Annotated in this window: 41 protein-coding genes; 14 read left to right on the forward strand and 27 right to left on the reverse strand. The window is 68.1% G+C overall.

All coding sequences use genetic code 11. The annotated features are described in order from the left end of the window. Positions 1-434 precede the first annotated feature (434 nt). Positions 435-716, forward strand: coding sequence for a hypothetical protein (locus PMI14_RS21645; protein ID WP_007857523.1), 282 nt, complete (start codon positions 435-437; stop codon positions 714-716). A gap of 12 nt (positions 717-728) precedes the next feature. Here PMI14_RS21645 and holA read toward each other — a convergent pair whose 3' ends face one another. After that, complete coding sequence (gene holA / locus PMI14_RS21650; RefSeq protein WP_007857524.1) at positions 729-1,784, reverse strand: DNA polymerase III subunit delta; 1,056 nt, start codon at positions 1,782-1,784, stop codon at positions 729-731. A gap of 234 nt (positions 1,785-2,018) precedes the next feature. On the opposite strand from holA, the gene rocF reads away from it, so the two are divergent. Next, positions 2,019-2,972 (forward strand): arginase, encoded by a 954-nt coding sequence (gene rocF, locus PMI14_RS21655; RefSeq protein WP_007857525.1) that lies wholly within the window; start codon positions 2,019-2,021, stop codon positions 2,970-2,972. A gap of 2 nt (positions 2,973-2,974) precedes the next feature. Here rocF and lptE read toward each other — a convergent pair whose 3' ends face one another. From lptE to PMI14_RS21685, 6 genes are all read right to left on the reverse strand, one after another. After that, on the reverse strand, positions 2,975-3,475 hold the full coding sequence (gene lptE, locus PMI14_RS21660; protein WP_007857526.1) for an LPS assembly lipoprotein LptE: 501 nt from the start codon (positions 3,473-3,475) through the stop codon (positions 2,975-2,977). 2 nt (positions 3,476-3,477) lie between these two features. Beyond that, positions 3,478-6,189, reverse strand: a complete 2,712-nt coding sequence (leuS, locus tag PMI14_RS21665) for a leucine--tRNA ligase (protein WP_007857527.1) — start codon at positions 6,187-6,189, stop codon at positions 3,478-3,480. 98 nt (positions 6,190-6,287) lie between these two features. Further along, a complete protein-coding gene (locus PMI14_RS21670) occupies positions 6,288-6,728 on the reverse strand; it encodes a biopolymer transporter ExbD (RefSeq protein ID WP_007857528.1) in 441 nt (146 codons plus the stop codon). Beyond that, positions 6,725-7,414: a MotA/TolQ/ExbB proton channel family protein gene (locus tag PMI14_RS21675; RefSeq protein ID WP_007857529.1), complete on the reverse strand. Its 690-nt coding sequence runs from the start codon at positions 7,412-7,414 to the stop codon at positions 6,725-6,727. The genes PMI14_RS21670 and PMI14_RS21675 overlap by 4 nt, the downstream gene beginning before the upstream one ends. Positions 7,415-7,436: 22 nt before the next feature. Next, positions 7,437-8,267, reverse strand: a complete 831-nt coding sequence (gene dapB / locus PMI14_RS21680; RefSeq protein ID WP_007857530.1) for a 4-hydroxy-tetrahydrodipicolinate reductase — start codon at positions 8,265-8,267, stop codon at positions 7,437-7,439. 60 nt (positions 8,268-8,327) lie between these two features. Then, positions 8,328-8,900 carry an outer membrane protein assembly factor BamE gene (locus tag PMI14_RS21685; RefSeq protein ID WP_007857531.1) on the reverse strand — a complete coding sequence of 191 codons (573 nt, stop codon included), beginning with the start codon at positions 8,898-8,900 and terminating at the stop codon, positions 8,328-8,330. 85 nt (positions 8,901-8,985) lie between these two features. Between PMI14_RS21685 and fur the strand changes: the two genes are divergently transcribed. Next, entirely contained in the window at positions 8,986-9,402 is a 417-nt protein-coding gene (fur, locus tag PMI14_RS21690; RefSeq protein ID WP_007857532.1) for a ferric iron uptake transcriptional regulator, read from the forward strand. Between the two features lie 122 nt (positions 9,403-9,524). On the opposite strand, the gene hprK is transcribed toward fur, so the two are convergent. The 4 genes from hprK to PMI14_RS21710 all read right to left on the reverse strand — a co-directional run bounded on the left by hprK (position 9,525) and on the right by PMI14_RS21710 (position 12,895). Then, positions 9,525-10,481, reverse strand: coding sequence for an HPr(Ser) kinase/phosphatase (gene hprK, locus PMI14_RS21695; RefSeq protein WP_007857533.1), 957 nt, complete (start codon positions 10,479-10,481; stop codon positions 9,525-9,527). 36 nt (positions 10,482-10,517) lie between these two features. Then, on the reverse strand, positions 10,518-10,985 hold the full coding sequence (locus tag PMI14_RS21700; RefSeq protein ID WP_007857534.1) for a PTS sugar transporter subunit IIA: 468 nt from the start codon (positions 10,983-10,985) through the stop codon (positions 10,518-10,520). 108 nt (positions 10,986-11,093) lie between these two features. Then, the gene (gene hpf, locus PMI14_RS21705; protein ID WP_007857535.1) at positions 11,094-11,429 is read right to left on the reverse strand and encodes a ribosome hibernation-promoting factor, HPF/YfiA family; all 336 of its coding nucleotides are present in this window, start codon (positions 11,427-11,429) and stop codon (positions 11,094-11,096) included. A gap of 230 nt (positions 11,430-11,659) precedes the next feature. Then, positions 11,660-12,895 carry an MFS transporter gene (locus PMI14_RS21710; RefSeq protein WP_007857536.1) on the reverse strand — a complete coding sequence of 412 codons (1,236 nt, stop codon included), beginning with the start codon at positions 12,893-12,895 and terminating at the stop codon, positions 11,660-11,662. 203 nt (positions 12,896-13,098) lie between these two features. Between PMI14_RS21710 and PMI14_RS21715 the strand changes: the two genes are divergently transcribed. Further along, positions 13,099-14,019 carry a phosphoribosylaminoimidazolesuccinocarboxamide synthase gene (locus PMI14_RS21715; RefSeq protein WP_007857537.1) on the forward strand — a complete coding sequence of 307 codons (921 nt, stop codon included), beginning with the start codon at positions 13,099-13,101 and terminating at the stop codon, positions 14,017-14,019. A 61-nt stretch (positions 14,020-14,080) separates the two neighbouring features. Here PMI14_RS21715 and trxA read toward each other — a convergent pair whose 3' ends face one another. Beyond that, positions 14,081-14,986: a thioredoxin gene (gene trxA, locus PMI14_RS21720; protein WP_007857538.1), complete on the reverse strand. Its 906-nt coding sequence runs from the start codon at positions 14,984-14,986 to the stop codon at positions 14,081-14,083. A gap of 154 nt (positions 14,987-15,140) precedes the next feature. On the opposite strand from trxA, the gene purE reads away from it, so the two are divergent. From purE to PMI14_RS21740, 4 genes are all read left to right on the forward strand, one after another. Continuing rightward, on the forward strand, positions 15,141-15,638 hold the full coding sequence (purE, locus tag PMI14_RS21725; RefSeq protein WP_007857539.1) for a 5-(carboxyamino)imidazole ribonucleotide mutase: 498 nt from the start codon (positions 15,141-15,143) through the stop codon (positions 15,636-15,638). After that, positions 15,635-16,804 (forward strand): 5-(carboxyamino)imidazole ribonucleotide synthase, encoded by a 1,170-nt coding sequence (locus PMI14_RS21730; protein WP_007857540.1) that lies wholly within the window; start codon positions 15,635-15,637, stop codon positions 16,802-16,804. Before purE ends, PMI14_RS21730 begins: the two co-directional genes overlap by 4 nt. Positions 16,805-16,823: 19 nt before the next feature. Next, positions 16,824-17,840: an L-threonylcarbamoyladenylate synthase gene (locus PMI14_RS21735; RefSeq protein ID WP_007857541.1), complete on the forward strand. Its 1,017-nt coding sequence runs from the start codon at positions 16,824-16,826 to the stop codon at positions 17,838-17,840. 85 nt (positions 17,841-17,925) lie between these two features. Continuing rightward, positions 17,926-18,882 (forward strand): SGNH/GDSL hydrolase family protein, encoded by a 957-nt coding sequence (locus tag PMI14_RS21740; protein WP_007857542.1) that lies wholly within the window; start codon positions 17,926-17,928, stop codon positions 18,880-18,882. Positions 18,883-18,955: 73 nt separating this feature from the next. Here the strand turns inward: PMI14_RS21740 and PMI14_RS21745 are convergent, their stop codons facing one another. The 4 genes from PMI14_RS21745 to dacB form a co-directional block, all read right to left on the reverse strand. Then, positions 18,956-19,627 (reverse strand): OmpW family protein, encoded by a 672-nt coding sequence (locus PMI14_RS21745; RefSeq protein ID WP_007857543.1) that lies wholly within the window; start codon positions 19,625-19,627, stop codon positions 18,956-18,958. 39 nt (positions 19,628-19,666) lie between these two features. Then, on the reverse strand, positions 19,667-20,809 hold the full coding sequence (locus tag PMI14_RS21750) for an SGNH/GDSL hydrolase family protein (RefSeq protein WP_369751506.1): 1,143 nt from the start codon (positions 20,807-20,809) through the stop codon (positions 19,667-19,669). A 166-nt stretch (positions 20,810-20,975) separates the two neighbouring features. Then, complete coding sequence (locus PMI14_RS21755; protein WP_007857545.1) at positions 20,976-22,280, reverse strand: lipase family protein; 1,305 nt, start codon at positions 22,278-22,280, stop codon at positions 20,976-20,978. Between the two features lie 134 nt (positions 22,281-22,414). Continuing rightward, positions 22,415-23,875, reverse strand: coding sequence for a D-alanyl-D-alanine carboxypeptidase/D-alanyl-D-alanine-endopeptidase (dacB, locus tag PMI14_RS21760; RefSeq protein WP_007857546.1), 1,461 nt, complete (start codon positions 23,873-23,875; stop codon positions 22,415-22,417). 60 nt (positions 23,876-23,935) lie between these two features. Between dacB and PMI14_RS21765 the strand changes: the two genes are divergently transcribed. The 5 genes from PMI14_RS21765 to corA all read left to right on the forward strand — a co-directional run bounded on the left by PMI14_RS21765 (position 23,936) and on the right by corA (position 28,121). Continuing rightward, positions 23,936-24,931, forward strand: coding sequence for a DMT family transporter (locus PMI14_RS21765; protein ID WP_035205030.1), 996 nt, complete (start codon positions 23,936-23,938; stop codon positions 24,929-24,931). Between the two features lie 19 nt (positions 24,932-24,950). Next, on the forward strand, positions 24,951-25,670 hold the full coding sequence (tsaB, locus tag PMI14_RS21770; protein ID WP_007857548.1) for a tRNA (adenosine(37)-N6)-threonylcarbamoyltransferase complex dimerization subunit type 1 TsaB: 720 nt from the start codon (positions 24,951-24,953) through the stop codon (positions 25,668-25,670). A 13-nt stretch (positions 25,671-25,683) separates the two neighbouring features. Further along, the gene (gene rimI / locus PMI14_RS21775) at positions 25,684-26,163 is read left to right on the forward strand and encodes a ribosomal protein S18-alanine N-acetyltransferase (protein ID WP_007857549.1); all 480 of its coding nucleotides are present in this window, start codon (positions 25,684-25,686) and stop codon (positions 26,161-26,163) included. 16 nt (positions 26,164-26,179) lie between these two features. Further along, positions 26,180-26,941 carry a uracil-DNA glycosylase family protein gene (locus PMI14_RS21780; protein ID WP_035205033.1) on the forward strand — a complete coding sequence of 254 codons (762 nt, stop codon included), beginning with the start codon at positions 26,180-26,182 and terminating at the stop codon, positions 26,939-26,941. Between the two features lie 193 nt (positions 26,942-27,134). Continuing rightward, complete coding sequence (corA, locus tag PMI14_RS21785; RefSeq protein WP_007857552.1) at positions 27,135-28,121, forward strand: magnesium/cobalt transporter CorA; 987 nt, start codon at positions 27,135-27,137, stop codon at positions 28,119-28,121. 428 nt (positions 28,122-28,549) lie between these two features. Here the strand turns inward: corA and PMI14_RS21790 are convergent, their stop codons facing one another. From PMI14_RS21790 to PMI14_RS21835, 10 genes are all read right to left on the reverse strand, one after another. Further along, positions 28,550-29,290, reverse strand: coding sequence for a 5'-methylthioadenosine/adenosylhomocysteine nucleosidase (locus PMI14_RS21790; protein ID WP_007857554.1), 741 nt, complete (start codon positions 29,288-29,290; stop codon positions 28,550-28,552). Between the two features lie 140 nt (positions 29,291-29,430). Next, entirely contained in the window at positions 29,431-31,110 is a 1,680-nt protein-coding gene (locus PMI14_RS21795; protein WP_035205036.1) for a long-chain-fatty-acid--CoA ligase, read from the reverse strand. 142 nt (positions 31,111-31,252) lie between these two features. After that, positions 31,253-32,677 carry an NAD(P)(+) transhydrogenase (Re/Si-specific) subunit beta gene (locus PMI14_RS21800; RefSeq protein ID WP_007857557.1) on the reverse strand — a complete coding sequence of 475 codons (1,425 nt, stop codon included), beginning with the start codon at positions 32,675-32,677 and terminating at the stop codon, positions 31,253-31,255. Next, entirely contained in the window at positions 32,674-33,000 is a 327-nt protein-coding gene (locus PMI14_RS21805; protein WP_007857558.1) for an NAD(P) transhydrogenase subunit alpha, read from the reverse strand. Before PMI14_RS21805 ends, PMI14_RS21800 begins: the two co-directional genes overlap by 4 nt. Before the next feature lie 30 nt (positions 33,001-33,030). Next, entirely contained in the window at positions 33,031-33,576 is a 546-nt protein-coding gene (locus PMI14_RS21810) for a hypothetical protein (RefSeq protein ID WP_007857559.1), read from the reverse strand. A gap of 23 nt (positions 33,577-33,599) precedes the next feature. Next, positions 33,600-34,313 carry a hypothetical protein gene (locus PMI14_RS21815; protein ID WP_007857560.1) on the reverse strand — a complete coding sequence of 238 codons (714 nt, stop codon included), beginning with the start codon at positions 34,311-34,313 and terminating at the stop codon, positions 33,600-33,602. Then, entirely contained in the window at positions 34,310-35,425 is a 1,116-nt protein-coding gene (locus PMI14_RS21820; protein ID WP_007857561.1) for a Re/Si-specific NAD(P)(+) transhydrogenase subunit alpha, read from the reverse strand. Before PMI14_RS21820 ends, PMI14_RS21815 begins: the two co-directional genes overlap by 4 nt. 184 nt (positions 35,426-35,609) lie before the next feature. Continuing rightward, a complete protein-coding gene (gene fba / locus PMI14_RS21825) occupies positions 35,610-36,674 on the reverse strand; it encodes a class II fructose-bisphosphate aldolase (RefSeq protein WP_007857562.1) in 1,065 nt (354 codons plus the stop codon). Positions 36,675-36,755: 81 nt separating this feature from the next. Continuing rightward, positions 36,756-38,141, reverse strand: a complete 1,386-nt coding sequence (locus PMI14_RS21830; protein ID WP_007857563.1) for a two-component sensor histidine kinase — start codon at positions 38,139-38,141, stop codon at positions 36,756-36,758. Further along, positions 38,138-38,845, reverse strand: a complete 708-nt coding sequence (locus tag PMI14_RS21835; RefSeq protein ID WP_007857564.1) for a response regulator transcription factor — start codon at positions 38,843-38,845, stop codon at positions 38,138-38,140. Before PMI14_RS21835 ends, PMI14_RS21830 begins: the two co-directional genes overlap by 4 nt. A gap of 89 nt (positions 38,846-38,934) precedes the next feature. Between PMI14_RS21835 and PMI14_RS21840 the strand changes: the two genes are divergently transcribed. Continuing rightward, entirely contained in the window at positions 38,935-39,675 is a 741-nt protein-coding gene (locus PMI14_RS21840) for a phosphatase PAP2 family protein (protein ID WP_007857565.1), read from the forward strand. Between the two features lie 15 nt (positions 39,676-39,690). On the opposite strand, the gene pyk is transcribed toward PMI14_RS21840, so the two are convergent. Further along, positions 39,691-41,127, reverse strand: a complete 1,437-nt coding sequence (gene pyk, locus PMI14_RS21845) for a pyruvate kinase (RefSeq protein ID WP_007857566.1) — start codon at positions 41,125-41,127, stop codon at positions 39,691-39,693. Positions 41,128-41,308 lie beyond the last annotated feature (181 nt).

Here is a 41,308-nt window from a genome sequence, read left to right on the forward strand (position 1 = left end):
GTGCCGTCGGCGCGCAGCACCAGGGCGTGGTCGTAGCCCATGGAGATGGCCGGCTGCACCGCGTGCGCCGAGGTCATCGCAAAAGCACTGCACAGTGCGGCAGCACCCAGGGCTGCGGCCGTGCGGAAAGTCTTGTTCTTCATCAGGTACTTCATCGGTTCTCTCAGTAATTCGGTCAGTCGTAAATCAAACAGGTAAACACCTGGAACCCATGGAGGGCTCCATGAACCAGCGGTGTCCGCCGTGCCGCCATCTGTGTGTGATGCATGGCTGCGAACCGCTTGGCCGCGAGTCTGACGGCGGCCGGCTTTGCAAACAATGGTGTGCAGCGCAGGCCGGCGGGCAGGGCGTGAACTTGTGCACGAAGCCGGCACGCAAAAGTGCACGGCCGTGCTGCTACCGGGCCGCCAGGGCCTTTCGCGGATACTTGGGGCATGGCAGCCGAACACGACCAACTCACCACATTGCAAGCCGCCCTGGCGCGTTTCAGCGAGGGCGCAGCCAGTGCCGCGTCCTTGAGCACGCTGGCGCGCGGACAGGCCGACCTGCTCGCGGCCCTGCCGCCGCGCTACAGCGAAGTCCTGCTGAACCTGCTGGACCGGCTCGAATCGAGCGCGCTGTTCTCCGAGGAGAGCTGCTCATTCAGCCAGAAGGACCTGGTGGCCAACCTGCAGATGTGGGTGGACAAGGCGCGCGGCACGCTGGACGCGCGCTGAACGCAGTGCGGGCTACTTTGCCGAACTTGTCAGCCTGCACAGCTGCAGCGCCAGGCGCTGCAGGGCCTGCCAGCCATCGGTAGGCCAGTCGGGCACCTTCAGGCCCTTGACGATGCCGTCCACCGTGTGGGCCGACTGCAGCAGGCGCGCCAGCGCCGCGTCGCTGGCCTTGGGCAGGATGCGCTCGAACAGGCGCTCCTTGGGCCCCCAGATGCGGTTCTCGCGCAGGGCCATGGGCAGCGGGCGCCCGGCGTTCATCGCGTCCTTCACGCGCTTCAGGGCGCGGATGTCCTCGGCCAGCGCCCAGTGCACCAGCACCTCGGCCTCGCCCTCGGCCTGCAGGCCGTCGAGCATGCGTTGCACGCGCGCAGTGTGGCCGCCCAGCACCGACTCGGACAGCTTGAACACGTCGTAGCGCGCCACATTGAGCACGGCCGCTTCGACCTGGGCCTGGGTCAGTTCGCCCGGTGGGTGCAGCAGCGCGAGCTTCTGGATCTCCTGGTGGGCGGCGAGCAGGTTGCCCTCCACGCGGTCGGCAAAGAACTGCAGCGTGCGCTGGCCCTCCTCGCCCGCCACCACGCGCTGGCCCTGGGTGGCCAGACGCTGGGCGATCCACTGCGGCAGCATGCCGCGCTCGATGGGGTCGATCTGGATCGAGGTGCCGTTGCCCTCCAGCGCGGCGAACCAGGCGCCCGTGCGCGTGGCCTTGTCCAGGCGCGGCAGAATCACCAGGGTCAGGGTGCTGTCGTTGCCCCGGGCGGCCTCGGCGATCTGCTGCAGCGCCACGCTGCCATCCTTGCCCGGCTTGCCCGACGGGATGCGGATCTCCACGATCTGCTTGTCGGCAAACAGGCTCAGCGAGCCCCCTGCGGCCAGCACGGCACTCCAGTCGAAGTGGGCGCCCGCTACCGTGTACGAGCTGCGCTCGGTATAGCCCTGGCTGCGCGCCGTGGCGCGGATGGCGTCGGCCGCCTCCTGCTGCAAAAGCGCTTCATCGCCATGCAGCACATACAGCGGCGACAGGCCCTTTTGGAGGTGGGGGGAGAGTTGGGCCAGGGCGACTTGCATGGTGCAAAGTCTAAACGCGTGGCACGCTCCCCTGCGACCTCCCGGCACGGTGCAGAAAGCCTGCGCCGTACCAAATGCCAACAAGGTCGTACAAATTGATCAATCTTTGGCAAGAATTGCACAGGCTTTTGGCTTTCCATTGCCCGCGCGCCGACCCACAATAACGCCCTGCATGGCCGTGGCGCTACCCGCGTTGCAGCAGCAGCCCATTCCCCCTCACAAAGGCACCCACGCATGACCATCCTCCCTGCAACGCACCCTGCCGCCAGTCTGATCGGCGCCCCCACCGACATCGGTGCCGGAGCCCGCGGCGCGTCCATGGGCCCGGAGGCCTTGCGCGTGGCGGGCTTGCAGGCGGCGCTGGAGCGCCATGGCCTGCAGGTGGCAGACCGCGGCAACCTGAACGGCCCGGCCAATCCCTGGCTGCCGCCGGTGGACGGCTACCGCCACCTGCCCGAAGTGGTGCAGTGGAACCAGCTGGTGTTCGATGCCGTGCATGCCGAGCTGCAGCAGGGCCGCCTGCCCATCCTGCTTGGCGGCGACCACTGCCTGGGCCTGGGCAGCATCAGCGCGGTGGCACGCCATTGCGCCGAGACGGGCAAGACGCTGCGCGTGCTCTGGCTCGACGCCCATGCCGACTTCAATACCAGCGCCCTCACGCCCAGCGGCAACGTGCATGGCATGCCCGTGGCCTGCCTGTGCGGGCTGGGACCCATCGAACTCACGGGCCTGGCCGGCATGCCCGATGGCGGCCCGACCCTGCGGCCGCAGCAGGTGCGCCAGATCGGCATCCGCAGCGTGGATGCGGGCGAGAAGCGCCTGGTGCACGAGCAGGGGCTGGAGGTGTTCGACATGCGCGCCATCGACGAGATCGGCATGCGCCAGGCCATGCAGCAGGCCCTGGCCGGCATGGACGAGAACACCCACCTGCACGTGAGCTTCGACGTGGACTTCCTGGACCCGGGCATTGCCCCCGGCGTGGGCACCACCGTGCCCGGCGGCCCGACCTACCGCGAGGCCCAGCTGTGCATGGAGATGATCGCCGACAGCGGCCGCCTGGCCTCGCTGGACATCATGGAACTGAACCCGGCCCTGGACGTGCGCAACCAGACGGCCGAGGTGGCCGTGGACCTGGTGGAATCACTCTTCGGAAAAAGCACCCTGATGCGGGTGCCCCCGCTGAAGTAGCCTCAGCGCTTCACGACCGCCAGGCGGCGCAGCAATTGCTGCACGATGTCGGTCTGCATGTTGCGGTACAGCAGGGCCTCTTCGGCCTCCTTGGCCAGGGCGATGGTTTCGTTGTAGCTGATGTCGCGCTGCTGCAGCAGCTCGGTCTCGGGCAGGAGTTCTGCGCCATTGGCACCGCGCACCCGGAACTTCACGCGCAGCCGCAGCTGCAGTTCGCGCACCTGGCCCGAGGCGTTCTGCCCCACGACCACGCGCTCGCGCTGCTCGGACAGCAGCTCCAGCCCGACCTGGGCCTTGGGCAGGTCCGCCATATCGCGCAGCACCGTGAGCTTGCTGCCCGAGCCGTCCAGCGTGCGCTGCAGCTCGCGCGCCAGCGTGGAGCTGGGGGGCGCGGCGATGAACAGCACGTCGAACGAGAACTCGGGCACGCCACGCAGGCGAAAACCGCAGGCGGTGAGCAATGCGGCAGGTGCCGCCATGAGCAAGGTGCGCTTGGTCAGCATGCTCACACCACCACGTTCACCAGGCGCCCGGGCACCACGATCACGCGCTTGGGCGCAGCCCCTGCGGCCTGGGCGATGAAGGCTTCGCTGGCCAGCGCAACGCGCTCGATCTCGGCCTTGTCGGCCTGGGCCGACACGAGGATGGAGCCGCGCAACTTGCCGTTGACCTGCAGCATGAGCTCGATCTCGTCCTGCACCAGGGCACCGGCGTCCACCTGGGGCCAGGGCGCGTCGAGCAGCTCGCCCAGGGCACCGGCATAGCCCAGCGTGGCCCACAGCGCGTGGGCGATGTGGGGCGTGGCGGGGTACAGGCTGCGCAGCAGGATGCCGAAGCCCTCGATGAGCGCCACCTGGGCGCCTGCCGAGTCGGTGGCCTTGAAGTCTTCGAGCGCGTTGATCATCTTCATCGCGCCCGAGACCACCGTGTTGTACTGCATGCGCTGGTAGTCGTAGTCCACCTGCTTGAGCACGGTATGGAGCTCCAGGCGCAGGGCCTTGGCCTCCTTGCCGAACTGCACGTCGGCCAGGCTCGTGGCGCCGGCCACGCTGGCCAGCGCCGCGTCCCGGTCGATGGCTGCGAGCTTGAAGCCGAAGTTCCACACCCGGCGCAGGAAGCGGTAGCTGCCTTCCACGGCCGCATCGTTCCACTCCAGCGTGGCTTCGGGCGGGGCCGTGAACATGGTGTACAGGCGGGCGGTGTCGGCACCGTACCTGGCGATCAGGTCCTGCGGATCGACACCGTTGCGCTCGGTCTTGCCCATCTTGCCCACGCCGCCATACTCCAGCAGCAGGCCCTGCGCGAACTGGCCTTCGGCCTCGTTCAGCTTGCCGCCGATGATGCGGCCTTGGGCATCCAGCACGGGGGTCACGCCCTCGGGCGGGAAGTAGCTCTTGCCGCCCTTCTCGTCGCGCGTGAAGTAGATGTGGTTGAGCACCATGCCCTGTGTGAGCAGGTGGGCGAACGGTTCGTCCACCGTCACCAGCCCCAGGTCGCGCATGACCTTGGTCCAGAAACGTGCGTACAGCAGGTGCAGGATGGCGTGCTCGATGCCGCCGATGTACTGGTCCATGCCGGCACCACCGGTCGCGGCCTTCTGGTCGCGCATCCAGTAGGCCGTGCCGTCGGCCACCATGGCGTCGTCGTTCTTCGGGTCGCAGTAGCGCATGAAGTACCAGGAGCTGTCCACGAAGGTGTCCATGGTGTCGGTCTCACGGCGCGCGGCCTTGCCGCAGACGGGGCAGACCACGCCGGCGTGAAAGCCCTCGTGCTTGTGCAGCGGGTTGCCCGAGCCATCGGGTACGCAGTCGGTGGGCAGCACCACCGGCAGGTCCTTTTCCGGCACGGGCACGGCGCCATGCTCCTCGCAGTGGATGATGGGGATGGGCGTTCCCCAGTAGCGCTGGCGCGAAACGCCCCAGTCGCGCAGGCGCCAGGTGGTCTTGGTCTCGCCCAGGCCCTTGGCCTGCAGCGCGTGGGCCACGGCGGCCACGGCCTCCTTGTAGCCCATGCCGCTGAAGCTGTCGGAGTTGATGGTCACGCCGCGCTGCTTGTCACCGTACCAGTCGTTCCACTGGTGGTAGTTGAAGTGCTCGCCGTCCACCAGCACCACCTGCTTGATTTCCAGGTCGTACTTCAGGGCGAAGGCAAAGTCGCGCTCGTCGTGCGCGGGCACGCCCATCACGGCGCCGTCGCCATAGCCCATGAGCACGTAGTTGCCCACCCACACCGGGATCTGCTCTTCGGTGATGGGGTGCGTCACGAACAGGCCCGTGGGCTGGCCCTTCTTTTCCTGCGTGGCCAGCTCGGCCTCGGTGGTGCCGCCGCTCTTGCATTCCTCGATGAAGGCCGCCAGCGCCGGGTTGCTGCGCGCGGCATGCGCCGCCAGTGGGTGCTCGGGCGCCACGGCGCAGAAGGTCACGCCCATGATGGTGTCGGCGCGCGTGGTGAAGACGTACATGCGGCCGTCGCCGATCAGCGCGCCGTCATCGCCCTGGATGTCGTGCAGGAAGGCAAAGCGCACGCCTTCGCTCTTGCCGATCCAGTTCTCCTGCATGAGCTTGACGCGCTCGGGCCAGCCGGGCAGCTTGTCGCCGGTCACGAAGTCCAGCAGTTCTTCGGCGTAGTCGGTGATCTTCAGGTAGTAGCCGGGAATCTCGCGCTTTTCCACCGTGGCGCCGGTGCGCCAGCCCTTGCCGTCGATGACCTGCTCGTTGGCCAGCACGGTCTGGTCCACCGGGTCCCAGTTCACGACCTGGGTCTTGCGGTAGGCAATGCCCTTGTCCAGCATCTTCAGGAACAGCCACTGGTTCCAGTGGTAGTACTCGGGATCGCAGGTGGCGACTTCGCGCGACCAGTCGATGGCCAGGCCCATGGCCTGCATCTGCGTCTTCATGTACGCGATGTTCTCGTACGTCCACTTCGCAGGCGGCACGCCGTTCTTGAGCGCCGCGTTCTCGGCCGGCAGGCCGAAGGCGTCCCAGCCCATGGGCATGAGCACGTTGTGGCCGTTCATGCGCAGGTAGCGCGTGAGCATGTCGTTGATGGTGTAGTTGCGCACATGGCCCATGTGCAGCTTGCCGCTGGGGTAGGGCAGCATCGAGCAGGCGTAGAACTTCTTCTTGTTCGCGTCTTCGACCACGCGGTAGGCATCGCGGGCGGTCCAGTGGTCTTGCGCGGCGCGCTCAACCTCTTGGGGAGAGTATTTGTCTTGCATGGAGGCTCGGGTCAGGATGGTGCAGCCACAGGACTGCGCTGCGCGGATTTTAGGCTGTCGGGCGAACCGCCGCGGGAGCGGGCCCGGCAGCCCGGGTTTCAGGGCTTTTTCGGGGCTTGGGCGGCGGTCTGCGGATCGGCCACGAAACCGATGCGCTGCAGGCCCGCGGCATGGGCTGCGCCCATGATCTCGACGATGCGACCATAGGGCACGGCGGCGTCCGCGCGCAGCTGCACTTCGGTGTCGGGCGCGGTGGCGCCGATGCGCTGCAGGCGCTCGGCCAGTGCGGCCTGTGCCAGCGGCTGGTCGTCGAGGAAGGCCTGGCCCGTGCGGTCCACCACCAGCGTGAGGGCCCTGGCCGGCGCCCCGGAGGCGGTGCCCTCGGCGCGCGGCAGGTCCAGGCGGATGGCGCTGGCCATGAGCGGCGCAGTGAGGATGAAGATCACCACCAGCACCAGCATCACGTCGACCAGCGGCGTCATGTTGATGTCGCTCATGGGCTGGGAACCCGGCGTACGTTCCAGCCTGCCGAAGCTCATTCGGCCACCCTGCCCACGGGCACGGCGGCCGCGTGCGCCATATCGGTGCGCAGTTCACGCAAATCCCGGGCGAACCCCTCCAGGTCGGCCTCGATGCGCCCGATGAGCCGGCCGCAGACGTTGTAGGCCAGCACGGCCGGGATGGCCACGGCCAGTCCGGCGGCGGTCATGACCAGGGCCTCGCCCACGGGGCCGGCCACGCGGTCGATGGTGATCTGCCCGGCCCCCGCCATGGCCGACAGCGCATGGTAGATGCCCCAGACGGTGCCCAGCAGGCCCACGAACGGCGCCGTGGAGCCCACGGTGGCCAGCAGCACCTGGCCGAACTGCAGGCGGCCCAGCACCGCGTGCAAGGCGTCACGCAGCACGCGCGTGAGCCGCTGCGACAGGCTGCCCATGGAAGCCAGGACAGCGGGGGAGGCCTGGTCGGCCACGGTGTTGACGGCCTGCACCATGGGCAGCACCAGGGCCAGCCGGTCAAAGCCCTGCAGGCGCAGCGCGGCCTCCGGCAGCGACGGGGCCTGCCAGACGGCGGCCACGCAGCGCGCCACGTCGGCACTGGCACGGCGCAGCAGGCGCAGCTTCCAGACGATCACCACCCAGCTGGCAACGGACATGCCCAGCAGCAGCAGGGCCGTGCCCTGTGTCACCGCGTCGCCCTGGCGCCACCAGTGGAATGCGTCCATGCGCGTGTACGGCCTTGGTTTCTTACTTCAGGTTCAGCACGTCGAACATGTCGTGCAGACCGGTTTGGTGGGCGGCCAGGTAGCGCACGGCGCGCAGGCTGCCCTGGGCGTAGGTGGTGCGGCTGCTGGACTTGTGCGTGATCTCGATGCGCTCGCCGATGCCCGCGAACAGTACGGTGTGGTCGCCCACGATGTCGCCGCCGCGGATGGCCGCAAAGCCGATGCTGGACGGATCGCGCTCGCCCGTGATGCCTTCGCGGGCGTAGACGGCGCATTCCTTGAGGTCGCGGCCCATGGCCTCGGCGATGACCTCGCCCATCTTGAGCGCGGTGCCCGAGGGCGCATCCACCTTGTGGCGGTGGTGGGCCTCGATGATCTCGATGTCATAGCCGGTGGCCATGGCCTTGGCGGCCATCTCCAGCAGCTTGAGCGTGACGTTGACGCCCACGCTCATGTTGGGCGCCATGACCACGGCCGTGCGCTGCGCCAGGGCGGCGATCTCGGCCTTCTGCTCGTCGGAAAAGCCGGTGGTGCCGATGACCATCTTCACGCCCAGCTCGGCGCACACCGCCAGGTGGGCCAGCGTGCCCTCGGGGCGCGTGAAGTCGATCAGGACGTCGGCGTTCTGCAGGCCGGCCTTGATGTCCGAGGTGATGGCCACGCCGCTGGCATGGCCGAGGAAGGCGGTGGCATCCGAGCCGATGCCGGGGCTGGCGGCCACGTCCAGTGCGCCGGCGAGCACGCAGTCGTCGGTGGCGCGCAGGGCCTCGATGAGCATGCGGCCCATGCGGCCCGATGCGCCGGCAACGGCCACGCGCACGGGGGTGGAGGTTGTCGATGTGTTCCCTGCCATGTGATTCCTGGGTTCGCTAATGGATGACAATGAAAAAAGCCCCCATGGGGGGCCGCCCGGTCAGCGCCCGGGCGCTTCGAGGGGCGGGTAGCGGGCAGGTACGAGCTCCTGCGGGGCGGCATCGGCGGCCTTCTCGGCAGGGGTCTCGGCCTTGCGTGCGGGGTAGCGCGCCAGCTGGTCCTGCGTGGCCTCCAGCACGGGCACCTTGCCCTTGCCGGTGCGGCCGCCGTCCAGCGAGGCGACGAATTCAGCCTCGGAGGGCATTTCGTCGCCTTCCGAACGCGCCAGCACGTCGCCCTCGAAGAACACCGTGAGCTTGCGGGTCTGCAGCTCGGCCGAGGGCTTCTTCAGGGTGAAGACGTATTCCCAGCGGTTGGAGTGGAACAGGCTGGTCACCAGGGGGGTGCCCAGGATTTCACGCACCTGCTGGCGGCTCTGGCCGGGCTTCAAGGCCTCGACCTGCTCGCGCGAGACGAAATTGCCCTGCACGATGTCGATCTTGTACGGCGTGACCACGGTGGCCAGGCGGCGGCTGGCGCCGTCCAGGCTGCCGCACCCCGCCAGGGTGCCGACGACGGCACCCACCAACAGGATCCAGCCCAGGCGGGCATTGATACGGGCTTTGACTGGCATGGGGGAAAGAGCTGAGGATATGATCAAACCATTGTAGCGGCAGCCTCTCTCCCCTTCCCGGGCCACCGGCAACCAGGACCAATCCATGACCAATATCGACGAACTCAAAAGCACCGGCCTCAAGGCAACCCTGCCCCGCCTGAAGATCATGGAGATCTTCCAGAAGGGCACGCAGCGCCACATGACGGCCGAAGACGTGTTCCGCGTGCTGCTCGAGGAGCGCTCGGACATCGGCCTGGCCACCGTGTACCGCGTGCTCACGCAGTTCGAGCAGGCGGGCATCCTGATCCGCAGCAACTTCGAGAGCGGCAAGGCCGTGTACGAACTCAACGAGGGCTCGCACCACGACCACTTCGTCTGCACGTCCTGCGGCAAGGTCGAGGAGTTCTATGACCCCGAGATCGAAAAGCGCCAGCAACTCGTGGCCAAGTCCAAGGGCTGGCTGGTGCAGGACCACACCATGGCGCTCTACGGCCAGTGCGCCGATTGCGCGAAGAAATGACTCCCCCTGAGTCGCCTGCGGCGCCTTCCCCCCAGGGGGGGACGCTCCCAGCGCGGCGGGGCGGCCCTTGCGCGGGAGCACTGGTATGGCCGCGCCAGTTTCGGCGGCCTGACTGAGCGCCGCTAGCCGCCGGTGTCGCGCTCCATGGCGCGGCGGTGGCGTTCGACGAATTCCTGGTAGGTGTCGATGCCGCGCAGCTGCAGGATGGTGTTGCGCACGGCGGCTTCGACCAGCACGGCGATGTTGCGGCCGGCCACCACCTGGATCACCACCTTGAGCACGGGCACACCCAGCACGTCCTGGGTAAGCGGCTCATAGGGCAGGCGCTCGTAGTCGCGCTCCAGCGTTTCCTTGCGCACCAGGTGCACGATGAGCTTCAGGCGCATCTTGCGGCGCACGGCCGTCTCGCCAAAGATGGCGCGGATGTCCAAGAGGCCGATGCCGCGCACTTCCAGCAGGTTCTGCAGCAGCTCGGGGCACTTGCCCTCGATGGTGGTCTGGTTGATGCGGAACAGGTCCACCGCGTCGTCGGCCACCAGGCCGTTGCCGCGCGAGATCAGCTCCAGGCCGAGTTCGCTCTTGCCCAGGCCCGATTCGCCGGTGATCATCACGCCCAAGCCCAGGATGTCCATGAACACGCCGTGCATGGTCGTGCGGTCGGCGAAGTGCTTGGACAGGTAGGCCCGCAGCACGTCGATCACGAAGGCCGAGGACTCGTGCGTGGAGAACATCGGGATCTGCGCGCGCTCGCACATCGACACCAGCGCATCGGGCGCGGTCTGGTTGTCGGCCAGCACCAGCACCGGCGGCTCCAGCGTCACGATGCGGGCGATGCGGCGCTTGCAGTCGTCGGGGGAGGCATTGCTCAGGTAGGCGATCTCGCGCTCGCCCAGGATCTGCACCCGGTAGGGATGGATGTAGTTGAGGTAGCCGACCAGGTCGGCGCCCGAGCGGGCGGAGCGTACCGCCACTTCGTCGAAGCGGCGCTCGGAGGCACCGAGGCCCGCAACCCACTCCCATTTCAGGGCGCTGCGGAATTCCTCGAACAGGACGTCGGCGCTGACAACATTGGGTTTCACGGCAAGGATGCGGGGGAATGCGCGGTGCCGCGCAGGTCAGGCGGCCTGGGTGGACTGCCAGCCGGCGATCATGCCGTGCAGCTCGGCCGCATCGGTGCTGGCCTTGAGCTTTTCGCGCAGCACCGAGTCGCTCAGCAGCTCGGCGATCTCCGAGAGGATCTCCAGGTGCTTCTGGGTCGCGGCCTCGGGCACCAGCAGGAAGATCAGCAGCGCCACCGGCATTTCGTCCGGGGCGTCGAAACCGATGGGGTGGGCCAGCTGGAACACCGCCGCCATGGGCGCCTTGAGGCCCTTGATGCGGCCATGCGGGATGGCCACGCCATGGCCCAGGCCCGTCGAGCCCAGGCGCTCGCGCGCGAAGAGACTGTCGGTGATCAGGGCACGCGAGAGCCCGTGCTGGCTCTCGAACAGCAGACCCGCCTCTTCAAAAGCACGCTTCTTGCTGGTGGAGTCCACGCTCACAAGCACTTGGGCGGGAGGCAGGATGGAGGCGAGTCGGTTCATGGTCAGAGGTAACAATTATGCACATATTGGCAAAAACCCTGAGCAATTTACAAGGGGCCACAAAAAAACCGCCTCCAGGGGCGGTTGCTGTGGCCCGCAATGCAACGCTCAGGCGTGCATTTCGCGCTTGGCAGCTTCGTGGTGGTGGTCCTGCAGGCGGTCCTTGTGGCGCACCACCTGGCGGTCCATTTTGTCGACCAGCTCATCCACCGCAGCATACAGGTCGGAATGGGAGCTCTCGGCAAACAGGTCGTTGCCCTTCACATGGATATTGCATTCCGCTCGCTGGCGCTTTTCCTTTTCCTTTTGCTTCTCTACTGTCAGCAGCACCTTGACGTCTACTACTTGGTCGAAATGGCGATTGATCCGGTCCAGCTTGGTTGTCACATAACTGCGCAGTGCTGGGGTAACTTCGAGGTGGTGACCGCTGATCGTCAAGTTCATAAATAAGTCTCCTGTGGCTCTCGGTGGAACAAATGCCGCCCTGGATCAGAGGGCCGGCCCGGCGAACTTGGATGCATCCATTGACGGGTTCACTATGCCCCTGCTGTCATCGAAATGCAATCCCATACCGCCCCTGCCCAATGGGTTATGCCCGGCGAGGTGCCAGCGGCCCGAAAAGGGCGCACAATGGCTGAGTTGGCAGGGGCAGCCCGCCCCACAGGAGCCACGCCTCAGGCCTTGCCTGCAGGCCCCGGCGCTGCGCCATGCAGCACCAGCCGCCCCACCACCACGATGGACAGCACGCTGGCAACGGTGCCCACCACCGCAGCCATCCAGTAGCCCTGTACCAGCCCCTGGGCATCGCGGCTGATCAGCACGCCCCCCACCAGCGAAGCCACGCCCATGGCCGCGGACTGCACCGAGGCATTGAGCGTCATGAACGTGCCGCGCAGCTGCGGGTTGGCGGCCGAGGTGATGATGGCCATGCCGGGGATCATGCGCCCGCTCATGAAGGCGAACATCAGCGTGGACACCGTGAGCACCACCCACAGCGGCACCCCATGCACCGTGGTGATGCCGAGCAGGCACGGCCCCACCGCCAGGGCCAGCCAGCGGAAAGTGCGGACCTTGCCGCGCGCATCCGTCAGGCGCCCGAACAGGCGCGCCGTGAACAGGGTGACCACGCCGCCGCACAGGTAGATCAGCGGCACCTGGTCGGTGCGCACGCCGGCATTGGCCTGCATGTAGATGGTGATGTACGGGATCACCGTGAAGCCGGTGAACATCAGCAGGCCCGAGAACACGAAGGCCCGGCGGTGGTTGGCGTCCCTGAGCACCTCGGCGATGCCGCCCAGGGCCGTGCGCTGCTGGCCTGCCGCCAGGTGGGCATCCATGGTGGGCAGGGTGCGCGCGGCAAACACCAGCAGCAACAGGCACATCGCGGCAATCGCGAAGAACGGCATGTGCCAGCCCCCGTACTCGGCGAACACCAGCCCCAGCGGCACCCCGGCCACCGTGGACACCGAGAACGAGGTCATCACGATGCCCATGGCCCGCCCGCGCCGCTCGAAGGGAACCACATCGGCCACGACGGTCTGGCACAGGGCCGAGAGCACGCCGCCGAACATGCCGGCCAGCACGCGCGCCACCATCAGCGTGGCGTAGGTGGGCGCCAGGCCGCAGGCCAGCGTGGCCAGGCCGAACAGCGCATACAGCGCCAGCAGCAGGCGCTTGCGGCCGAAGCGGTCGATGTAGGTCGAGGCCAGCAGCCCCGAGACACCGGCCGACAGCGTGTACGCCGACACCAGCAGGCCGAACTGGGCATCGCTGATGGCGAAGATGCGCGTGAGCTGCGGGCCCAGCGGCATCATGATCATGAAATCCAGGATGTGCGTGAACTGCACGCCCGCCAGGGTCAGGAGCAGCCACAGTTCGCGGCGGGGAGAAAGGGGATGGGACGTGGGCACAAGGGATTGCCGGCAAGGGCATGGTGAAAGCGAGCCCGGCAGTGTGCCGTCCCTCGAAGGGCCCCACAAGCCCCTGCCGACCGGAGCATCGGCCCCGGCGCGTAAAATCGGCTTGCTGTACAGAGAACGTGGCCGCGCGGGTGCGCGCCCTCCCCTTCCCCAGGCCTGACCGCAGCGGACATCGACTGCCCCACACCGACACCATGACCCAGCCCAGCTCCAACGCCCTGCACACCTCCGCCCTGACCTCGCTGCCCCTGCTGGCGCGCGGCAAGGTGCGCGACAACTACGCCGTGGGCGACGACCGCATCCTGATGGTGGCCAGCGACCGCCTTTCGGCCTTCGACGTGATCATGGGCGAGCCCATCCCCGGCAAGGGCGAGCTGCTCACGCAGATGGCGCTGTTCTGGTTCGACAAGCTCGGCCACATCTGCCCCAACCACCTGACGGGCGACGCCCCCGAGAGCGTGGTCACCCCGGCCGAGGCCCCGCAGATCCGCGGCCGCTCGATGCTGGTGCAGCGCCTGCAACCCATCCCGGTCGAGGCCGTGGTGCGCGGCTACCTGGCCGGCAGCGGCTGGAAGGAGTACCAGGAGTCGCGCTCGGTCTGCGGCGTGCCCCTGCCCGAAGGCCTGACCAATGCAGCCAAGCTGCCAGCGCCCATCTACACCCCGGCCGCCAAGGCCGCAGCCGGCGAGCACGACGAGAACATCACCTTCGAGCGCACGGTGGAGATGATCGGCCTGCCGCTGGCCACGCAGATCCGCGACCTGAGCATCGCCATCTACCAGGCCGCGGCGGAGATCGCGCTGACCAAGGGCATGATCATTGCCGACACGAAATTCGAGTTCGGTCTGGCACCCGATGGCACCCTGGTGCTGATGGACGAGGTGCTCACGCCCGACAGCTCGCGCTACTGGCCTGTGGAAGGCTATGAAGCGGCGCTCGCCGCCGGCCAGAACCCGCCAAGCTACGACAAGCAGTTCGTGCGCGACTGGCTGGAGCAGGCCCAGGTCAACGGCAAGCCCTGGGACAAGACCCCACCCTCTCCGCGCCTGCCGCGCGAGGTGATCGAAAAGACCGCGGCCAAGTACCGCGAGGCGCTGGAACGGTTGGTCGGCTGACACCCGTCCCGGTTCCTGCAACAAAAAAGGCTCCCTGGGGAGCCTTTTTGCATGGTGCCGGTCAGCTGAGCACGACGCTCGACAGGCGGCGGCGGTACGTGGCCACCACCGGGTCGTCCGGCGGGATCTGGCCGTCGGCCACCTTGGCCTTGGGCTGCTCGATGATCTCCAGGATGGCGACGTAGGTCTTGCGCGCCACTTCTTCGCCCCAGGCCTTGTCGCGCATCAGGATCTCGAGCAGTTCGTCCATGGCGTCGGTCCAGCGCTGCTCGGTGATGAGCCAGCGCGCATGGGCCAGGCGGGCGTCGAAGTCGCGCTTGCTGACCGCGATCCTGGCCTCGAACGCGGACGTGTCGCCCGCGCCTTCGGTGGTGGCCACGGTGTCGATGGCGTCCATCCAGACCTTGAGCGCGGCGATCTTGCGCGAATTGGGGGCCTTGGCGATCACCGGGGCGAACGCCACCTTGGCATCGTCATCGCGGCCCAGCTGCAGCAGCAGCTTGACGTAGTCGAAGCGCGCGTCGTCATTGCCCGGGTCGGTGGCCACGGCATGCTGCAGCTTCTCCAGCGCGGTGCCGGTGTCGCCTTCTGCCAGGGCCTCCAGGGCTTCTTCTTCCTGCTCCTCGGCTTCCAGGACCTCGGCCGTGGGCACATGCTTGTCGAGGAATTCGCGCACCTGGCCCTCGGGCAGGGCGCCCATGAAGCCGTCCACGGGCTGGCCGTTCATGAGCAGCACGCAGGTCGGAATGCTGCGGATGCCGAACATGCCGGCCAACTGCTGCTCCTGGTCGGAGTCGATCTTGGCGAGCTTGAAGCGGCCGTCGTACTCGGTTTCCAGCTTCTCCAGCACCGGACCGAGGGACTTGCAGGGGCCGCACCAGGGCGCCCAGAAATCCACCAGCACGGGCACTTCCATCGAGGCGGCAATCACCTCGGCTTCAAAATTTTCTACGGTGACGTCAATCATGGTCGGGGGCCCAGGGCCGGTGAAGCAAGTTGGCGCTATTTTGGCGCATTGAAACAACCCCGTCGCGGGGGGGCCATCGCAAATCGTAAAATCGGGGGTTCCACCTACAGCGTTCCGGCGGGCTCACGCCCACCGGAGCGCCTCCACACACACCATGAAACCCATCCAGATCGGCGTGGTCATGGGCTCCAGCAGCGACTGGGAGACCATGCAGCATGCAGTGCAGATTCTTGAGCAATTCGGCATTTCCCACGAGGCGCGCGTGGTGTCGGCACACCGCATGCCCGACGACATGTTCGCCTATGCCGAAGCCGCCGCCGGCCGGGGCCTCAAGGCCATCATCGCCGGTGCCGGCGGCGCCGCCCACCTGCCAGGCATGATCGCCGCCAAGACCACGGTGCCCGTGCTGGGCGTGCCGGTGGCCAGCCGCCACCTGCAGGGCGTGGATTCGCTGCACAGCATCGTGCAGATGCCCAAGGGCATTCCCGTGGCGACCTTCGCCATCGGCACGGCCGGCGCCGCCAACGCGGCCCTGTTCGCGGTGGCGCTGCTGGCCAGCGAGAGCCCCGAGCTGCGCCAGCGCCTGGAAGCCTTTCGCGCCGAGCAGACCGAAGTGGCGCGCAACATGACCCTGCCCCCGGCTGCTGCATGACCACGCTTTCTGCCCCCCTCCTGCCGGGCGCCACGTTGGGCGTCCTGGGCGGCGGCCAGCTGGGCCGCATGTTCGTGCACACGGCCCAGGCCATGGGCTACTTCACGGCCGTGCTCGATGCCGACCCGACCAGCCCCGCAGGCTTGGTGAGCCACCACCACATCCAGACCGGCTACGAGGACGCGGCCGGCCTGGCCGAACTGGCCCGCGTGGCCGATGCCGTGACCACGGAGTTCGAGAACGTGCCCGCCACCGCCCTGGCGGCGCTGGGCGCGCTGCGCCCGGTGTCGCCCGCTGCGGGTGCCGTGGCCGTGGCCCAGGACCGCGCGCAGGAAAAGGCCCATTTCGTGCGCTGCGGCGTGCCCTGCGCGCCCTATGCAGTGATCGAGACGGCCGAGCAACTGGCTGCCGTCTCGCCAGACCTGCTGCCGGGCATTCTCAAGACCGCCCGCATGGGCTACGACGGCAAGGGCCAGGTGCGCGTAAAGACCAGCGCCGAGCTCGCCGCCGCCTGGGATTCCGTGGGCCAGGTGGCCTGTGTGCTCGAAAAGATGCTGCCGCTGGCGCTCGAATGCTCGGTCATCGTCGCGCGCGGTGCCGATGGCGCCTGCGTGCACCTGCCGGTGCAGCGCAACCTGCACCGCGAAGGCATCCTTGCCGTGACCGAGGTGCATGCCGGCAACCTGCCCGACGCACTGGCCCGCCAGGCCATCGCCGGTGCCGTCTCGATCGCAGCCGGTCTCTCGTACGTGGGCGTGCTGTGCGTGGAATTCTTCGTGCTGCAGGACGGCAGCCTGGTGGTCAACGAGATCGCCCCACGCCCGCACAACAGCGGCCACTACAGCCAGAACGCCTGCGACGTCTCGCAGTTCGAGCTGCAGGTGCGCACCATGGCCGGCCTGCCGCTCACCCAGCCGCGCCAGCACAGCCCGGCGGTGATGCTCAACCTGCTGGGCGACCTGTGGTTTGCCGCCGACGGCAGCGCGCAGACGCCACCCTGGGCCCAGGTGCTGGCCCTGCCCGGCACCCACCTGCACCTGTACGGCAAGCGCGACGCCAAGCCCGGGCGCAAGATGGGGCACCTGAACATCACGGCCGACAGCGCCGATGCCGCGCGCGCCACCGCCCTCCAGGCCGCGGCCCTGCTGGGCATTGCGCCCTTCTGACCGGCCCGGACCGCATTCCATGATCCTCGACGGCAAGCAGCCCGAATCCATCGCCGCCGCCGCCCGCGCGGTGCGCAGCGGCGCCCTGCTGGGCCTGCCCACCGAAACGGTGTATGGCCTGGCAGCGGACGCCAGCAGCGATGCGGCCGTGGCCCAGATCTTTGCCGCCAAGGGGCGGCCCAGCGACCACCCGCTGATCGTGCACGTGGCCGATGCCTCGGGCATTGCCCATTTCGCCAGCGAGGTGCCGGCCTTTGCGCAGGCCCTGGTCGACGCGTTCTGGCCCGGGCCACTGACCATCATCCTGCCGCGCCGCCCTGGCGTGGCCACGGCCGCCACCGGCGGCCAGGACAGCGTGGGCCTGCGTTGCCCGGCCCATCCCGTGGCACATGCCTTGCTGACCGCGTGCGCAGCCCCCGGCGATGGCAGCGAGCTCGGTGGCCCGCCCGTGTGGGGCGTGGCAGCCCCCAGTGCCAACCGGTTCGGCCGCGTGAGCCCCACCACCGCCCGGCATGTCGCCGACGAGCTGGGGGAGGACCTGCTGGTGCTCGATGGCGGCCCCTGCGGGGTGGGGATCGAGTCGACCATCGTCGACTGCACGCGCGGCATGCCGGTGCTGCTGCGCCCGGGCGCCATCACGCGCGCCCAGATCGCCCGCGCCTGCGGCATCGCCCCGCTGTCCAAGGAAGACCTGCCCGCGCACACGCCGCGCGCCTCGGGCACGCTGGAAGCCCACTACGCGCCCAACGCCAAGGTGCGGCTGATGGATGCCAAGGCCCTGCAGACGGGCCTGGACCTGCTCGGTGCCGACGCCGCCAACATGGCCATCTATGCCCGCACGGCCTTGCGCACGCGCTCGTCCAGGCTGGTCATGCGCCGCATGCCCGATGATGCGTCGGCCACTGCCCAGCAGCTCTTTGCCGTGCTGCGCAGCTTCGACGATGCCGGAGTCAAGCTGATCTGGATCGAAGCCCCGCCCGCCACCCCGGAATGGGAGGGCGTGCGCGACCGCCTGCAGCGCGCCGCAGCAGCCTGAGCACAAACATAGCCGCACTGTGACAATGCTTTACATGGCTTGACATGGCGTCGTTAAACTAACCCCCCATTTTCTGGAGAAATACATGGCAGCAAATTGGATGCGCCGCACCGTACTGGTGGCCGCATGCGCGTCGGCCGCATTGCTTGCGGCCTGCGGTTCGAGCACGACGGAGTCGGCTTTCAACCCTGAACGCCTGGTGGCCTTTGGCGACGCTTACAACGACGTCGGCCAGAAGGGAACGCGCTACTCGGTCAACGATGGCAGCGTGAACAACTGGACGCTGCAGATCGCTTCGCGCTACGGCAAGACGCTGGCTGCATCGGCTGTGGCCGGCGGCCGCAGTTATGCCGTGGGCAATGCCCGCGTGGCGATCAAGCCCGATGCCGCGGGTGTGGCGACCACGCCCACCGTGACCGAGCAGATCGACACCTTCCTGGCCGCCGGCGGCGTCACCACAGGCGACCTGATTGTCATCAACGGCGGCCCGAGCGACGTGATCGCCGGCATGGCCGCCGTGACGGCCGGCACCCAGAGCACCACCGACATGGTGGCCGCTGCGCGCAAGGCCGGCCAGGACCTGGCCACCCAGGTGCGCCGCCTGGTCGCTGCGGGCGCCAAGAACGTGGTCGTCACCGGCACCTACGACCTGGGCAAGACGCCCTGGGCCAAGACCATCAACCGTGAAGCCCTGCTCAGCGATGCCAGCAGCCGCTTCAACGAAGGCCTGCTGGTGAGCATCGTCGACCTGGGTGCCAACGTGCTCTACGTGGACTCGGCCTACTACGTGAACCTGTATGTCGGCACCCCTGCCAACTACGGCTTCAACAACGCCACCACGCCCGTGTGCACCTCGCTGGACACGGCCAACGGCATCGGCATCGGCGCCGGCCAGGTCAACTCGGCCCTGTGCACGCCCTCGACCCTGCTGACGGGTGCCAACCAGGACTCCTACGTGTTCGCCGACAGCGTCTACCTGACGCCCAACGCCCACCGCCAGTTCGGCAACTACGCCTACGACCGCCTGCGCGCGCGCTGGTAAGCCGCGCTGCGGCCGAGACGGCCCCAAGAAAAAAGCCGACCCAGGGTCGGCTTTTTTGTGTCTGCTCGGGGCCTCAGAACCGGTAGCCGACCCCGATGGCGATCACGTCGGGGTTCAACCGCGTGGTGATCGACTGGCCTGACGACAGGTGTGTCGTGGTCTTGAGGAAGCTCTTGTAGTAGGCGGCATCGACCGACCAGCGGTCGTTGATGCTCCAGACGAAGCCGATCTGGGGCGTCAGCCCCCACTTGTTGTCCACCGACGCTGTCGTGGGGCGCGACGGCGTGCCACCGGTCAGGCCGCTCAGGGTGGCCGTGCTGCGGGTCTTGAAGAAGCGGCTGTAGGTCAGGCCCAGCCCCACATAGGGGCGGAACTTCGCCTCGGGCTCGGCAAAGCGGTACTGCGCGAACACCGTGACCGGCAGGACCTTGGTCTCGCCGAGCTTGCCCACGCCGGCGATGGCGCCATCGCCCTCGATATCGTGCTTGAACGGCAGCGCCAGAGGGACATCCACGGCCCAGTGGTTGGTCAGCATGTAGTTCACGCCGCCCGACAGCGAGGTGGCATTGCCCACGTCCACGGTGGTGCCCGGAAAGCTCGGGGCGCTGAGGTTGCCGCTCTTGACCTGCGGGGCGATGTGGGTGAAGCCTGCGCGCACGCTGAACGTGCCGGCAACCTGTGCCGAGGCGCCAGCGCACAGCAACAAGGCTGCCGTCGCCAGGCCCAGCCGGGAAAAGTGGTGCATGGGAAACTCCTTGAAAAGTACGGAGGTCACGGCGAAGCCTTACAGCCAGCCTGCACGCGACAACGAACGCGAGACCAGTTGCCCGATCAGCTGGTGGCCGTAGGGCGTGGGGTGGAAGCTGTCGGAGAAGCCGTAGCTCTTCCACCAGTCCGCCCCTCCGGTGGCTCCTGCTGGGGGCGCCATGGCAGACAGCGCGGCCGCGGTGCAGGTCGGGAAGCTGTAGGTCGGCAGGCCGTCGCTGCCCACCCCTGCTGCCGGGCAGGCGGGCGTGCTGGCGTTGGTCAGCTGGTACTGCCCAGGGTTGGTCGACTGGTCCTTGAACGAGGTGTAGAAGTCCACCACCACGATCTTGGCGTCACCCGCCAGGCTGGTGGCCAGTTGTGCATTGAAGGCCTGGACCCAGCCGTCGAACAGGGCCTCGGCCTGCTTGGCCGCGTCGGCACCGCGCTGGGCGGCGATGGACCCCAGCACCATCTGGAAGCGGGGTGTGCGGGTGATGCCCGGTGCATTCAGCACGGCCACGCGCGGGGCCCCCTTGGCCACCGTGTTGGCCTGGATGGTCGCGGCGAACTGCTGGGCCAGCGCCTGCATGTAGGCACCACCGACCTGCGCCATCCCCGTGGCACCGCTGGCCAGGGCGGCGTTGACGGTAGCTGCGGGCAGCACGCTGGTGAGCACGGCCGCGTAGGCCTGGCCATTGTCTGCGGAGGCGCGCAGGTAAGCACCCACCAGGTCGGCCGCATCGTTGCCGCCACCGTCGACCAGCACCAGGTCGGCCGGGCTGTAGCCGGCATTCCCCAGGTCCTTGAGCTGCTGGGTGATGGACACCGGAGAGGTCGGCGCGGTGAAGTTGTTGATGCGGCCACCGCTCACGGCGTGGTTCGAGCAGCTGTTGTTGGCCACGAACGCCGTGCCGTTGAACAGGTAGTGCGCGCACAGGGTTTGGCCATAGCTGGTGGCCACACGCTCGGGCCAGATCGGGGTGGACCCGGCCCCCGTGGCTGCGGCCCCCTGCACGGTGGCCTTGAAGCCGAAGGTGCCACTGTCGGCCAGGCTATCGCCCGCGACCTTCACCGAGGTCACCGGTGCCGCAGGCGCGGTGTCCGAGCCACCGCCACCGCAGGCTGCCAGAAGGCAGGCCGTGGCCAGGACCGACAGCGCGGTCTTGCATGTTTGTGCAATCAAGGGAGTTCTCCAGAAAAGACGATTACAAAAAGCACGACCGTGCTTTTTTGCAACAACCATCCTAACCCCGTGTCTCCTGATTGCCCGCCCGGGAAACTACCAAGCCGCGCAGCATGAAAAAAGCCGACCCGCGGGTCGGCTTGGGAGTGCGCGGTGAGACCGCTTACTTCACGATGACGTCGAAGACGGCACGCGCCTGGGCATGGCAGAACGGTGGCTCATAGGTGCCGTGGTAGGCGCCGTAGTAGGTGGCGAAGGCTGCAGACGCGGGGTCGGTGGGCGCTGCGCCACCGGGGCCGAAGGTGGCCTGGATGGGTCCGTCCACATCCACCGAGATCACATTGGTCACGCCGCGCCTGGCGAAATCGGCCGCCATCACGTTCTGGTGCACGGCGGGCGGCACCGTGGGGTCGCCCGATCCGCCACACAGCAGCACGCGCGACTTGGGCGTCCAGCCCAGCAGGTCGTTCTTCTGGGCAGCCAGGTAGAGCGGGTCGTTCAGGTTGGTCTGGCTGCTGGCGATGAAGGCCGGCTGGAACAGCGCGTCGCGCGCCTGGTTGGGCGTGCCGGCGGGCAAGGTGCCCGAGGTCACCAGCGTGGTGTAGGTCATCGTCGGGCTGGGCAGCAGGGTCTCGATGTAGTTCGAGTACGGCGCCTTGAAGGCCAGCTTCACGTCGCTGTAGATATTGCCGTAGACCTTCTGCCAGGCCGTCACCAGGTAAGGCACGAAGAACTGCACGCCCGCGATCGCATCGGGGATGCGCAGCGAACCCGACAGGTTGTAGGGCCCGGCCAGGTGGGCACCGGCCGCCACGTCGAACTCGTTGCCATAGTCGCGCTCGGCGGCGCGGTGCGCGGCCATGGAGGCATGGCCGCCTTGCGAGTAGCCGGTGAACAGGATCCGGCCCGACAGGTTGCCGCCTACCGAGGCGGAGGCCTTGCGCGCAGCGCGCACCGAATCGATCACCGAAGTGGCTTCCGAATCGGCGTGCAGGTAGGGGTGGTAGCTGTAGCCCGACTTGGCGAACCCGAGGTAGTCGGTAGCGACCACCGCATAGCCCTGCGAGGCGTACATCGCGGCCAGCAGGAAGGTTTCGCTGTCCTGCGGGTTGGCCAGGGTGCGCGGCTTTTGCACGTCGGTGCCCTTGGCATAGGCCAGCAGGGCGGTCTTTTCGGTGCTGCAGGTGCCTGCGGGCACCAGCATCACCCCCGAGGCGTTGGTGAGTTCACCCACCTTGGCACCTGCCGTGTAGTAGTTGAGTGCCACGACCTTCACGTCGCAGCGTGCCTTGCCGGCAAGGGCCCTGAGGCCGCTGGACGTGGTGCCCGCATCGATCTGCGCGGCAGTCAGCGTGGTCAGGATGTTGGGAGGATCCATCAGGTCCCCGCGCGAGGGGTCCTCGGAGCCGCCGCAGGCGGCCAGCAGGGCCGCTACGGCGGCGGTACACGTCAGGCGGAAGTACTTCATGGTTGCAATCCTCTCTCTGTATGGGCTATGTCGGCGGATGGTAACGCAGCATCGTGCGCGCACCGGCACTGGCGTAGCCATTGGGGTTTACGAGAGCGTTCGGACGCCTGCGCGACAGGGTCCGCGCGCGGCTTCTACTGGTCGCGCGCGGCCCAGTCGGTGAGCGCATCGAGCACCGGCCGGGCGGCTCCGGCGTTGGCATGGTTGACCATGGCCACCAGCACGTAGCGCCGGCCGCTGGCGCCATGCACGTAGCCGGCGATGGCCATGACGTCACGCAGGCTGCCGGTCTTGAGGTGGGCCGCGCCGCGGGCCTGGCTGCGGCGCAAGGTGCCGTCCACCCCGGCGATGGGCAGGGAAGACACCAGCTCGGGCATCACCGGCGAGGCCCAGGCCGACTGCAGCATGCGCGCCAGGCCCTGGGCCGTGATGCGCGCATCGCGGGAGAGGCCCGCACCGTTGTCGGCCACCGGCTGGTCGCTATCACCAAAGCGCAGCTGCCACCAGCGGCGCAGGGCTTCGCGCGCGCCGTCGAAGGTCGCGGGAGCCCCCTTGTTCCCCAGGGCCAGCGTGAGGAACACCTGCTGCGCCATGACGTTGTTGCTGTACTTGTTCACATCGCGCACCACCTCGGCCAGCGCGGGCGAGGTGGCCACGAAGGCGGGTTTCAGGCCGGCCGGCACCTTGCCGTCACGCACGCTGCCCGTGAGCCTGCCGCCCAGCTCGCGCCACATGCCCTCCACGGCGCGCGCCGCGAAGCCGCGCGGGTCCGTCGGCGCAATCGGCCAGACGCGTTCGCCGCAACTGGACGGGAACACGCCCTGGAAGGCAATGCGCGCCGGGTCGGAAAACTCCGCGCGCAGGGCGCCGCGCCAATCGCCGCATTCCGCCCCCGGGGCGGCCAGCGCCACGGACGCCTGGCGCTGCACGCCGGCCATCGGGGGGTCGTACTGGATGCGCGCCAGGCCGGCAGCGGCATCGGGCACGAAGGTCATCACCTGGGACTTGTAGTTCACCAGCAGGGCATCGGGCGAGGCGTTGTAGGGCCGCAGGGGCTCGTTGTCGAAGCTACCAGGGTCCTGCTCGGGCACGTCGAAGGCGGTGCGGTCGAGCACGATGTCACCCACGATGACCTGGATGCCCTGGGCCTGCAGGCGCCGCAACAGCAGCCACAGGCGCTCCATCACCAGCTTGGGATCGCCCTGGCCCTGGATATAGACATTGCCGCGCAGGCTACCGTCCTGCACCGTGCCCTGCACGTAGACCGGGGTGTTCCAGGTGTAGGCCGGCCCGAGCTGGTCGAGCGCGGCGTAGGTGGTGACCAGCTTCATCACCGAGGCCGGGTTCATCGGCACCTGGGCGCGGTGCGCCAGGCGCGGCGCCTGCCGCGCACCGCCCTGGGCATCGACCACCAGCACCGAGAGTGCCTCGCGCGGCAGGCGCGTGCGGGACAGCGCGGCCTCCACTTCGGGAGGCAGCGGCGCTGGGGCTGGCGCCTGGGCGCGGGCACCGGGGGGCAGCATGCCCCACAGCAGCACGGCAAGAGGCACCAGGGAGGTCAGGGACAGACGGGTCAACGAAGGGACAGACAACATGGAGGGGGAGTCTATCGCCCACCTCCGGCACGGCCTGCCCGGCCCACCGATAATCCCCGGATGCGCTTTTCTCCCCGGGCCATGGGCCTGCTGGCGGCCCTGGTGACCGTCACCCTCTGGACCAGCTTCATCGTGATTGCCCGCGCCTCGGCGCAGCGCAGCCTCACGCCGCTGGACATCACGCTGCTGCGCATCGTCGGCGCCAGCCTGGTGCTGGTGCCCTGGGGCTGGTGGCTGGTGCACCGGCGCAGGGTGCAAATGGGTGCCAGCGCCCCCGCATCCAGCCTCGCCGGCATCTCGCCGCTGCCGCTCTCCACCACGGCCCTGCTGGGCCTGTTTGGCGGCCTGCTGTATGCCGTGCTGGCCTATGCGGGCTTCTTCCATGCCCCGGCCACCCATGCCGCCGTGCTCATGCCCGGCAGCCTGCCGCTGTGGACCGCTCTGCTGGCCGTGCTCGTGCTGCATGACCGCATCACCCCCCTGCGCGCACTGGGCCTGGCGCTCATCGTGGCCGGCGACCTGCTGGTGGGCGGACGCAGCCTGCTGGCGGGCTTTGCGGGCGGGGATGTGTGGAAAGGCGACGTGCTGTTCATGCTCGCCGCAGCCAGTTGGGCCGCCTACAGCGTGCAGGCCCGGCGCCTTGCGGTGGATGCAGTGCAGGCCACGATCGCCATCACCGCCTTTGCGCTGCTGGTCTACGCACCGGTGTACGGGGCGTTGGTGGCCCTGGGCATGGTCACCAGCCACCTCGGCCACGCGCCCTGGAGCGAGATCCTGTTCCAGCTGGTCTTCCAGGGCGGTGGCTCGGTGGTCATCTCGGGGATTGCCTTCACGCGCATGATCCAGCACTACGGCCCCGTGCGCAGCACCATGATCACGGCGCTGGTGCCGGGGCTGTCGGCCATCGGCGCGGTGCTGCTGCTGGACGAGCCCATGCACTGGAACCTGGGCGCGGGCCTGGCGCTCGTGACCACGGGTATCCTGCTGGGCGTGCTGCGCAAGAGCCCCGCGCCCGCCTCCTCCCTGCCCACCGCTTCCGGAAAATCTGCGGCCTGATGTCCCGCCTGCCACCGCCATGAACCTGCTTGCCTTCGATACCAGCACCGACACCCTGTCCATCGCCGTGCAGCACGGGGATCTGGTGCGCGAGCACACGGGCCCGGGCGGTGCGCAGGCCTCGGCCACGCTGATCCCGGCCATCAACCGCCTGCTGGCCGAGGCCGGCCTGTCGTTCGCCACGCTGGACGCCATCGTCTTCGGCCGGGGACCGGGCTCCTTCACCGGCCTGCGCACGGCCTGCGCCGTGGCCCAGGGCCTGGCCTTCGGGGCGCGCGGCGGCGCGGGCGTGCCCGTGCTGCCGGTGGACACGCTGCTGGCCGTGGCCGAGGAGGCGCGCCTGCAGCATGGCTCTACCCAGGTGGTGGCGGTGCTCGACGCACGCATGGACGAGGTCTACAGCGCCCGCTGTGCATGGCAGCCCGCCGAGGGCCGCTGGCAGGCCGATGCCGACTTCGGCCTGGGCGCCCCTGAGACCGTGGAGGTGCCCGACGGCTGGAGCGTGGCCGGCAATGCGCAAGCGCCCTATGGCGAGCGCCTGGCGCCCCTGGCCGCCCATGTACGGGCCCTGCCCACGGCCACCGCACTGCTGCGCCTGGCGCCGGCCCTGCTGGCCGCAGGGGGCGCCGTGCCCGCCAGCGACGCCCTGCCGCGCTACATCCGCGATAAAGTGGCGAAAACCACCGCCGAGCGGGACGCCTTGCGCGCCGCCCAGGCCACCACGCCCAACCCGCCCTGAACCGACCGCCTGCATGAGCGCCGTACCCACCCCTTCTGCCGATGCCCCCGAGGCGCGCCTGGAAGCCCTCACGCTGGCACAGCTCGATGCGGTGCTGGAGGTGGAGCAGCGCGCCTACACCCACCCCTGGACGCGGGGCAACTTCATCGACGCCATGGCCTCGCGCTACGAGTGCCAGTTGCTGCTGGGCGGCGACCGGTTGCTGGGCTATTTCGTGGCCATGATGGGGGTGGACGAAGTGCACCTGCTGAACCTCACCGTCACGCCCGAATTCCAGCGCCAGGGCTGGGCCCGCGTGCTGCTGGACGCACTGGCCCTGTGGTCGCGCGGCAAGGGCGCCCAGTGGCTGTGGCTGGAGGTGCGCGTGAGCAACCTGCGCGCCCAGCACATTTACGAGACGCACGGCTTTCGCCGCGTGGGCGAGCGCAAGCGCTATTACCCTGCCCACCATGGCCAGCGCGAGGACGCGGTGGTCATGAGCCTGCCCCTGTGAGAACCTGCCAATCCCTATGAGCCTTTCACTCGATGCGCGCCAGCGCGCCATGCTTCAGGAGATGAGGGTGACCGTGTGGGCCCCCGGCGAGGCCGCTGCCGCACCGCCCGCGGCCGCCGCCCCCGTGGCAGTGGCCGCAGCCCGCCTTGCCCCACCGCCGCCTGCGGCTGTGCAGCCACCGCCGGTGGTGCATACCCCCGCACCGGCGGCGCAGCGCGCGCCTGTGGCCACCACACCGGTGGCCCCGGTGGCGGCCGCGACCGCAGCAGCCACCGGCCTGGCAGTGCACGCGCCCCAGGCGCTGTACCCCGGGGCAGACCCGGCGCGCACGCCCGCGGGCCTGGGCGGTGGCTGGCTCATCGTGGCCGAAATTCCCCATCCCGCCGAGCCGCTCTCGGGCGATGCCGGCAAGCTGCTGGACAACATGCTGCGCGCCATGCAGCTGCACCGCCACCCCCGGGTGTTCCTCGCGGCGCTGGAGCGTGCCGGCTCCGGCAACGGCAACAGCAGCGATGCCGACGTCGCCGGGCAATTGGCGCAGGCCGTTGTCACGCTGCGGCCGGCCATGGTGCTGGTGCTGGGCCATGTGGCGGCCCGGGCCGCGCTGGCCAGCACCGAGCCCCTGGGCCGCCTGCGTGCAGGGCCGCACACCCTGGCGGGCTGCCCGGCCGTGGTCACCTACGACCCCGCATTCCTGCTGCGCTCGCAGGACAACAAGGCCGCCGCCTGGGCCGACCTGTGCCAGGCGCTGGCCATCGTGCGCGCGGCCGCCGCCTGAGCCGCCGCGGCCAGGTCCTCGCCACAGACACGCCGGCTGCCCGGTGCGATAATCCGGCGCTTGCATTTTTAAACGGAGAAAGCTCCTTGGAAACCTACCCGAGTTGGTAGCTTTCAGCTCCCCGGCCTGCCGTGGGGTTGAAAGCAACCCCTGACCCCCCACCGCAGACGCCAATTACCAAGGGAGTGAGCCCATGCTCAACATCTTTACGCTCGCCAATGGCCGGCTGTTCCAGGAAGAGATCGAATCCCTGGAAGAGCTCGCCAAGTTCCAGCCGATCTGGGTGGACCTGGAAGCCCCCACACTCGAAGAAAAGCGCTGGATCAAGCAGCACTACGGCCTGTCCATCCCCGAGGATGCGATGGACGAGGACATCGAGGAATCCGCCCGCTTCTACGAAGAAGACAACGGCGAGCTGCACATCCGCAGCGACTTTTTGATCGATGATGACGAGAACCCGCGCTCCGTGCGGGTGGCCTTCATCCTGAACCAGCACAACGCCAACCTCAAGAGCCGGGGCGTGCTGTTCTCCATCCACGACGAGGACGTGCCCGTGTTCCGGCTGCTGCGCATGCGCGCGCGCCGGGCGCCGGGTCTCATCGAGGACGCCAAGGAGGTGCTGCTCAAGCTGTTCGACGCCGATGCCGAGTACTCGGCGGATACGCTGGAGAACATCTACGACGAGCTCGAAGCGGTGAGCAAGCAGGTGCTGGCCGGCGACGTGACCGACACCCGCGCCGGCGAGGTGCTGGCCGCCATCGCGCGCCAGGAAGACTTGAACGGCCGCATCCGCCGCAACGTGATGGACACGCGCCGCGCGGTGAGCTTCATGATGCGCAGCAAGATGCTCAACTCCGAGCAGTTCGAAGAGGCGCGCCAGATCCTGCGCGACATCGAATCGCTGGACAACCACACGGCCTTCCTGTTCGACAAGATCAACTTCCTGATGGACGCCACGGTCGGCTTCATCAACATCAACCAGAACAAGATCATCAAGATCTTCTCGGTGGCCAGCGTGGCGCTGCTGCCGCCCACGCTGATCGCCAGCGTCTACGGCATGAACTTCGAATTCATGCCGGAGCTCAAGTGGACCTACGGCTATGCCTATGGCATCGCGCTGATGGTGGCGAGCGCGGTGGTGCCCATGTGGTACTTCCGCAGGCGCGGCTGGTTGAAGTAGCCCCCGAGAGCCTGCTCACGGTCTTTTTCGGGGTGCGTTGCCCCCTCCTGGCGGTCCAGGCAAGGCGCCCACCGCAAGATGGACTTATGTCCATCGAGGATGGGTAACGCAGCATGGGCCGCCAGGAGGGGGCAACCCGAAGGGCATGTAGCCCACACCCCGCCCCTCGTCGTTGTCCACCTTGCCCATACGGACGTATGGGCTGCGGCGGACGCCTAGATGGGCGTGCCGTGGGCTGCATGCGCACCCCGAAAAAGACCGTGAGCAGGCTCTAAGCGCTGCGCGCCTTCCCCCCCGAGGGGGGACGCCTCCGGTGGCCCGGCAAAGCCGGATCCACGGTGGCGCTGGTATTTGCACTTCAGGCGCTGCGCGCCTTGGTGCTACCGAGCAGGGGTTGAATCAACGCCTGCTCCCGTGGATCTATCAGGTCACAGCGCTCGCATCAGGGCCTGCATGTGCTCGGCATAGCGGCTGGCGACGGTCTGGACGAATTGGGCGAAATCGACGTGTGCGGTGTCGTCGGCGCGGTCGGAGATGGTGCGGATGGCGGCGAAGGGGATGGCGTAGTCCAGGCAAACCTGGGCCACGGCGGCGCCTTCCATTTCGACGGCAAGCACGTCGTGGCCAGCCTGGCGCAGGCTGTCGCGCAGCTGCCGGGCTTCCTGGGCGCTGGAGACGAAGCGGTCGCCACTGGCGACGAGGCCGTGGTGCACACGGTGCGCGCCGTCGCCCAATTCTGGCAGGCGGCCGGCGCCGGACAGGCAGCTGCGCGCGGCCTCCCGCAACAGGGTGGACAGGTGCGCATCGCAGGCCAGCCGCGTGCGTGCATAGCCAGGCAGTTCCCAGCGCGGGAACAGCGGGGAGGCGTCCATGTCGTGCTGCACAAAGGTCTCTGCCACCACCACGTCACCCACGTTCACGCCATCCCCCAGCCCCCCCGCCACGCCGGTGAAGACGATGCGCGCCACGCCGAAATGCTCGATGAGCGCCGTGGCCGTGGTGGCCGCCGCCACCTTGCCGATGCCCGAGAGCGCCAGCACAACGGGCCGCTCGCACAGCTCGCCCCGCCAGAAGGAGCGGCCGGCGTGCGTGAGGCGCTGGGCGCGCTCGAGCCGGGCGACGAGGCTGGCCTGTTCTTCGGGCAGGGCGCTGAGGATGGCTGTGGTCATGTGGCTTGGGGCAAAGGAAAAGGGCCTGCGGCCGGGCTCGCAGGTCTGCGATTATTCCAGCCGAAGGCCCTTCGTCGAAAACACACCCTGGGCGGCGCCGTTCACAGCACCGCGGGCAGGGTGGTTTCGCTGGCGTCTTCTTACTTCTTGTCGCGCAGCTCGCGGCGCAGGATCTTGCCCACCGGGGTCTTGGGCAGCTCGGTGCGGAACTCGATCACGCGCGGCTGCTTGTAGCCCGTGAGGTTGGCCTTGCAGAACTCCTTGACCTGGGCCTCGGTGAGACCCGGGTCCTTCTTCACGATGACCAGCTTGACCGCTTCGCCGGTCTTCTCGTCGGGCACGCCGACCACCGCGCATTCAAGCACGCCAGGGCAGTTGGCGACCACTTCCTCGACCTCGTTGGGGTAGACGTTGAAGCCGCTGACCAGCACCATGTCCTTCTTGCGGTCCACGATCTTGAAGTAGCCGCGCTCGTCCATGATGCCGATGTCGCCGGACTTGAAGTAGCCGTCATCGGTCATGACCTTGGCGGTCTCGTCGGGGCGCTGCCAGTAGCCGGCCATGACCTGCGGGCCCTTGATGGCGATCTCGCCGGGCTGGCCCAGCGTGGTGACCTCGTGGCCTTCGTCGTCCAGCAGCTTCATCGTCGTGCCGGGAATCGGCACGCCGATGGTGCCGGTGTATTCCTTGGCCGTCACGGGGTTGCAGCTGGCCGAGGGGCTGGTCTCCGACAGGCCATAGCCCTCGCAGATCGGGCAGCCGGTCTTCTCCAGCCAGAGCTTGGCCACGGCGCCCTGCACGGCCATGCCGCCGCCCACCGAGACCTTGAGGTTCTTCCAGTTGACGGTGTCGAAGTCCGGGTGGTTGGCCAGACCGTTGAACAGCGTGTTCACGGCCGGGAAGCTGTGGAAGGTGTGCTTGGACAGCTCCTTGAGCACCGCCGGCAGGTCGCGCGGGTTGGGGATCAGGATGGTCTTGCCGCCCGTGCGCATGGACAGCATCATGTTCACGGTGAACGCGAAGATGTGGTACAGCGGCAGCGCGCAGACGCTGGTGGGCTGCTCGCCCGAAGGCACCTTGGCCATCACCGGCGCATTCCAGGCCTCGGACTGCAGCACGTTGGCGATCACGTTGCGGTGCAGCAGCACCGCGCCCTTGCTCACGCCGGTGGTGCCGCCGGTGTACTGCAACAGGGCGATATCGTCGGGACGGATGTCGGGCTTCTTGAAGCTGCCGCGCGTGCCCTTGGCCACGGCGTCGTTGAAGCGCACGGCACCGGGCAGGTCATAGGCGGGCACCATCTTCTTGACGTTGCGCACCACATAGTTCACCAGCGTGCCCTTGAGCAGGCCCAGCTGGTCACCCATGGCCGCCAGCACCACGTGCTTGACGGGCGTGTTGGCAATGCACTGCTGCAGCGTGGTGGCGAAGTTCTCGATGATGACGATGGCCTTGGCGCCGGAGTCCTTGAGCTGGTGCTCGAGTTCGCGCGGGGTGTACAGCGGGTTCACGTTGACCACGACGAAGCCGGCGCGCAGGATCGCGGCCACCGTCACGGGGTACTGCGGCACATTGGGCATCATGATGGCGACGCGGTCGCCCTTGACCAGGCCCAGGCCCTGCAGGTAGGCCGCGAAGGCGGCGCTCAGCGAATCGGTCTGGGCGTAGCTCACGTCCTTGCCCATGAAGCTGTAGGCCACGCGGCTGGCGTATTTGTTGAACGCCTCGTCCATCAGCGCCACCAGGGAGGGGTACTGCGAGGTATCGATATCTGCGGGAACACCTTGCGGATAGGCGGCCAGCCAGGGACGGTCGGTCATGATGCGTGTCTCTCCAAACTTCTCGTTGCAATGGAACCCCGGCATTGTCTCTGCCGGTGCGGGTTCCGTGGGTGCTTAGTTTCCCCTAGGCGACAGGGCTTTCGCCGTAGCGCCCAAAGGGTCTTTTCGCCGTGGGGAAGGACTACTCGATGGCCTTGCCGATGTCCTCGACGACCTTCTTGGCATCGCCGAAGACCATCATGGTCTTGTCCATGTAGAACAGCTCGTTGTCCAGGCCGGCGTAGCCCGCGGCCATGGAGCGCTTGTTGACGATCACGGTCTTGGCCTTGTAGGCCTCGAGGATAGGCATGCCGTAGATGGGGCTGCCCTTGGTGTGTGCCGCGGGGTTCACCACGTCGTTGGCACCGAGGATGATGGCCACGTCGGCCTGGCCGAACTCGCCATTGATGTCCTCCATCTCGAACACCTGATCGTAAGGCACCTCGGCTTCGGCCAGCAGCACGTTCATGTGGCCGGGCATGCGACCCGCCACCGGGTGGATGGCGTACTTCACCGTCACGCCCTTTTCGGTGAGCTTGGCCGCCAGTTCCTTGACCGCATGCTGGGCGCGCGCCACCGCCAGGCCGTAGCCGGGCACGATGACCACGGTCTCGGCGTTGCCGAGCACGAAGGCCGCGTCGTCGGCGCTGCCGCTCTTGACCGGCCGCTGCTCCTTGGCACCACCCGCCGCGGTGGCGGTGTCGCCACCGAAGCCGCCCAGGATCACGTTGAAGAACGAGCGGTTCATGGCCTTGCACATGATGTAGCTCAGGATCGCGCCCGAGCTGCCCACCAGCGAGCCGGCGATGATCAGCATCGAGTTGTTGAGCGAGAAGCCGATGCCCGCTGCCGCCCAGCCCGAGTAGCTGTTGAGCATGGAGACCACCACCGGCATGTCGGCGCCGCCGATGGGGATGATGATCAGCACGCCGAGGATGAAGCCGAGCGCGATCACCAGCACGATGTCGACCCAGCTTTGCGAATGCCAGAAGCCGAAGCAGAAGAACAGCACGGCCAGGCCCAGCACCAGGTTGAGCTTGTGCTGCCCGGGGAACTGCACGGGCGCGCCCTGGAACAGGCGGAACTTGTACTTGCCCGAGAGCTTGCCGAAGGCGATCACCGAACCACTGAAGGTGACCGCGCCGATGAAGGCGCCGAGCGCCAGCTCGATGCGGTTGCCGCCGGGGATGGGGGCGTCCTTGGGCACGATGGCAAAGGCCCAGGGCTCGGCCACCACGGCCACGGCAATGCACACCGCTGCCAGGCCGATCATGCTGTGCATGAAGGCCACGAGCTCGGGCATCTTGGTCATCTCGACCCGGTTGGCCATGATGGCACCGGCCGCGCCACCCACCACCAGGGCGCCCAGCACATAGACCATGCCCTGCGCCTTGCCGCCCGAGAGCTCCACGATGAGCGCCGCGGTGGTGAGCACGGCGATCGCCATGCCCGTCATGCCGAAGACATTGCCGCGGATCGAGGTCGTGGGGTGCGAGAGCCCCTTGAGCGCCTGGATGAAGCAGACGCTGGCCACCAAGTACAGCAGCGTGACGAGGTTCATGCTCATGCCTGGCCTCCTTCAGCCTTGGGGGCAGCCTTCTTGTCCTTTTTCTTGAACATCTCGAGCATGCGGCGCGTCACCAGGAAGCCGCCGAACACGTTGACCGCAGCCAGCGCCACGGCCAGCACGCCCATGCTCTTGCCCAGCGTGGTTTCGGTCAGCGCCGCGGCAAGCATGGCGCCCACGATGACGATGGCGGAGATGGCATTGGTCACCGCCATCAGGGGCGTGTGCAGCGCGGGGGTCACCGTCCAGACCACGTGGTAGCCCACATAGATGGCCAGCACGAAGATGATGAGGTTGATGAGGGTGGGAGAGACGGCATCCATGGAAATGTGTCCTTCTTTCTTCAATTGGCGTTAGGTTCCGGCAGACCAGGGGCCTTTGGCGGCATTCTTCTTGGCGAAATAGGCATCCACAGCGTCGATCAGCTGCTGCTGGGCCGGGTTGATGGGCGGCTCGATCAGAGCGGCCGATCGCATCACGGTCTTGAGCGTTTGCACGTGGTAATCGGTGAACTTGTCGGCGCTGCGCGCGAGTACCTCGGGCAGCTCGGTGAGCGCCAGCGCGCGGTTGCGCAGCAGGTGCGCGCTGGCCACCCAGAGGCTGCCGGCATCGCCATCGGTCAGCGCCAGGTGCTCGCGCAACAGCGCCTGCACGCCGGTCTTCTGCTGCACCGTGATGGCGCCCGTGGTCTGCACCGTGGCCAGGGCCAGCACGGCGACCACGTCCACCGGATGGTCGAGCGCGTAGAGCGGTGGCGTGGTGACCTTTTTCCGCCAGGCGCGCCGGTGGAAGAAGGTCAGCGGGTTGAGCCAGCCCACATCGATGCCGAAGCGCCGCAGGGCCTCCATGGCCATGGTGAAGGTGATGACCAGGCCCAGGATTTGCAAAATGATCCCCATGTTCCGTGCCTCCCTTGGCTTTTTTATTGCGGCAGTGCGGCGGGGAACGGCGGCACGGCCAGGAATCCATCGAGCATGCCGACGCTCACGCGTGCGGCCCGGGCCATCTGCTGGCTCCAGGCCTCGGCAGGCAAGCCGGCGCGCAGGTAGTCGGGGGTATTGCCTGCGGGCAGCTTCAGCAGGCGCAGGTCCACCAGCGCATTCACCTCGATGTAGGCACCGCCCTCGGTCGCATAGCGGTAGTTCACATGCGAGTAGGGCTGCGTGAGCGCCACGCCGCGCTCACCGATCCAGCGCACCAGGCCCGGGTTGGCCTTGTCCAGGAAGCGGTCGCTGGAGTGGGCCCAGCGCTTGAAGCGCAGGCAGTCCACGCGCACGGGGCTGCCGGCGGCCGCATCCCGCACCCACAGGCCCTGCTCCTGCGCACAGGAGGCCGTCCACAGCGTGCGGTCACGCGGGTCGCTGCGCTGGTGGGATTGCACCAGCATCACCGCCAGCACTTCGTTGCGGGCGCCGCGCAGGGCCACGGCGCGGGTCTGCAGGGGCAGGCTGGCCGGTGGCGGCAATGCCGCCAGAGCGTCATCGAAGCTGCCCAGGTCTTCCCAGGCGGAAGACGGCAGCACCACGCGCGTGCGCCCGGCGCTGAACTCGGCAGGGCCGGCAGGCATGGGGGCGCAGGCGGAAAGAACCGCCAGGGCCGCCGCAGCGGCCAGCAGGCGGGGCAGCAGGGGCCTCATGCGCGCTTCACCGTGCCTTCATGGGCCATCAGGCAGGCAGCCACGATATCGTCCTGCAGGTCCATGTGCAGTACGCCTTCCTTGTTGACAATGAGCTTGAGGAAGTCGAGCACGTTGCGCGCGTAGAGCGACGAGGCATCCGCCGCCACCAGGGCCGGCAGGTTGGTCTCGCCCACCAGGGTCACGCCGTGCTTGACGACGGTCTTGCCGGGCTCGGTGAGCGGGCAGTTGCCGCCCTGGGGGGCGGCGATGTCGACGATGACCGAACCGGCCTTCATCGACTGGACCATCTCCTCGGTCACCAGCACCGGGGCCGCGCGGCCGGGGATCAGGGCGGTGGTGATGACCACGTCGGCCTGGGCCACGCGCTTGGCGACCTCGGCCTTCTGGCGCTCCAGCCAGCTGGGCGGCATGGGGCGGGCGTAGCCGCCCACGCCCTCGGCGGCGTCCTTTTCTTCCTGGGTCTCGTAGGGCACGTCGATGAACTTGCCACCCAGCGATTCGACCTGCTCCTTGACGCTGGGGCGCACATCGGAGGCCTCGATCACGGCACCCAGGCGCTTGGCCGTGGCAATCGCCTGCAGGCCGGCCACGCCCACGCCCAGGATCACCACGCGCGCGGCCTTCACGGTGCCGGCGGCTGTCATGAGCATGGGGAAGAAGCGCTGGTAGCGGTCGGCCGCGATCATCACGGCCTTGTAGCCGGCGATGTTGGCCTGGGAGGACAGCACGTCCATGCTTTGCGCACGGGTGGTGCGGGGAGCGGCTTCGAGCGCGTAGGCCGTCACGCCGGCCGTGGCCAGGCGCTGCAGGCCCGCCGCATCGAAGGGGTTGAGCATGCCGACCAGCGTGGTGCCCGCGCGCAGGCGCGGCGTCTCGGCCTCGGACGGGCAGCGCACCTTGAGCAGCAGGTCGGCGCCCCAGGCGCCCGCGGCATCGGTAATCTCGGCACCGGCCGCTTCGTACGCCGCATCGGTGACGCTGGCGGCAATGCCGGCGCCGGCCTCGACGCGCAGGGTATGGCCCTGGGCCTTGAGCTTCTTGACCGTTTCGGGGGTCACGGCAACCCGTGTCTCTCCTGCCATGGACTCTGCAGGCACACCAATCAGCATGTCGTCTCCTTGCTCAAGGTCAGTGGTTTTACTTACTTACTGACCGCGAGCTTACATGAAGAAACTTTGATGGCTGTTGCATTTGGCTGATGTAGAGGGAACTCCCCATCGCAAAGGAGACACTCCAGGCGCAAAAAAGCCCGCAAGCACGGGACTTGCGGGCTTGTAGGCCGGGGCCGGTGGTTCAGTGCACCACTTGCGCCAACGTGCCTGCGGCGTACTGCTGGGCCACCTGCTGCAGGCTCAGGCCCTTGATCTTGCTGCCCTGGCCTTCGCAGCCGAATTCCAGGTAGCGGGCCTTGCAGACCTGCTTGGCGGCTTCGCGTGCGGGCTTGAGCCATTCGCGCGCGTCGAACTTGTCGGGGTTCTCGGCCAGGAACTTGCGCACCGCGCCGGTCATGGCCAGGCGGATGTCGGTGTCGATGTTGATCTTGCGCACGCCGTACTTGATGGCCTCCTGGATTTCCTCGACGGGAACGCCGTAGGTTTCCTTCATCTTGCCGCCGTACTGGTTGATGATGGCCAGCAGCTCGGCAGGCACCGAGGAGGAGCCGTGCATCACCAGGTGGGTGTTGGGAATGCGCTGGTGGATTTCCTTGACGCGGCTGATGGCCAGGATGTCGCCCGTGGGCTTGCGGCTGAACTTGTAGGCGCCGTGGCTGGTGCCGATGGCGATCGCCAGGGCATCGAGCTGCGTGGCCTTGACGAACACGGCGGCTTCCTCGGGGTCGGTCAGCATCTGGCTGTGGTCCAGCTTGCCTTCGGCGCCGATGCCGTCTTCCTCGCCGGCTTCACCGGTTTCCAGGTTGCCCAGGCAGCCGAGTTCGCCCTCCACGGTGACGCCGACCTTGTGTGCCATGTCGACGACCTTGCGCGTCACTTCCATGTTGTATTCGAAGGACGAGGGGGTCTTGCCGTCTTCCATCAGCGAACCGTCCATCATCACCGAGCCGAAACCCAGGTCGATGGCGCCCGCGCAGATCTTGGGCGAGGTGCCGTGGTCCTGGTGCATCACCAGGGGAATGTGCGGGAAGGCTTCGACGGCGGCCTGGATCAGGTGCTTGATGAAGGGCTCGCCGGCGTACTTGCGGGCACCGGCGCTGGCCTGCAGGATCACCGGTGCACCCACCTCGTCGGCAGCCGCCATCACGGCCTGGACCTGTTCCAGGTTGTTGACGTTGAAGGCAGGGATGCCATAGCTGTTGGCAGCGGCGTGGTCGAGCAGTTCGCGCATCGAGACGAGGGGCATGGTCGTGGGGTCCGTTCAGGGTTGATGGGGCGCCATGGATACAGGCAGCGGGCGGTGGTAACCGCTTGGTAACCCGGGATTTTACCCGGCCGTCGCCGCCGACGCTGCGGCGAATTCCAGCCGGTAGCAGGTGGTAAAGGGCGCCGGCGCCGCTGCGGGCCCGAAATGCCCACCATGGGCCTCGGCCACGCGGCGCACGATTTCATGCCCCAGGTGCAGGCTGTCCGCAGGTGCCACGGCACGCTGCGCGCCCGCGCCGCGGGCCCCGTCGTCGCAGACCTGCAGCCATGCAGCCCCGGCATCGGAGACCCCCATCTGCACGGCGATGCGGGTGCCTTCCGGGGTGTGCTTGAGGGCGTTTTCCATCAGGTTGCGCAACGCCAGATCCAGCAGCACGGCATGGCCCGCCAAGGCCATCTGGTCAGGGCCGGCCAGCGCGATCTCGTCGCCGCGCTGCCAGGCAGCCTGTGCGTAGTCGGCGCACACGGCCCGGCTGACGGCCACCAGGTCCAGGGGCGCCTTGGCCTCGTGCAGTTCGGCCCGGCTGGCACGCGCCAGGGCCAGCAACTGGTTGAGCACGTGGCCCGCTCGCAGCGCGTCCTGGCCGATGCGCGCCACGGCCTGGGCCTGGGCCGGAGCGTCCAGGCCCTTGTCCAGTGCGCTGGCCTGCAGCGCAATCGACGACAGCGGCGTGCGCAGCTCGTGCGCCACCTCGTTGGCCAGGCGGCGCTCGCGCGCCATGGCGGCCTGCTGGCGCTCCAGCAGGGTGTTGATTGACGCCACCACCGATTCGAACTCGCTCCAGGCACGGCTGGCGGTCAAGCGCTCGGCGCTGGCCGGGTCGAGCGCTGCCACGTCGCGGGACAGCTCGTACAACGGGCGCAGCCCCCGCCACAGCGCCAGGCCCAGCGCCAGGGCCACGACAGGCAGCAGCCACAGGCCTGGCTCCACCATCTGTTCGGCGATGTCCTCGGCCAGGTCATCGCGCTCGCCCAGCTCCAGCAGCACCACCACCTTGCGGCTGCGGTCGGCCGACCACTGGGAGAAGCTGCGCCACACGGTGGCCTTGGGCCCCAATGTGAGGTTGGAAAAGCCCTCGGCCCCACCGAAGGCGGGCAGGGGGGCGCTGCCCGTGTGGGCCAGCAAACGGCCCTGTGCATCCCACTGCACCACGCTCAGGGATTGCTGGTAGTCGTGCGCCTTGAGCCAGGGCATGGGGGCACGCTGCGTGGTGTTCTCGACCTCGACGGACTCCGACGCACGCAGGTTGAGCAGCAGCGCGGCCACGCTGGCCAGGTGGCCATCGGTCAGCTCGTCGGCCTCGTGGATGCCGGTCTGGTAGCCCAGGTAGACAAAGCTGGCCCAGACCAGCACCAGGGCACCGAGCGACCAGAGCAGCAGCTGGCGGGTGAGCGAGGAACTGCCGGCCACGCGCAGCAGGCGCCGGCCCCAGGCCTTCATCCTCATGGCTTCTCCTGGGGCATGAAATAGCCCACGCCGCGCATGGTCTGGATGCAGGTGCTGCCCAGCTTGCGGCGCAGGTGGTGGATGTAGACCTCGATGGCGTTGCTCTCGATGGCCACGTCCCAGCTGTATAGGCGCTCCTCGATCTGCTGGCGCGAGAGCACGCGCCCGCGCGCATCCATCAGCACCCACAGCACCGAGAACTCGCGCGGCGACATCTCCACCGCCTGCCCCGCCTGGTGCACCGTGCGCGCACCGGGGTCGAGCTCGATGTCGGCATGGCGCAGTGTGGGCGATGCCCGGCCCGTGGCACGGCGCAGCATGGCGCGCAGCCGAGCCTCCAGTTCATCGACGTTGAAGGGCTTGACGAGGTAGTCGTCGGCCCCCTGGTCCAGCCCTGCGATGCGTTCGGTGACATGGTCGCGCGCCGTGAGGATCAGCACCGGCGTGGCCGGATCGGGCAGCGCCAGCGCTGCCTGGGCCCCGGCCGTCGCGGCCGGGCTGGCGCGCAGGCGGCGCAGCACCTCGCTGCCGTCGCCGTCCTTCAGGCCCAGGTCCAGCAGCACGGCATCGAAGCGCTCGGCGCGCAGGGCGGCCCAGGCACCCGCCACGCCATCGCACACGTCGACAGCGTAGCCGCGCTGCTGCAGGTTGGTGCGCAGGCCACTGGCAATGCCGGCATCGTCTTCCACCACAAGGATTCGCATGCGCGCATTGTGGCAGTCCCGCGCGGCCTGCGCCCGGACCGCCGCAGGGGTTTAAGACGGCCTTAAGAGCGGATTCCTATCGTCGCCCCATGCGCCTGCCGTCCTCGCCCCTTGACCCCGCCCTCCCCCCGTTCTCCGCGCAGCGGCGCATCGCAGCCTGGACACTGGCCTGCCTGGCCCTCGTGGTGCTGTGGGACTTCCTGGGCCGGGACCTGTCGCTGGCCCATGCCTTCGGCAGTGGCTCGGGCTTTCCGCTGCGCGACCAGTGGTTCTTCGTGCATGTGGCGCACGAGGGGGCGCGGCGGGTGGGCTGGTTGCTGGTCTTGCTGCTGGCACTCGGCGTGTGGTGGCCCCTGGGCCCGCTGCGCCGCCTGGACATGGGCGAGCGCCTGCAGTGGGTGGTGAGCGCACTGCTGGCGCTGGCCGCGGTCAGCATCGCCAAGAACCTGAGCAGCACCAGCTGTCCCTGGGACCTGGCCGAATTCGGGGGCGTGGCGCGTTATGCCTCGCACTGGGCCTGGGGCTTGGTGGATGGCGGCGGGGGCCGCTGCTTTCCCGCCGGCCACGCCTCGGCAGGCTTCGCCTTCGTCGGCGGCTGGTTCGCGCTGCGGCGCACGCAGCCCCGGGCTGCATGCGCCTGCCTGGTGGCATCGCTGGTGGCCGGGCTGGTGCTGGGCCTGGCCCAGCAGGCGCGGGGCGCGCATTTCATGAGCCACACCCTGTGGTCGGCCTGGCTGTGCTGGACGGTCGCCTGGATGGCCGACCTCGGCGCACGCGCACTGCGGGTGCGCCTGGCCCCGCCGCCGGGTGCCGCCGCACCCGCGGCCTGAGCCGCTTGGGAGGGATCAGCTGGCGCGGCAGATCTTGAGCATGTTGGTACCACCGGGAGCCCCCATGGGCTCGCCGCAGGTAATCGCATAGACATCGCCCTTCTGCACGATGTTGCGCGTCTTGAGGTGGCCCTCGGCCTGCTCCAGCGCCGTGTCGCGGTCGGCACTGGTGTCCATGAGCAAGGGGCGCACGTTGCGGTACATGGCCATCTTGCGCTGCGTGGCCACCTTGGGCGTGAGCGCATAGATCGGGATGTGGATGCGGTGGCGGCTCATCCACAGCGCCGTGGCGCCGCTGTCGGTCATGGCCACGATGGCCTTGGCGCCCAGGTGGTGGGCCGTGAACAGCGCGCCCATGGCGATGGACTGGTCGATGCGGCCGAAGGTCTGGCCCGTGAAGTCGGCGTCCAGCGGGTGGTCCTCCGCGGCCTCGGCCGCGGCGCAGATGGTGGCCATCTCCATCACCGTCTCCAGCGGGTACTTGCCGGCCGCCGTCTCGGCGCTGAGCATCACGGCGTCGGTGCCGTCGAGCACGGCGTTGGCCACGTCGCTGACCTCGGCGCGCGTGGGCACGGGGTTGGTGATCATGCTCTCCATCATCTGCGTGGCGGTGATGACCACCTTGTCCAGGTCGCGCGCCATGCGGATCATCTTCTTTTGCAGCGCCGGCACAGCGGCATTGCCCACTTCCACGGCCAGGTCGCCACGGGCGACCATGATGCCGTCGCTCACGCGCAGGATGGCTTCGAGGTGCGGAATCGCTTCGGCGCGCTCGATCTTGGCGATCAGGCCCGGCTTGTGGCGGAACTCGGAGGCGGCCACGTTGCACAGCTGGCGCGCCATCTCCATGTCGGTCGCGTTCTTGGGAAAGCTCACGGCCACATAGTCGGCCTGGAAGCTCATCGCGGTGCGGATGTCCTCCATGTCCTTGGCCGTGAGGGCGGGCGCCGTGAGGCCGCCGCCCTGCTTGTTGATGCCCTTGTTGTTGGACAGCTCGCCGCCGATCTTGACCGTGGTGTGCACCTCTTCGCCCTGCACGGAATCGACGATGAGCACGATCAGGCCATCGTTGAGCAGCAGCACGTCACCGGCCTTCACGTCGCGCGGCAGCTCCTTGTAATCGAGGCCCACGCCGTCGATGTCGCCAGGCTCGGTGCGCGAGGCGTCGAGCACGAACCTCTCACCCGACACCAGCTGCACCTTGCCTTCGGCGAACTTGCCGACCCGGATCTTGGGGCCCTGCAGGTCGGCCATGATGGCCACTTCGCGTCCGGCGCGCTGGGCGGCGGCGCGCACCGTGGTGGCGCGGTCGATGTGGTCCTGCGCCTTGCCATGGCTGAAGTTCAGGCGCACCACGTTGACGCCCGCGCGGATCATCGCCTCCAGCAGTTGCGGGTCGCTCGAAGCGGGGCCCAGGGTGGCAACGATCTTGGTGGCGCGGCGGGTTTGCATGGGCTTGTCTCTTTCGTCGGTTATGTAATCGAATTTCAATTTTCACACGAAAGCGGTTACATGCCGATTACCACCTGCCCGGCAGGCCCATGCGGCATCCGCAACTATTTCCAAAACTGGAACAGACAGTTCGCGACTGGGTGGTTTTTCTCTGAACACGTGAGGCGTACAGTTCAACCCA

Source organism: Acidovorax sp. CF316 (genome assembly GCF_000276605.1).
Classification (GTDB): Bacteria; Pseudomonadota; Gammaproteobacteria; order Burkholderiales; family Burkholderiaceae_C; genus Acidovorax.

What these genes read in the sequence shown, in the direction of transcription:
- PMI14_RS21645 (WP_007857523.1), top strand. Translation starts at nt 435, where the DNA reads ATGGCAGCCGAACACGACCAACTCACCACATTGCAAGCCGCCCTGGCG.
- holA (WP_007857524.1), bottom strand. Translation starts at nt 1,784, where the DNA reads ATGCAAGTCGCCCTGGCCCAACTCTCCCCCCACCTCCAAAAGGGCCTG.
- rocF (WP_007857525.1), top strand. Translation starts at nt 2,019, where the DNA reads ATGACCATCCTCCCTGCAACGCACCCTGCCGCCAGTCTGATCGGCGCC.
- lptE (WP_007857526.1), bottom strand. Translation starts at nt 3,475, where the DNA reads ATGCTGACCAAGCGCACCTTGCTCATGGCGGCACCTGCCGCATTGCTC.
- leuS (WP_007857527.1), bottom strand. Translation starts at nt 6,189, where the DNA reads ATGCAAGACAAATACTCTCCCCAAGAGGTTGAGCGCGCCGCGCAAGAC.
- PMI14_RS21670 (WP_007857528.1), bottom strand. Translation starts at nt 6,728, where the DNA reads ATGAGCTTCGGCAGGCTGGAACGTACGCCGGGTTCCCAGCCCATGAGC.
- PMI14_RS21675 (WP_007857529.1), bottom strand. Translation starts at nt 7,414, where the DNA reads ATGGACGCATTCCACTGGTGGCGCCAGGGCGACGCGGTGACACAGGGC.
- dapB (WP_007857530.1), bottom strand. Translation starts at nt 8,267, where the DNA reads ATGGCAGGGAACACATCGACAACCTCCACCCCCGTGCGCGTGGCCGTT.
- PMI14_RS21685 (WP_007857531.1), bottom strand. Translation starts at nt 8,900, where the DNA reads ATGCCAGTCAAAGCCCGTATCAATGCCCGCCTGGGCTGGATCCTGTTG.
- fur (WP_007857532.1), top strand. Translation starts at nt 8,986, where the DNA reads ATGACCAATATCGACGAACTCAAAAGCACCGGCCTCAAGGCAACCCTG.
- PMI14_RS21700 (WP_007857534.1), bottom strand. Translation starts at nt 10,985, where the DNA reads ATGAACCGACTCGCCTCCATCCTGCCTCCCGCCCAAGTGCTTGTGAGC.
- hpf (WP_007857535.1), bottom strand. Translation starts at nt 11,429, where the DNA reads ATGAACTTGACGATCAGCGGTCACCACCTCGAAGTTACCCCAGCACTG.
- PMI14_RS21715 (WP_007857537.1), top strand. Translation starts at nt 13,099, where the DNA reads ATGACCCAGCCCAGCTCCAACGCCCTGCACACCTCCGCCCTGACCTCG.
- trxA (WP_007857538.1), bottom strand. Translation starts at nt 14,986, where the DNA reads ATGATTGACGTCACCGTAGAAAATTTTGAAGCCGAGGTGATTGCCGCC.
- purE (WP_007857539.1), top strand. Translation starts at nt 15,141, where the DNA reads ATGAAACCCATCCAGATCGGCGTGGTCATGGGCTCCAGCAGCGACTGG.
- PMI14_RS21730 (WP_007857540.1), top strand. Translation starts at nt 15,635, where the DNA reads ATGACCACGCTTTCTGCCCCCCTCCTGCCGGGCGCCACGTTGGGCGTC.
- PMI14_RS21735 (WP_007857541.1), top strand. Translation starts at nt 16,824, where the DNA reads ATGATCCTCGACGGCAAGCAGCCCGAATCCATCGCCGCCGCCGCCCGC.
- PMI14_RS21740 (WP_007857542.1), top strand. Translation starts at nt 17,926, where the DNA reads ATGGCAGCAAATTGGATGCGCCGCACCGTACTGGTGGCCGCATGCGCG.
- PMI14_RS21745 (WP_007857543.1), bottom strand. Translation starts at nt 19,627, where the DNA reads ATGCACCACTTTTCCCGGCTGGGCCTGGCGACGGCAGCCTTGTTGCTG.
- PMI14_RS21755 (WP_007857545.1), bottom strand. Translation starts at nt 22,280, where the DNA reads ATGAAGTACTTCCGCCTGACGTGTACCGCCGCCGTAGCGGCCCTGCTG.
- dacB (WP_007857546.1), bottom strand. Translation starts at nt 23,875, where the DNA reads ATGTTGTCTGTCCCTTCGTTGACCCGTCTGTCCCTGACCTCCCTGGTG.
- PMI14_RS21765 (WP_035205030.1), top strand. Translation starts at nt 23,936, where the DNA reads ATGCGCTTTTCTCCCCGGGCCATGGGCCTGCTGGCGGCCCTGGTGACC.
- tsaB (WP_007857548.1), top strand. Translation starts at nt 24,951, where the DNA reads ATGAACCTGCTTGCCTTCGATACCAGCACCGACACCCTGTCCATCGCC.
- rimI (WP_007857549.1), top strand. Translation starts at nt 25,684, where the DNA reads ATGAGCGCCGTACCCACCCCTTCTGCCGATGCCCCCGAGGCGCGCCTG.
- PMI14_RS21780 (WP_035205033.1), top strand. Translation starts at nt 26,180, where the DNA reads ATGAGCCTTTCACTCGATGCGCGCCAGCGCGCCATGCTTCAGGAGATG.
- corA (WP_007857552.1), top strand. Translation starts at nt 27,135, where the DNA reads ATGCTCAACATCTTTACGCTCGCCAATGGCCGGCTGTTCCAGGAAGAG.
- PMI14_RS21790 (WP_007857554.1), bottom strand. Translation starts at nt 29,290, where the DNA reads ATGACCACAGCCATCCTCAGCGCCCTGCCCGAAGAACAGGCCAGCCTC.
- PMI14_RS21795 (WP_035205036.1), bottom strand. Translation starts at nt 31,110, where the DNA reads ATGACCGACCGTCCCTGGCTGGCCGCCTATCCGCAAGGTGTTCCCGCA.
- PMI14_RS21800 (WP_007857557.1), bottom strand. Translation starts at nt 32,677, where the DNA reads ATGAGCATGAACCTCGTCACGCTGCTGTACTTGGTGGCCAGCGTCTGC.
- PMI14_RS21805 (WP_007857558.1), bottom strand. Translation starts at nt 33,000, where the DNA reads ATGGATGCCGTCTCTCCCACCCTCATCAACCTCATCATCTTCGTGCTG.
- PMI14_RS21810 (WP_007857559.1), bottom strand. Translation starts at nt 33,576, where the DNA reads ATGGGGATCATTTTGCAAATCCTGGGCCTGGTCATCACCTTCACCATG.
- PMI14_RS21815 (WP_007857560.1), bottom strand. Translation starts at nt 34,313, where the DNA reads ATGAGGCCCCTGCTGCCCCGCCTGCTGGCCGCTGCGGCGGCCCTGGCG.
- PMI14_RS21820 (WP_007857561.1), bottom strand. Translation starts at nt 35,425, where the DNA reads ATGCTGATTGGTGTGCCTGCAGAGTCCATGGCAGGAGAGACACGGGTT.
- fba (WP_007857562.1), bottom strand. Translation starts at nt 36,674, where the DNA reads ATGCCCCTCGTCTCGATGCGCGAACTGCTCGACCACGCCGCTGCCAAC.
- PMI14_RS21830 (WP_007857563.1), bottom strand. Translation starts at nt 38,141, where the DNA reads ATGAGGATGAAGGCCTGGGGCCGGCGCCTGCTGCGCGTGGCCGGCAGT.
- PMI14_RS21835 (WP_007857564.1), bottom strand. Translation starts at nt 38,845, where the DNA reads ATGCGAATCCTTGTGGTGGAAGACGATGCCGGCATTGCCAGTGGCCTG.
- PMI14_RS21840 (WP_007857565.1), top strand. Translation starts at nt 38,935, where the DNA reads ATGCGCCTGCCGTCCTCGCCCCTTGACCCCGCCCTCCCCCCGTTCTCC.
- pyk (WP_007857566.1), bottom strand. Translation starts at nt 41,127, where the DNA reads ATGCAAACCCGCCGCGCCACCAAGATCGTTGCCACCCTGGGCCCCGCT.